General features: G+C 46.3%; 56 protein-coding genes (2 of these 56 cut by a window edge). 45 read left to right on the top strand and 11 right to left on the bottom strand.

Annotated elements, in window-relative coordinates; translation table 11 throughout:
• The 3 genes from AC4IE7_RS10685 to AC4IE7_RS10695 all read left to right on the top strand — a co-directional run.
• Positions 1-868, top strand: the 3' portion of a protein-coding gene (locus AC4IE7_RS10685; protein WP_490776825.1) for an NAD(P)H-dependent oxidoreductase subunit E. It extends 839 nt beyond the left edge of the window; only the last 868 of its 1707 coding nucleotides appear in the window; its start codon lies beyond the left edge, outside the window; the stop codon is at positions 866-868.
• On the top strand, positions 858-3611 hold the full coding sequence (fdhF, locus tag AC4IE7_RS10690; RefSeq protein WP_490776826.1) for a formate dehydrogenase subunit alpha: 2754 nt from the start codon (positions 858-860) through the stop codon (positions 3609-3611). Before AC4IE7_RS10685 ends, fdhF begins: the two co-directional genes overlap by 11 nt.
• A gap of 246 nt (positions 3612-3857) precedes the next feature.
• Positions 3858-5033, top strand: a complete 1176-nt coding sequence (locus AC4IE7_RS10695; RefSeq protein ID WP_490776827.1) for a porin — start codon at positions 3858-3860, stop codon at positions 5031-5033.
• A 165-nt stretch (positions 5034-5198) separates the two neighbouring features.
• On the opposite strand, the gene folP is transcribed toward AC4IE7_RS10695, so the two are convergent.
• Positions 5199-6020, bottom strand: a complete 822-nt coding sequence (folP, locus tag AC4IE7_RS10700; RefSeq protein ID WP_490776828.1) for a dihydropteroate synthase — start codon at positions 6018-6020, stop codon at positions 5199-5201.
• Between the two features lie 163 nt (positions 6021-6183).
• Between folP and AC4IE7_RS10705 the strand changes: the two genes are divergently transcribed.
• The 11 genes from AC4IE7_RS10705 to AC4IE7_RS10755 all read left to right on the top strand — a co-directional run bounded on the left by AC4IE7_RS10705 (position 6184) and on the right by AC4IE7_RS10755 (position 17278).
• A complete protein-coding gene (locus AC4IE7_RS10705) occupies positions 6184-8145 on the top strand; it encodes a sigma-54-dependent Fis family transcriptional regulator (protein WP_490776829.1) in 1962 nt (653 codons plus the stop codon).
• Between the two features lie 247 nt (positions 8146-8392).
• Positions 8393-8914, top strand: a complete 522-nt coding sequence (locus AC4IE7_RS10710) for a flavoprotein (protein ID WP_490776830.1) — start codon at positions 8393-8395, stop codon at positions 8912-8914.
• A 137-nt stretch (positions 8915-9051) separates the two neighbouring features.
• The gene (locus AC4IE7_RS10715) at positions 9052-11622 is read left to right on the top strand and encodes a two-component system response regulator (RefSeq protein ID WP_490776831.1); all 2571 of its coding nucleotides are present in this window, start codon (positions 9052-9054) and stop codon (positions 11620-11622) included.
• A 402-nt stretch (positions 11623-12024) separates the two neighbouring features.
• On the top strand, positions 12025-12441 hold the full coding sequence (locus AC4IE7_RS10720; RefSeq protein ID WP_490776832.1) for a TA system antitoxin ParD family protein: 417 nt from the start codon (positions 12025-12027) through the stop codon (positions 12439-12441).
• 2 nt (positions 12442-12443) lie between these two features.
• Entirely contained in the window at positions 12444-13022 is a 579-nt protein-coding gene (locus AC4IE7_RS10725) for an ATPase (RefSeq protein WP_490776833.1), read from the top strand.
• A gap of 578 nt (positions 13023-13600) precedes the next feature.
• Positions 13601-14047, top strand: coding sequence for a hypothetical protein (locus tag AC4IE7_RS10730; RefSeq protein WP_490776834.1), 447 nt, complete (start codon positions 13601-13603; stop codon positions 14045-14047).
• Between the two features lie 85 nt (positions 14048-14132).
• Positions 14133-14522 carry a hypothetical protein gene (locus AC4IE7_RS10735; protein WP_490776835.1) on the top strand — a complete coding sequence of 130 codons (390 nt, stop codon included), beginning with the start codon at positions 14133-14135 and terminating at the stop codon, positions 14520-14522.
• 450 nt (positions 14523-14972) lie between these two features.
• Entirely contained in the window at positions 14973-15467 is a 495-nt protein-coding gene (locus AC4IE7_RS10740) for a gamma-glutamylcyclotransferase family protein (protein WP_490776836.1), read from the top strand.
• Between the two features lie 344 nt (positions 15468-15811).
• Positions 15812-16183 carry an Imm58 family immunity protein gene (locus AC4IE7_RS10745; protein ID WP_490776837.1) on the top strand — a complete coding sequence of 124 codons (372 nt, stop codon included), beginning with the start codon at positions 15812-15814 and terminating at the stop codon, positions 16181-16183.
• Between the two features lie 239 nt (positions 16184-16422).
• The gene (locus AC4IE7_RS10750; protein ID WP_490776838.1) at positions 16423-16608 is read left to right on the top strand and encodes a hypothetical protein; all 186 of its coding nucleotides are present in this window, start codon (positions 16423-16425) and stop codon (positions 16606-16608) included.
• 52 nt (positions 16609-16660) lie between these two features.
• On the top strand, positions 16661-17278 hold the full coding sequence (locus tag AC4IE7_RS10755) for a MerR family transcriptional regulator (RefSeq protein WP_490776839.1): 618 nt from the start codon (positions 16661-16663) through the stop codon (positions 17276-17278).
• Between the two features lie 202 nt (positions 17279-17480).
• On the opposite strand, the gene AC4IE7_RS10760 is transcribed toward AC4IE7_RS10755, so the two are convergent.
• The gene (locus AC4IE7_RS10760) at positions 17481-18392 is read right to left on the bottom strand and encodes a LysR substrate-binding domain-containing protein (RefSeq protein ID WP_490776840.1); all 912 of its coding nucleotides are present in this window, start codon (positions 18390-18392) and stop codon (positions 17481-17483) included.
• 103 nt (positions 18393-18495) lie between these two features.
• On the opposite strand from AC4IE7_RS10760, the gene AC4IE7_RS10765 reads away from it, so the two are divergent.
• The 4 genes from AC4IE7_RS10765 (at position 18496) to cysC (ending at position 23383) form a co-directional block, all read left to right on the top strand.
• The gene (locus AC4IE7_RS10765) at positions 18496-20277 is read left to right on the top strand and encodes an assimilatory sulfite reductase (NADPH) flavoprotein subunit (RefSeq protein WP_490776841.1); all 1782 of its coding nucleotides are present in this window, start codon (positions 18496-18498) and stop codon (positions 20275-20277) included.
• Entirely contained in the window at positions 20277-21965 is a 1689-nt protein-coding gene (gene cysI / locus AC4IE7_RS10770; RefSeq protein WP_490776842.1) for an assimilatory sulfite reductase (NADPH) hemoprotein subunit, read from the top strand. Before AC4IE7_RS10765 ends, cysI begins: the two co-directional genes overlap by 1 nt.
• Complete coding sequence (locus AC4IE7_RS10775) at positions 21952-22674, top strand: phosphoadenylyl-sulfate reductase (protein ID WP_490776843.1); 723 nt, start codon at positions 21952-21954, stop codon at positions 22672-22674. Before cysI ends, AC4IE7_RS10775 begins: the two co-directional genes overlap by 14 nt.
• 82 nt (positions 22675-22756) lie before the next feature.
• Positions 22757-23383, top strand: a complete 627-nt coding sequence (gene cysC, locus AC4IE7_RS10780; RefSeq protein WP_490776844.1) for an adenylyl-sulfate kinase — start codon at positions 22757-22759, stop codon at positions 23381-23383.
• A 133-nt stretch (positions 23384-23516) separates the two neighbouring features.
• Here cysC and AC4IE7_RS10785 read toward each other — a convergent pair whose 3' ends face one another.
• Positions 23517-23876, bottom strand: a complete 360-nt coding sequence (locus AC4IE7_RS10785) for a putative signal transducing protein (protein ID WP_490776845.1) — start codon at positions 23874-23876, stop codon at positions 23517-23519.
• Positions 23877-24359: 483 nt separating this feature from the next.
• Between AC4IE7_RS10785 and AC4IE7_RS10790 the strand changes: the two genes are divergently transcribed.
• From AC4IE7_RS10790 to AC4IE7_RS10805, 4 genes are all read left to right on the top strand, one after another.
• A complete protein-coding gene (locus AC4IE7_RS10790) occupies positions 24360-26213 on the top strand; it encodes an O-linked N-acetylglucosamine transferase, SPINDLY family protein (protein ID WP_490776846.1) in 1854 nt (617 codons plus the stop codon).
• A gap of 73 nt (positions 26214-26286) precedes the next feature.
• Positions 26287-27747 (top strand): pentapeptide repeat-containing protein, encoded by a 1461-nt coding sequence (locus AC4IE7_RS10795; RefSeq protein ID WP_490776847.1) that lies wholly within the window; start codon positions 26287-26289, stop codon positions 27745-27747.
• On the top strand, positions 27744-28757 hold the full coding sequence (locus AC4IE7_RS10800) for an Ldh family oxidoreductase (RefSeq protein ID WP_490776848.1): 1014 nt from the start codon (positions 27744-27746) through the stop codon (positions 28755-28757). The genes AC4IE7_RS10795 and AC4IE7_RS10800 overlap by 4 nt, the downstream gene beginning before the upstream one ends.
• A 15-nt stretch (positions 28758-28772) precedes the next feature.
• The gene (locus AC4IE7_RS10805; RefSeq protein WP_490776849.1) at positions 28773-29864 is read left to right on the top strand and encodes a class I SAM-dependent methyltransferase; all 1092 of its coding nucleotides are present in this window, start codon (positions 28773-28775) and stop codon (positions 29862-29864) included.
• Here the strand turns inward: AC4IE7_RS10805 and AC4IE7_RS10810 are convergent.
• Positions 29861-30562 carry a NeuD/PglB/VioB family sugar acetyltransferase gene (locus tag AC4IE7_RS10810; protein WP_490776850.1) on the bottom strand — a complete coding sequence of 234 codons (702 nt, stop codon included), beginning with the start codon at positions 30560-30562 and terminating at the stop codon, positions 29861-29863. The two genes, AC4IE7_RS10805 and AC4IE7_RS10810, sit on opposite strands and share 4 nt — an antisense overlap.
• On the bottom strand, positions 30555-31892 hold the full coding sequence (locus AC4IE7_RS10815) for a phenylacetate--CoA ligase family protein (protein WP_490776851.1): 1338 nt from the start codon (positions 31890-31892) through the stop codon (positions 30555-30557). Before AC4IE7_RS10815 ends, AC4IE7_RS10810 begins: the two co-directional genes overlap by 8 nt.
• Positions 31893-32089: 197 nt before the next feature.
• Between AC4IE7_RS10815 and AC4IE7_RS10820 the strand changes: the two genes are divergently transcribed.
• Positions 32090-32875 carry a class I SAM-dependent methyltransferase gene (locus tag AC4IE7_RS10820; protein ID WP_490776852.1) on the top strand — a complete coding sequence of 262 codons (786 nt, stop codon included), beginning with the start codon at positions 32090-32092 and terminating at the stop codon, positions 32873-32875.
• 51 nt (positions 32876-32926) lie between these two features.
• A complete protein-coding gene (locus AC4IE7_RS10825; protein ID WP_490776853.1) occupies positions 32927-33979 on the top strand; it encodes a sulfotransferase in 1053 nt (350 codons plus the stop codon).
• On the opposite strand, the gene AC4IE7_RS10830 is transcribed toward AC4IE7_RS10825, so the two are convergent.
• A complete protein-coding gene (locus AC4IE7_RS10830; RefSeq protein ID WP_490776854.1) occupies positions 33933-35123 on the bottom strand; it encodes a DegT/DnrJ/EryC1/StrS family aminotransferase in 1191 nt (396 codons plus the stop codon). The genes AC4IE7_RS10825 and AC4IE7_RS10830 overlap by 47 nt on opposite strands.
• Before the next feature lie 855 nt (positions 35124-35978).
• On the opposite strand from AC4IE7_RS10830, the gene AC4IE7_RS10835 reads away from it, so the two are divergent.
• The 6 genes from AC4IE7_RS10835 to AC4IE7_RS10860 all read left to right on the top strand — a co-directional run bounded on the left by AC4IE7_RS10835 (position 35979) and on the right by AC4IE7_RS10860 (position 41543).
• On the top strand, positions 35979-36863 hold the full coding sequence (locus tag AC4IE7_RS10835) for a PstS family phosphate ABC transporter substrate-binding protein (protein WP_490776855.1): 885 nt from the start codon (positions 35979-35981) through the stop codon (positions 36861-36863).
• Between the two features lie 154 nt (positions 36864-37017).
• Positions 37018-38091, top strand: coding sequence for a phosphate signaling complex protein PhoU (phoU, locus tag AC4IE7_RS10840; RefSeq protein WP_490776856.1), 1074 nt, complete (start codon positions 37018-37020; stop codon positions 38089-38091).
• A gap of 1 nt (position 38092) precedes the next feature.
• Positions 38093-39025, top strand: a complete 933-nt coding sequence (gene pstC / locus AC4IE7_RS10845; protein ID WP_490776857.1) for a phosphate ABC transporter permease subunit PstC — start codon at positions 38093-38095, stop codon at positions 39023-39025.
• A 5-nt stretch (positions 39026-39030) separates the two neighbouring features.
• Entirely contained in the window at positions 39031-39900 is an 870-nt protein-coding gene (gene pstA, locus AC4IE7_RS10850) for a phosphate ABC transporter permease PstA (protein ID WP_490776858.1), read from the top strand.
• Complete coding sequence (locus tag AC4IE7_RS10855) at positions 39894-40709, top strand: phosphate ABC transporter ATP-binding protein (protein WP_490776859.1); 816 nt, start codon at positions 39894-39896, stop codon at positions 40707-40709. Before pstA ends, AC4IE7_RS10855 begins: the two co-directional genes overlap by 7 nt.
• Positions 40710-40766: 57 nt before the next feature.
• On the top strand, positions 40767-41543 hold the full coding sequence (locus AC4IE7_RS10860) for a phosphate ABC transporter ATP-binding protein (RefSeq protein ID WP_490776860.1): 777 nt from the start codon (positions 40767-40769) through the stop codon (positions 41541-41543).
• Positions 41544-41790: 247 nt separating this feature from the next.
• Here the strand turns inward: AC4IE7_RS10860 and AC4IE7_RS10865 are convergent, their stop codons facing one another.
• Entirely contained in the window at positions 41791-42186 is a 396-nt protein-coding gene (locus AC4IE7_RS10865) for an Hsp20/alpha crystallin family protein (RefSeq protein ID WP_490776861.1), read from the bottom strand.
• Positions 42187-42208: 22 nt separating this feature from the next.
• A complete protein-coding gene (locus tag AC4IE7_RS10870; protein WP_490776862.1) occupies positions 42209-42652 on the bottom strand; it encodes an Hsp20/alpha crystallin family protein in 444 nt (147 codons plus the stop codon).
• A gap of 124 nt (positions 42653-42776) precedes the next feature.
• On the opposite strand from AC4IE7_RS10870, the gene AC4IE7_RS10875 reads away from it, so the two are divergent.
• The 8 genes from AC4IE7_RS10875 (at position 42777) to AC4IE7_RS10910 (ending at position 49026) form a co-directional block, all read left to right on the top strand.
• Positions 42777-43385, top strand: a complete 609-nt coding sequence (locus tag AC4IE7_RS10875) for a TetR/AcrR family transcriptional regulator (RefSeq protein WP_490776863.1) — start codon at positions 42777-42779, stop codon at positions 43383-43385.
• Positions 43386-43461: 76 nt separating this feature from the next.
• Positions 43462-43692, top strand: a complete 231-nt coding sequence (locus tag AC4IE7_RS10880) for a sulfurtransferase TusA family protein (protein ID WP_490776864.1) — start codon at positions 43462-43464, stop codon at positions 43690-43692.
• 160 nt (positions 43693-43852) lie between these two features.
• On the top strand, positions 43853-44347 hold the full coding sequence (gene dsrE2, locus AC4IE7_RS10885) for a sulfur carrier protein DsrE2 (RefSeq protein WP_490777040.1): 495 nt from the start codon (positions 43853-43855) through the stop codon (positions 44345-44347).
• Between the two features lie 705 nt (positions 44348-45052).
• Positions 45053-45364 (top strand): hypothetical protein, encoded by a 312-nt coding sequence (locus AC4IE7_RS10890; protein ID WP_490776865.1) that lies wholly within the window; start codon positions 45053-45055, stop codon positions 45362-45364.
• 53 nt (positions 45365-45417) lie between these two features.
• A complete protein-coding gene (locus AC4IE7_RS10895; protein WP_490776866.1) occupies positions 45418-46446 on the top strand; it encodes a 4Fe-4S dicluster domain-containing protein in 1029 nt (342 codons plus the stop codon).
• A gap of 14 nt (positions 46447-46460) precedes the next feature.
• On the top strand, positions 46461-47714 hold the full coding sequence (gene dsrP, locus AC4IE7_RS10900; RefSeq protein ID WP_490776867.1) for a sulfate reduction electron transfer complex DsrMKJOP subunit DsrP: 1254 nt from the start codon (positions 46461-46463) through the stop codon (positions 47712-47714).
• A 48-nt stretch (positions 47715-47762) separates the two neighbouring features.
• The gene (locus AC4IE7_RS10905; protein ID WP_490776868.1) at positions 47763-48575 is read left to right on the top strand and encodes a hypothetical protein; all 813 of its coding nucleotides are present in this window, start codon (positions 47763-47765) and stop codon (positions 48573-48575) included.
• A gap of 124 nt (positions 48576-48699) precedes the next feature.
• Positions 48700-49026: a c-type cytochrome gene (locus AC4IE7_RS10910; protein ID WP_490776869.1), complete on the top strand. Its 327-nt coding sequence runs from the start codon at positions 48700-48702 to the stop codon at positions 49024-49026.
• A 41-nt stretch (positions 49027-49067) separates the two neighbouring features.
• Here the strand turns inward: AC4IE7_RS10910 and AC4IE7_RS10915 are convergent, their stop codons facing one another.
• Positions 49068-49526, bottom strand: a complete 459-nt coding sequence (locus tag AC4IE7_RS10915; protein ID WP_490776870.1) for a hypothetical protein — start codon at positions 49524-49526, stop codon at positions 49068-49070.
• 37 nt (positions 49527-49563) lie between these two features.
• Here AC4IE7_RS10915 and AC4IE7_RS10920 point away from each other — a divergent pair, with 37 nt between their 5' ends.
• Both AC4IE7_RS10920 and AC4IE7_RS10925 read left to right on the top strand, forming a co-directional pair.
• The gene (locus AC4IE7_RS10920; RefSeq protein WP_490776871.1) at positions 49564-49935 is read left to right on the top strand and encodes a hypothetical protein; all 372 of its coding nucleotides are present in this window, start codon (positions 49564-49566) and stop codon (positions 49933-49935) included.
• Positions 49936-49977: 42 nt separating this feature from the next.
• The gene (locus tag AC4IE7_RS10925) at positions 49978-50310 is read left to right on the top strand and encodes a c-type cytochrome (RefSeq protein ID WP_490776872.1); all 333 of its coding nucleotides are present in this window, start codon (positions 49978-49980) and stop codon (positions 50308-50310) included.
• 6 nt (positions 50311-50316) lie between these two features.
• On the opposite strand, the gene AC4IE7_RS10930 is transcribed toward AC4IE7_RS10925, so the two are convergent.
• Both AC4IE7_RS10930 and AC4IE7_RS10935 read right to left on the bottom strand, forming a co-directional pair.
• Positions 50317-51684, bottom strand: coding sequence for a sigma-54-dependent transcriptional regulator (locus AC4IE7_RS10930; RefSeq protein ID WP_490776873.1), 1368 nt, complete (start codon positions 51682-51684; stop codon positions 50317-50319).
• Positions 51685-53535 carry an ATP-binding protein gene (locus AC4IE7_RS10935; protein ID WP_490776874.1) on the bottom strand — a complete coding sequence of 617 codons (1851 nt, stop codon included), beginning with the start codon at positions 53533-53535 and terminating at the stop codon, positions 51685-51687. It abuts the gene before it with no gap.
• A gap of 212 nt (positions 53536-53747) precedes the next feature.
• Between AC4IE7_RS10935 and AC4IE7_RS10940 the strand changes: the two genes are divergently transcribed.
• From AC4IE7_RS10940 to AC4IE7_RS10960, 5 genes are all read left to right on the top strand, one after another.
• Complete coding sequence (locus AC4IE7_RS10940; protein ID WP_490776875.1) at positions 53748-54524, top strand: hypothetical protein; 777 nt, start codon at positions 53748-53750, stop codon at positions 54522-54524.
• Positions 54525-54980: 456 nt separating this feature from the next.
• Positions 54981-55265 carry a hypothetical protein gene (locus tag AC4IE7_RS10945; RefSeq protein ID WP_490776876.1) on the top strand — a complete coding sequence of 95 codons (285 nt, stop codon included), beginning with the start codon at positions 54981-54983 and terminating at the stop codon, positions 55263-55265.
• Between the two features lie 104 nt (positions 55266-55369).
• Positions 55370-56317, top strand: coding sequence for a hypothetical protein (locus tag AC4IE7_RS10950; RefSeq protein WP_490776877.1), 948 nt, complete (start codon positions 55370-55372; stop codon positions 56315-56317).
• Between the two features lie 120 nt (positions 56318-56437).
• Positions 56438-57229, top strand: a complete 792-nt coding sequence (locus tag AC4IE7_RS10955) for a hypothetical protein (RefSeq protein ID WP_490776878.1) — start codon at positions 56438-56440, stop codon at positions 57227-57229.
• Between the two features lie 25 nt (positions 57230-57254).
• On the top strand, positions 57255-57671 hold the 5' end (the start) of the coding sequence (locus AC4IE7_RS10960) for a molybdopterin-dependent oxidoreductase (protein ID WP_490776879.1). It continues 2148 nt past the right edge of the window; only the first 417 of its 2565 coding nucleotides appear in the window; it begins with the start codon at positions 57255-57257; the stop codon falls past the right edge of the window.

Genomic DNA, 57671 nt, shown 5'->3' on the forward strand with positions numbered 1-57671 from the left:
CCAGGTAGTGGGTATCAGCGAAATCTACATCTATCTTCGGGATGAATATGCAGGAATTCGTATGATGCTGGAAAAGGAGATCTCTGCCCTGCAGTCTGATCCTCCCTGTCCACTGCCACCGATACATATGCGCCGGGGAGCCGGTGCCTACATCTGTGGTGAAGAGTCCGCGATGATTGAATCCATCGAGGGTAAACGCGGCATGCCTCGCCAACGCCCCCCCTACGTTGCCCAGGTCGGGCTTTTTGGTCGTCCCACTTTGGAACACAACATGGAGACCCTCTACTGGGTCCGGGAGTTGATTGAGCGTGGCGCTGAGTGGTTTACCGCTCAGGGACGAAATGGCCGGCATGGGTTACGCAGTTTCTCCGTCAGCGGCCGAGTCAATAAACCTGGCGTCCATCTGGCCCCCGCTGGCATTACCATGCAGGAACTGATTGATGAATATTGTGGTGGCATGCAAGAAGGTCATGAACTCTACGCCTACTTTCCCGGAGGCGCCTCCGGTGGAATCCTACCTGAATCACTGGCGGATATACCACTCGATTTTGACACTCTGCAAGCCTACGGCTGTTTCATCGGATCAGCTGCAATTATCGTATTGTCGCAACACGACAGCGCCCGCGATGCAGCGCTGAATGCAATGCGCTTCTTCGCTCATGAATCCTGTGGTCAATGCACCCCCTGTCGGGTCGGCACTGAAAAAGCAGCTGCCCTGATGGCGCAGAAGCAATGGGATCCGGCGCTACTCGAAGAGCTCTCAACAGTCATGATCGATGCATCTATCTGTGGTCTGGGTCAGGCCGCCCCCAACCCTATGCTGAGCATATTGAAATATTTCCCCCAGGAGTTGGATCATGGCGAATAACTCCGAATCAACAGCTCAAGCGATCAACTTTACCCTTGATGGCATCCTCCTGAGTGCAACACCTGGAGAGAGCGTGTTGCAGGCTGCTAAACGCGCTGGTGTGGAGATCCCCCATCTCTGCTACAAGGAAGGATTAAGGGCCGATGGCAACTGCCGTGCCTGTGTTGTTGAGATTGAGGGTGAACGCACCCTCGCTGCTTCCTGTTGCCGCACACCCAGTGAGGGTATGGTGGTGAACAGTCAAGGGGAGCGTCCCCGCAAGTCGCAACAACTGGTGTTGGAATTGCTGCAATCCGACATGGTTGAATCCCAATATACTCACCAAAATGAGCTAGACCATTGGTCTAAAAAGATGCAAGTTGGCAAACCCCGCTTCCCAGCGCGCCAGCAACCTGTAAGTGACAGCTCACACCCTGCCATAAGCGTCAATCTTGATGCCTGTATTCAGTGCACACGCTGCCTGCGTGCCTGCCGTGAAACCCAGGTTAACAATGTGATTGGCTATGCGATGCGAGGAGCAGTTTCATCGATAGTCTTCGACACTGACGAACTATTGGGTAATAGCAGCTGTGTCGCTTGTGGTGAATGTGTACAGGCCTGCCCTACAGGTGCACTGATGCCATCTGAGAATAGGGGTTTGGAAGAGACTGAAAAACAGGTCGATTCTGTCTGTCCCTATTGTGGTGTCGGCTGCCAACTCACTTTTCATGTCAGTGATAATCGTATTCGTTATGTCACAGGAAGAGATGGCCCGGCAAATAACAGTCGCCTTTGCGTTAAAGGCCGTTATGGATTTGATTATGTACACCATAAGCATCGACTGACGAAACCACTGATCCGACGTGCTGATGCCCCCAAACAGGCAGAACTCGGACTCGATCACAACAACCCATTCTCAGATTTTCGTGAAGTAAGCTGGGAAGAAGCCCTGGCAGTGGCTGCTGAAGGCCTCAACGAGATACGCAGCAATAGTGGTCCCTTAGCATTGGCCGGCTTTGGGTCGGCCAAGGGTTCGAACGAAGAAGCCTATCTTTTCCAAAAGCTGGTTCGCACAGGCTTTGGCAGCAACAACGTTGATCACTGTACCCGTCTCTGTCACGCCTCATCGGTTGTGGCACTACTGGAGATGATTGGATCAGGTGCAGTATCAAATCCAATTGCAGATGTAGATAAGGCTGAGGTTATCCTCATTATCGGTTCCAACACCACTGATAACCATCCTGTGGCCGCCACCTTCATCAAGAATGAGGTTAACGCGGGCAAGACACTCATCGTGATGGATCCGCGACGTACCACGATTGCAAACCATGCAACACATTTCCTGCAGTTCAAACCTGACACTGATGTAGCGTTGCTGAATGCCATCATGAATGCCGTCATTGAACAAGGCTTGGTGGATAGCGCTTTTATTGAGCAACGCACCAGTGGATTTAAAAAGCTGGAGCAACACCTTCGCCCCTTCACCCCAGAAGCTATGGCGCCTATTTGCGGCATCGACGCCGCCACAATACGCAAAGTTGCGCGTGTCTATGCCAAATCCAAGGCCTCGATTATTTTTTGGGGAATGGGTGTCTCACAACATATACATGGCACCGACAATTCACGTGCACTGATCTCCCTGGCGCTGATGACTGGCCAGATCGGCAGACCTGGCACCGGACTCCACCCACTACGTGGTCAGAACAACGTCCAGGGCGCCTCTGATGTGGGGCTTATTCCGATGGTATTTCCAGACTATCAGCGAGTCGATAATCCCCAGATTCGCGCTAAGTTCGAAGCACTGTGGGAGACAGAGCTTGATCCAAACCCCGGTTTAACCGTGGTCGAGATCATGCATGCAATCAGTGATGGCAAGATAGAGGGCATGTACATCATGGGTGAGAATCCAGCCATGTCTGATCCAAATCTGAATCATGCACGTAAAGCACTTTCCAGCCTGAAGCACCTGGTGGTGCAGGATATCTTTATGACTGAGACTGCCTGGTATGCGGATGTCATCCTTCCTGCCTCAGCCTTCGCTGAAAAAAACGGAAGCTTCACTAACACTGACCGGAGAGTTCAGCTCGGCCGTCAAGCCATTGATCCACCAGGAGAGGCCCGACAAGATCTTGAGATCATTCAGCAGATGGCAAATCATCTGGGACTCGATTGGCACTACAACCACCCCAAGCAGGTGTTTGATGAAATGCGTCAGGCAATGCCGAGCATTGCCGGGATCTCATGGGAGCGCCTGGAACAAGCCGGAGCCATAACCTACCCCTGTGCAGATGAGAGCGATCCAGGACAGCCTGTGATCTTCATAGATGAATTTCCAACTCCAACGGGTAGAGCCAGCTTTACCCCGGCACCATTTACCAATGCGGATGAACTGCCTGACCACGAGTATCCTTGGGTGCTGATCACCGGCCGTCAATTGGAACACTGGCACACAGGAGCAATGACCAGACGCGCTGAGATGTTAGACAAGATTGAGCCAATTCCAGTAGCAAGTGTCCACCCGGAAGAACTGGCCCGTATTAAGATCGAGCCAGGCGATCCTATCAAATTACAATCCAGGCGCGGCGTTGTTACCGCGTTTGCCCGCGCCGATACTGGGGTTTCTCACGGACAGGTCTTTCTGCCCTTCTGTTACCACGAGGCTGCGGCCAATCTTCTGACCAATGAAGCTTTGGATCCGTCTGCAAAAATACCCGAATTCAAATTCTGCGCCATTCGTCTAATGCCTGGTCAGGGAGACGAATAAGAAATGATCATTTTGAGACAGAAAAAGGACGGTGTGGCATTTCTGTTACAGTTTTTCAGCTTAGTAACAGCTGCAGTTGGCGAGGTGACTCTCTCACATTTAAAAACAAAGTTTATTTCATGTTAATTCAATGGCTTATGATATTTTTTTATATATTGGCCCGTATTCTGCCTTCGGTATCAGTTACGCCAGAAAAGAAAGCTGTATGTGGCGTTGTAAATCACCAACAAATCCGGAGAAGAGAACGTGACCAGTAAGAAAATATCACTAATACTGACCAGTACAGCACTAACAGCACTCTCAATGTCTACCCACGCAGTTTCCTGGGATGCAGGTGACTGGAAACTGGGTCTCTCAGGCAACGTTAACGCACACTATGTTTATACAACCTGTGATTCAGGTGATCTTCAGAGTGGTGGAACTACTTTGACCAGTCTTCAATGTGCTGGTTCAGTAGATGAAGATGGTAATCCAGACGACGTTTCTTCCGTTCAGAATGGTCTATTGCCCGCAGCTATGGTTTTTAGTGCAGGCACCAATCAGGATGGCTATGACCTAAACGCCACTATCGGCGTTTACTATGGCACCAACAGTAACGAGGCTTTGGGATTCTCTACTGTCGATGCCCGTCAGATATTTCTAACCTTTGGTAACGAAGGTATGGGTAGTTTTAAGTTCGGCCGTGACTTCGGGCTGTTTGGTTTTGATGCAATCATCGCTGACATGTCTTTGATCGGTATTGGCGCAGGCTTTACACCTTCCGAGCCAGGCCATACAACACTGGGTGGTCTTGGTTTCGGCTATGTCTATGTCGATCGCCTCACCCAAATCAACTACACAACCCCCTCCATGAATGGATTGACAGGCACAATTGGTATATTCCAGCCAATGGATGGCAATGGTGGCGAGAGCGGCAGCAATCCAGGCATCCACGGTAAAGTTGCTTATGGCTGGAAAGGCTCAGTTCCAGGCAGTGTATCAGCAACCTTTTTAACCCAGGACATCGTTACTGATGCCGGAACCTCTGAATCGATCACCGGTTTCGACCTGTTTGGTAAAGTCGATGTCGGCGATATCGGTGTAGCCGCTTCTTTCTTCAGCGGCGAAGGTATGAGCACCCTGGCACTTGGTGGTCTCGTCCTGCCTGGTTTCGATGCAGCAGATGGAACACCTGAAGAGTCACAGGGCTACATGCTCCAAGGCACCTACAAACTCAACAAAACCAAACTGGGCCTCAACTATTCATTCAGCGAAAGTGACAAATTGGTTGAAGTCGAAAACACCCGGATCACCGTGGGTGCTTACCACTCACTGACTGCAAACCTGACACTGCTTGCAGAGTTCTCTTCACTGGAGAGTGAATTGTCTGCAGGCTCAGATGAATCGAACAGCTTCAACGTCGGTGCATTTATGTCTTTCTAGGCCATAGGTAGAAAATCTGCCTATAGATCTAAATAGAACTTTTTCAGTTCCTCCACCCTTAATGCCCACCTCATGACTTTCCCCAAGTCATGAAGGGCATTTTTTTTGTCTGAAATTTACCCTTGATTTGGTGAGTGACGAAACCAGTCGCACACAAATAGTTATCTAAACCCCTTGACGAATAGCCCAGGTCACATCTGCCGCTTGACGATTCTGTAAGACATCATGAACCCGGAAAACTTTTACTCCAGCCATCACGCCTAAAGCTGTGCATGCACAGGTTGCAGGTATCAACTGGGTGGGATCACTCACTTCACACACAGAACCCATAAAGCCTTTGCGGCTAACCCCTAGCATCAGGGGATAACCCAACTCAGCAAACTGCTGCAACTCGGATAAGAGTTTTAAATTGTCTCTTTTGCGTTTGCCAAATCCAATACCAGGATCCAGTAATAGCGAATTTGGATCCACTCCAGCAGTAAGTGCCGCCTCTATACGTTTCTCAAAAAATGCTTTTACCTCTGAAACAACATCTTTGTAGACAGGCGCATTCTGCATGGTAGCTGGAGAGCCCTGCATATGCATCAATACGATAGGTACACCATTTGAAGCAGCAAGGGATAGTATTTCAGGATCATCTCGCCCAGCTGAAATATCATTAATCATGCTTGCACCATGCTCAATCGCAATATCTGCAACCTCACTCAGGGTTGTATCGATACTGATGGGAAATCCTGCAGGCAGGCGTTCACGCAGTTCCACTATGGTGTCGAGTACCCGATTAATCTGCTCTGTTGCACTGATTTTCAAGGCACCTGGTCTGGACGATTCTCCACCAATGTCAATGATATCGGCCCCCTCAGCCACCATTTCTAATCCTCGAGATACTGCATTACTACTCTCATAGCGCCCACCATCAGAAAAGCTGTCGGGAGTGAGATTTAGAATCCCCATAATTAGAGGGGATGAAAAATCATTCTTGAACATAGGGTTACACTAATATTCTTATTGGAATGCGATTTGTCAATTGGCCGAACTTGTCTTAGAATTGGTGTGATAATAAATATGAAATATTTAACCTATAAATACACAATGTACTTGATTAAGGATCGATCAGCACACCGGCTTGATATGACCTTAGGAGATAATTTTGGCTAGTGCTATCCTCCAACCGGACAAATCCAACCATGAGGATCTTGTGCTTGCCGCTTTGAGTGGTAACCACTTGGTTCAATCTCCTGAAATTGACGACCTGACACTCCGCTCCTGGCACCGCTGCCGGGACGAGCATGGTCTCGATCCTGGCGCATCTCCTGATCCTGTAATCATTGACAGACAAGATCTACGTGAGCGTCTGCAGCAATACAAACGGATGTTGAATATTGCACGTGTGGAGATGACCGATCTCTATCAGCAACTGGCTGGCTCTGGTCATGCCATTATGTTGACAGATAAAGAGGGCATCCTTTTAAACTTTATCGGTGATCCTCAATTTACTGATGCCGCCGCCCATGCTGGCATGCAACTTGGAGCAGTATGGAGTGAATCAGTTCAGGGTACCAACGGTATGGGTACCTGCCTGGTTGAGAAAAAGCCGCTTGTAATACATAAACAATCCCATTTTTTCTCCCGCAATGCCAGCCTGACCTGTGCTGCGGCACCAATCTTCGATCCTCATGGAGAGATACTGGCAGTTCTCGATGCATCGAGTGAGTCAAAAATGGCTCAGCAGCACACCATGGTGCTGCTCAATATGTCTGCACAGGTGATTGAGAACCGAGTCTTTTTCTGCGCCATGAAGCAATCCTTTGTGCTTCGTTTCCATTCACGCTCGGAATTCATCAGCACCTTGGGTGAAGGTGCCATTGCCTTTGATGAAGATGGGAAAATAGTGGCGATTAATCGTAGTGCAATGTTTCAGCTAAACCTGGAATCACCTCAACAGATTGTTGGCCGTCATATACATCAGCAGTTTACAACCTCACTCACCTCCCTGCTAAAGCATGCCAATTCCAACGCCTTCCCTATTCGGGAAACGCAACATGGAAAACGTTTTTTTGCAACGCTTCGACTACCTGAAAACAGTTGTCGCACCAGTGCAACACCGCCCTGGGAATCAAAGACGAGTGTACCGAGTAGAAGTACAAACAATCCAGGCTCTTCAGACTCCCTCGATGCTTTGCACTTTAACGAACCCCGTATGGCGCGCAACATAAAAACTGCTATAAAGCTGATCGACCGGGATATTCCCTGCATGCTGTTTGGCGAGACCGGCACGGGTAAAGAGATGTTCGCACAGGCTCTACATATGGCCAGTTCACGCCATGATAAAGCATTCATAGCAGTCAACTGCGCCTCCTTACCTGAAAGTTTGATCGAGAGTGAACTATTCGGATATCGACCTGGTGCTTTTACCGGTGCCAGCCGTGAAGGCAGTAGAGGTAAGATTCTACAGGCTGATGGGGGCACGCTGTTCCTGGATGAGATTGGTGACATGCCGCTGCATCTACAGGCACGTCTGCTCAGAGTGCTGGAAGAACGAGAAGTTACACCGCTTGGTGGAGAAAAACCGGTCAAGGTTTCAATTAAGCTGATCAGTGCAACTCACCATGATATTCAAGGCCTGGTAGAGGATGGTAATTTTCGTGAAGATCTCTACTACCGACTTCATGGTGTTTCATTAACAATGCCTGCCTTAAGAGAGCGTTCAGACAGGGTTGAGTTGATTAAAAGTATTGCTCAGTTGGAAGCACTCGATGATGAGGAGTTAACCTGGGATAGTGAAGCACTGAAAATACTTGACAGCTTTCGCTGGCCTGGCAACATCCGGCAACTTCGAAATGTGCTTCGCACTGTCACTGCTTTGTGTGAAAAGAATACAATTACAGTACATGATTTACCGGATGATATTCGTGAAACAGTCTTTTGTGATGAATTACCGGAAGGTTCTGAAAACAACCTCAATGCACTGGCCATAGCTGAACGAGATGCCCTTTTGGGCGAACTCGAAGAGATGCACTGGAATATCAGCAGAGTAGCAAAAAAACTCGATCTTAGTCGTAATACACTCTATCGACGCATGAAACGTTTTGGTATTACACCGCCTCGCTAGAGATTGAAGCTGACTAAGAATTGAATTTAAATGTTAACAGCCTGGTCAGTAGTTTCTGCTGGCGTAGGCTTTATTCTATTCAATGCCCATCAACTCGTTGCAATATGGCATAATCCCCCCTTCAGATAGTTGGCCCTTTTATTGCGTACAAATATGCTGGTAAGTTTTCAAGGCAGATGATATTTAACGCTCTCAGATATCAATCAAACTTCGTATAAAGCAACACAGTCATTAAACGGAAAAGAGTATGGCTAAGTATGATAAGCCACGTGAAGCCTGGGCGATAACTGGCTCAGGACACTACCTCAAAGAGTGCCTGGAATTGGCCAAACAGCGACCAGAGGTGGATCTGTTTTTAAGCAAGGCAGCAGCTGAGGTACTCCCTATGTATGACATAGATATGCCATCATTACGGGATCGTTTTACCTGTTTCCGTGATACCACAGCAAGTGCCTCTCCGGTAGGCCTATTCTATCAGGGACGCTATAGTCGCCTTATCATTGCGCCGGCCACATCAAATACGGTGGCAAAAATGGTTTGGGGCATTGCAGACACTCTGGTAACCAATATCTATGCCCAAGCAGGAAAGTGTCGCATACCAAGCATTGTCTTCGCATGTGACACAGAACCGGAAATGGAGACCGAGGCCCCTGGCGGTATTGTGCCTGTCTACCCAAGACGAGTAGATCTGGAAAACGTCAAGCGGTTGCAGGATTTTGAATACACCAAGGTAGTATCAAGTTATGATCAGTTGCTCTCAGTCCTCTGATATATACACCTTTTTAGTCGTTTTTAAAGAATTTAGAGCATAATTTAAAGTTTTTCACTCCGCTTCCGTTATCAATACAACGGGCAAGGTTTTTGCTCTGGTTTTTTCTGGACAGCTGCCAGGTTGGGGATGAAGTTTTGCCTAGAGTTCTATTGATCGAGCACTCTGCCACGATTCGGCTGATTGAGAAAAATCACTTGATCAAAGGTGGCTTCGAAGTTGAAGTTGACCACGACTACTTAACAGCAAGTAAGCGCCTTAAAGCAGGCTCAGATCACGCTGATGCATTTGATGCCATAGTATTGGGCTGGTCAGGTCATACTGTTCCTGGCGCTGAACAGCTCTTTTCATCTTTGGAAAATCCCACCTATACTGCTTTGCCTCTGCTTACATTTGCCCACGAAGCCGAGAGTCAAATCATCTCCCGTTCGAACAAAAGAGCAAATTCGGCATTCCTACTTTGGGAAGAGTATCGAAAAACCACAGACACCCTCTCTGTTCTGCTAGCTAATTTGAGTGAAAGAGAAAACAAGCAGGGGGTTACCAGGCCTGTCGTTCAACCGATACGAGTACTAATTGTCGATGACTCGACAACCGTAAGGGTGAAATATCGTCGTTTGCTGATGAGTAACGGATACTATGCTGAAACAGCTGATTCGGTATCCGATGGTATGAAAAAAGCTCTGGAGTCACCATTCGATATAGCAATAATTGACTACTTTATGCCCGATGGTACTGGGGACCTTCTCTGCAAAAAACTGAGAGAGCACGAAACGACTTCAACCATTACAACAGCTCTACTGACCGGCACTTATCAGGATAGCGCGATAAAACAGTCTCTCGAAGCTGGCGCTGTTGAATGCATGTTCAAGAACGAGAGCGATGATCTGTTCCTAACCCGTATAGATGCCATGAGCAGACATATCCGCACTCAAAAATCGACTGAAAAAGAGCGTCAACGACTTGATGGCATTCTTCGGTCAGTTGGAGAAGGGGTCTATGGCGTGGATTCAGAAGGATATATATCGTTTGTTAATCCAATTTGCAGAGAAATACTTGGCTATGAAGCAGCGGATCGACTGATTGGCAAGTCAGCAATGGAACTATTTCACTACTCAGATGCTGAGGGAAACCTAAAAAATGATAGCAGCTGTTTACTGCAGCAAAGCTACTCGAATGGAGTGCCAATAGTAGGACATGAGACAGTCTTCTGGCATAAATCAGCAAAACCAATTCCTGTGGAGTGCACAATTCATCCGCTGACAATTGAAGGCAGATGTGAGGGCTCAGTTGTTGCATTCCGTGACATCTCGGAACGCAAAGCACTTGAACAGGAGTTACGCTGGCAAGCAAATCACGATGCTTTGACAAAGCTCACGAATCGGCGCCTTTTCGAAGAACACCTGACAAATGAAGCAGATCGCCTTAAAAGAAGCAGTGAGACCAGTGCCCTGCTCTATATCGATCTAGACCGTTTTAAATATATTAATGACACTGCAGGTCACGCCGCAGGTGACAGGTTATTGATTGAAATTTCACAACAGATGAAACAACGCCTGAGAAAAACCGATTTACTGGCTCGATTAGGTGGAGATGAATTCGCAATAATATTACGGAATGTAAATAGAGAGAGCGTACTTCAAGTAGCCGATGAATATCGCTTAATGCTTGATCACTACATGTTTATCTACAATGGTAAACAATATAAGGTCAATGGCTCAATTGGTATCGCACTGATAGACAAAGATTCAGAGTCAGCAAGTGAAATACTTGCAAATGCAGATATCGCCTGCCACCTGGCAAAAAATGAAGGGCGAAACAGAACCCATCTATTCTTCCCAGAGAATGATAGTAAAAAGACGATGGATTTAGATCTGGGCTGGTCTTCAAGACTGCACAATGCCCTGTTAAAAGATAATCTGATTCTACATATTCAGCCTATCACTCCTTCACATTGTATCCCGCCCTCATTAATGTCCGAGTCTGAAGGTCCAATTTATAACGAGCTTACAGGTTTAATCCCAGAAGATCAGCAGATCAATGAAGTATTACTACGCATGGATGATCCCGTATGGGGGATAGTCTTTCCCGGTGCATTCCTGCCAACTGCAGAACGTTTCGACATGATGGATAAAATCGACTATTGGGTCATCAATGCCGCTTTGAAAAAGCTCTCGCTGCTGCAGCAAGAGGGTTACAGCGGCATGTTCACTATCAATCTATCTGGTCAAACCATTGCCAACAAAAGCTTGATCGATGATATTGAAGAGCTGGTTATCAATTCCGAAGTAGACACAACAAAAGTCATCTTTGAGATTACAGAAACCTCAGCAGTGACAAATTTAATTTCCGCTAATGAGCTGATTACAAGATTGAATGTTTTGGGTTGTCGCTTTGCCCTCGACGATTTTGGCAGTGGCTTCTCTTCATTTTCTCACTTAAAGAATCTGCCTGTTGATTTTGTTAAAATCGATGGTCTATTTGTCAGGGGTGTTGCCTCAGACCCCAGTGATCAGGCAATTGTCACCTCCATAAACGACATTGCACACTCCTTGGGCAAAGAGACCATAGCTGAATATGTTGAAAACGCGGAGATACTGGAATTTCTTATGGCATCAAATGTGAACTATGTCCAAGGTCACTACCTGTCGAAACCAATGGACATCTCCAATATTGCACAACAGATGAAAGCCAAATCTTATATATAAACTGGTGATCAAATAGTTTACTTTCAGGGTTACAAAAGCGCCTTGATTAAGGTATTGCGAGAACGAAGCTTGGTGGTAAGCGTCACTTTTATCAAATAGAGCTATCTGTGGGCCAGAATTGATCAGGATCTTCTTCATCTTTGAGCCTATATTTTTCCTCTAGAAGGGCTTTTCTCTCTTTAGCTCGATAACTTTGAGCGCTAACACATTTCCCAAAAACATCAGTTCCCAAGCTGAAAGTTTTCTAAGCTATCTATTAATTTTTTAAAACATTTTCCGAATAATTCGGACTTACTAATCACCAACCTAGTACTGTTCGACTATAACGATGCTATCGAGTATTATTATTTATGTAGCAATCTGCTACAATATAATCCATGACATTATATTGAGGAATCTCTGATGGCTAAAGCCGCCTCCCCTATACGTTTGCAGGAAGAGTTGATGCAGGCCGCCGCACTGATCGGCGAGCAGGAGCACCGCAGCGCCGCTGAACAGGTTGAATATTGGGCATCGCTCGGCAGGAAGATCGCTCGGCAAGTGAATCCTGACACCCTGTTGGAAGTAGCAGCCGGGCTTGCTCACATCAAGGTGGAGCCTGCAGTAGGTCAACCGGTTGATCCCAAAGCGGTGTTTTCAGCTGTGGAGGCACGACGTCACTCAGGCACCCTCGCCCAGGAGGTAACAACGGCAACCCCGACCTACCAGGCCTCCCTCACACATCCGGGCTGTCTGGAACAAATTGATAAACAAGGAAATCGGAGAGTCGGAAGGTTTCAAAATGGGGTCTTCACTTCACTGGCCGAGCAAGAAACTTGAGTTTGAAAAAGCAGCTTTGGATGCTGGTGGGTGGTAATGGCGCCGGCAAGAGCACATTTTATGAGTTGTTTTTAAAGGATCTGGGCTTGCCCTTTGTCAATGCCGACAATCTAGCGAAAATCGCCTACCCGGAAGATCCGGAAGGCCGTAGCCGGGATGCCGCAATGCTGGCCGAAGGGATGCGGAAAAATCTCTTGCTATCCGGCCAGAGTCTTTGCTTTGAGACGGTCTACTCTCACCCCTCCAAAATCGATTTTGTGGCCGAAGCAAAGGCCCTAGGGTATTACGTTGTAATGGTCTTGATCCACCTCAATGACACGAACCTGAACCAGGCACGTGTGGCCGAAAGGGTCTCAGAGGGTGGTCATTCTGTGCCAGCTGAGAAAATCGTTGCCCGAGTGCCGAGGATGCTCTCGCATGTGCGGATGTCGATACCGCTATGTGATCTCCTCAGAATATATGACAACTCATCTCAGGATGATCCATACCAGCGGGTATTTACGATCGAACAAGGTAAAATAACAAAACATCTAGATCCCCTGCCCGACTGGGCTGAGCAGTTGTTGCAGACAGCTGAGTGAACAACCAAGAGACATCAAAAATAGGAGCATTTTCAGGGATGGGAATCTTACACCATCCTCCCTTGTTTAGCGGCTACCTGTAACGAATCCCTGATCGCGTAGGCGTGGCTTGCGAGTGGCCTCATGATTTTCCTCCAAAAAGTATAGTTTGCCACTGTCACGATATGCTGCGAATGTATAGGTATATGGACTGCTCCTGTTCAGCAATATATTTTCAGGAAAAACGAAATAGTTTTAGTTCACGTATATCCGGTCTTTATTATGGGGAGCTACCCCTGACCTTAACGGCTTAATACACCGTTTGCCAGATACCTTATCGAGACAGTGGCTTCAAGAACCGTCGTTATACCCAGGTTTTATCTGGCTGACTATTTGTCACTTTCCGTTAATACACTGCCAAAACTCGGCTTACATCTTTGGCGAGGTCTATAGTAATTGTGGTAGTATTTTTCATGGTATGGGCTCCGTTGGTTTTGTTCGACCTGTCACTTTAACGAGATTTCGACTTAAGGTGGAGGAGTCCATACCATTGAGACAAGGGGTCTCGTTAATAAAGCTGTTATGCCCAGGAAATAATAATGACAAACAGTACAGTTAAATATTTATTGCTAATGGTGATGCTTGTAACCACAAATATAACACTTGCAGCTTATAACGATGCAAAATATCAGACAAAATCAGAAATGTGTGAAAAGTTATGCGGAGAAGACTCTAATTTATTTCCCAGTGACAACTCAAAATATGAGGGACGTAGAGATGTTGTTAATAATAATAAACAGTCAGTATTCAGCTTCGTTTTCTTAACATGGGGTTATTACATAGCGTATTACATAATCGCAATCGCACTAGCCATATTAATATTTAGAAATGCTAAAGGTCGTGAAACACTTGCGCTCAATTTAAAGCCTATATGGTGGGGTATTCTTGTATTCATTGACCCTGTTCTAGGTATCCTTGCATATTGGGTAATGAACATACTAGATGTTCAAGGCATTATTGAACGCTCAAGTAAAATAAGGGCTTAACCAGTCGTATCAGAAAGACGCTCGTTTCACTCTCGCCTCTGTGCTCAAACGTTAAGCGCCACAGGATAATTACGGAGGGCCATCCATGCAAATCATACTCGCTACTGCCGCAGGACTCGCAGTTCTGACCGGCATCGTTCATTCCGTGATGGGAGAACTACTGATTTTTCGTCACTTGAGAAACGGTACCTTAGTTCCTACTCATGATGCCCCACCTCTCAAGAACCGAAATATCAGAATTGTCTGGGCTACTTGGCACCTGGCTACCGTTTTCGGCTGGGCGTTTGCTGCCGTTTTAGGACGCCTAGCCATGGATCCTCAAGCTGAGATAATATCCTTGGTGGTGGGTGCAACCGTTGCTGCCTATGCCGGTGGTGCAATGCTAGTCCTCGTTGGCACACGTGGCCGGCATCCCGGTTGGGTCGCCTTGTCAGCAGTTGCAGCCCTCACATGGAGTGCTCTCGGTGGCGCTTAACAAACGGGTTAAATGCGAGCCTCGTACCCCGCATGCTTTACGCAGGCGTCAGTACCACAAAGCAATAATAATCACGTAGATGAATTTAAGGAGTAGAAGCACGGATGAGAGAAGCAATGGTCGGTATGTTTTTGTGCGACTATTATTTATATTATCAGTTCTAGTAGTAGGTGGCCTTCTATATGGCTTTGCAGGGCCGGAGAAAGAATGGGGAACTATTCAAACCATTGGCGTAATACTTTGTGCGATATACTTTCCATGGGAATGGCTTTTTTTAGACAAAATAAAAAAGAATTCAAAATCAAAGCGGTAGCATTGTTGATTGAGTGAAACTTTACATCAATGTAATTCTATTCACGGGGGCTGTACTAACCAGGCAATTCCACTTGGACGCCTTGCTATCAGTTGGCTTCGGTGAATTGCGGCGTTAGCGGTCCAAGGATCTAACCCATGCGTTACTTCTCATATGGCTCAAACATGTCGCTCCCTAGGTTGCAGGATCGAGTGTCCGAGGCAAAAAAAGTCGGAGTCGCTGAATTGGAATCGTATCAACTACGATTCCATAAAGTGAGCAAAAAGGATGGCTCTGGAAAATGCGATGCATTCAATACTGGCGATATACAAGATCGAGTGATAGGCGTCCTGTATGATCTTCCAGAAGAGAAAAAGCCGATTCTCGATAAATTTGAAGGCCTAGGCTTTGGCTACAAAGAACAAGAAGTCAAAGTCCTTATGTCCGATGGTGCTACGGTCACGGCTTTCACATATATCGCTACGAACATTGATCAGTCTCTAAAGCCGTTTGATTGGTACAAAGAGCATGTAGTGCACGGTGCAAAAACAAACGGATTACCAGATACCTATGTGGGAATGCTCAATGCTGTGGAATGCAAAGAAGATCCAGACTCAGAGCGTCGGGATCGAGAATTGGCGATCTACCGCTAAAAATTTATAACGAGACAAGAGCTCTTGTTAATAGAGATTATATGTGACAAAAATCAAAGAGCGATAGATGAAAATATTGAAATGCCCTTGTTGTGGTTCACTAATCGACACTAAGAATATAGAAACTCTTTCTTGGTTCACTAATCCTTTCACAAGACCTTCAATTAAGTGTACAAATTGTGAAGCTAAAATCAAGACTAAGAGATGGTTGCTTATACTATGGTGGATATGGGTTTTTACGGGGTTTTACTTCATGTTTTCAGAGTATGACTCATATTATTCTAATTCAATAATACTCGGTGGGTTAGTAGTTATACTCAGCCTACTTTACTCTGGCTTAAGTCATGAGCCTGAATAAACTACATAACAAATGGAAATGGGCGTTTTTGACGTCTGTAGCACTTTCGTTTGTTGCGATTGTGTTTTTGCTCTACGCGGTAATTGACCAAGGCGTCACTATAACCTACATGTCTCAAGGATATAGTGACAGCGAAAAAGACTTACAAAGACTGGCTGCAGTATTTCCAAAAGAGGCTTATTCTAAAAAGGATCTGATTTATTTATTAAGGCGAGAAAACCCGGATGCTATTATTGTTGACAGTAAATGTACGGTTCAATTAAGGGGGCTTCGTTTTGAATTTAGCGAGAACGGAAAGCTTATTAACATTAATACAATGGCTGAGTCTTCTCCAGAATACGAATGCGGAGATAGATAACCAGTCGCTTCAGCCGATTCTCGTTAATAAAGCTGTTAGATTATTATCTGAGGCCTTGACCTGACTATAACTTCATACTTCAAGATTGCTTTTGACGGTGCTAATCGTCCTATTATTAACCCGGTGACTAAGTACGTTGTCTTCAGGCTTGAAACCCCTAACAATATGATTTTTAAAAGACAGACTGAAGACAACGTACTTAGTCGCCGGGTTAATAGAAACCAATTCAGGAGAAACAAATGAACAGGCAAGCGATGAACAAAGAAAGCTGGGTAGCCCTATTTCAGTCAATAGGTCTAGATGATGAAAAAATGGCATTGTGGCACAAGGAATTCGAGAACCGTCACCCTGAAGGGCATCAATCTTTTTTGGAATGGCTAGGAATTTCTGGTGAAGAGATCAAGTCAATTCGGTCGGCACAGTAGGTAAAAAAAGGGGCTGGCTTTGTCAGTCCCTTTCTGGCTTGAGGCTCTACATATGAAAACTTACACAATAGGCCAAGTTGCGAATCAATTCTCGATATCTCGAAGCACCCTCATTTACTACGACTCAATTGGGGTTCTTTCCCCAAGTGAGAGGAGTGTCGCAAACTATAGGCTATATACCGAAAAGGATATCTCAAAAATGGAGAGAATATCATTATTTCGAAAGGCTGGCTTACCCTTGGAGTCGATATCATCTCTTCTTAACCATGACGAAACAGACTTAGACTTGGCCCTTGAAAACAGACTGTCCAGTATAAACTCAGAAATTCAATCGTTGAGGGAACAACAGAAGTTTATACTGACGCTTTTAAAGAATACGGATTCCACTAAGTATTCAAGAAGTCTCACCAAGGAAGTTTGGGTGGCGCTACTAGAAGCATCTGGACTCGACGAGAAAGGCATGGAAAAATGGCATATTGAGTTTGAACGAACCTCCCCAGAGGGCCATCAAGATTTTCTAGAATCAATTGGAATAGACGCAGATGAAGTATCTGAAATTAGAGAATGGTCTAGTAAAAATATAAACAAATCATCGGTGCGTCAAACCGGTAGGGTGAGTCACTCCCCTCTCCCCTCGCGGGAGAGGGGCCGGGGGAGAGGGGGAGAATGAACAGCCTAATTTCGTCAACAATCAGTATGATAAAGATGACGGATCAATGCGGCCTTATCTTTCAACCAGATGAAACGCTTCGCGTACACCCTCTCCCCAACCCCTCTCCCATAAAGGGAGAGGGGCTTTTAGAGTTGTACTGAGGAGATTGAAAGTTAACGGGATAGCAGTGAAACAAAATCTAAAAATGTAAGGCCGAAATTCACTCCTTGGTCTCTCCATTCTCCAAGACCATCTGTTCCATAAGGTCGATAAACTTCTGCTGATAACGCCGTAAATACTTATCCTTATGGTATGCCACCCAGGTGGTCTCCCAAGGGAGCATGTGACTCAGATCCCGTATCTCCAGATCTGGGTCCTGTTCAGGTGAATAGGCCATACTGGCGATCAAACCTACTCCCATGCCCTCTCGTACATAGGTTTTTATAACATCAGTATCCGCAGCGCTCAGCACTACATCGGGTTGCAGGCCGGCACGGGCAAAGGTGGTCTGCATATGGTTGGCTCCGGTGAAACCAAATGTGTATGTGATTAATGGGTAGTTACAGATCCGTTCCAGTGAGAGGGGCTTTTCTGCCAATACCTGGTGCCCTTTCAGCGCAATGAGAGAACGGTTCCAGCGATAGCAGGGTATTGCATTCAGGGTGGAGTGGTGGCCCAGCTCTTCGGTACAGATTGAGAAATCGACCCGGTCTGTCAATACCATTTCAACCAATTGTTGGGGTGTTCCCTGATTAATCTGCAGATTTACAGAGGGAAATAACTTGCGAAAGGTGCGGATTATCGAAGGTAATACATAGCGCGCCTGAGTATGGGTTGTACCGATTCGAAGAATACCACTCCCCTCCTCTACATGCTCTCGGCCTATGGCGAGGATATTTTCACGGATTGAGAGGGCTTGCCGAGCATAGTTAAGCACCTCCTCTCCAGCTGCAGTCAATCCAATCAATCGTTTACCTTTTCGCATAAACAGTTGCGTCCCCAACTCCTGCTCAAGTTGTGCCAGATGCTGGGATACCGCTGACTGCACCAGATAGAGTTGCTTGGCAGCTAGTGTGACGTTGAAACCGGCGGCCTCCAGGGCGACCAGGGATGTGAGTTGTCGCAGTTCCATATCTTATTTCATGATTGTTTATCAAAATATATTACTTCACAAGATAATAGCTCTCTTCCAATATTGCTACCCAATACCCGTAAATATTTTTGGAGTTTTCATTATGGAAGTCATCGCCAGAACCAAAGAGAGGTTTCCAGCTAATCCTCTGGATGATTTGCAGTTCAAAGGCCTGCAACAGGCGATTCAAAGCTTGAATAGTGAACAACTCGCCTGGGCAAGCGGTTATCTGGCCGGACTTGTTGCCTTGCAACCCACGGGTAATGAGGCTGCCAATGAATCTCCCGCTCTGACCATTCTTTATGCCACCCAAGGTGGTAACGCCCGCAGTGTGGCTGAATCCTTGGCGGAGCGTGCTCAGGATCAGGGATATGCTTTACGTTTGGTCTCTGCCGAAAACTACAGAGCCCGTGATCTGGCTAAAGAGCAACTTCTGATTGTGGTGATCAGCACTCAGGGTGAAGGAGAACCCCCGGAAAGTGCTTTTGAACTGTTTAAATATCTACGCAGCAAAAAAACAGCGCAACTCAAAAATCTTCGTTATGCCATTTTCGGACTCGGAGACTCCAGTTACGATCGTTTTTGTGAAGCGGCTAAAGAGCTGGATCATCTACTGAAAGCTCAGGATGCAAAAACACTGGTTAAGCGTATCGATGCCGATGTTGATTTCCAACATCATCTGATGCATTGGCAGACAGAGGTTTTGCAGTCAGTGGAGAAAGTTTTGCCATCAGATCAAGCCAAGATCATACCGATATTGCGGTCAACTACAGTTCGTCATGACCGTAACAATCCATATCAGGCTGAGCTACTTGAGCGGCGGCGTATCACTACTGAAGATGCTCTGACTGAGGTTCACCATCTGGCACTTGAGATCGACCCTGCTGTTATCCAATACCAGCCTGGTGATGCTTTAGGTCTGTTCTTCCGCAACGATCCAGCTCAGATCGAGGAGATCCTCTCTCTTACAGGTTTGGAAGGCTCTGCACAGGTCACTCTAGAGCAGCAAAATATATCACTCACTGAGGCCCTCACAGATAGGCTGGAACTCACTCAACTCCATCCCAATGTCGTAAAAAACTGGTCATCGATGGCTGATAACAGAGATTTAAATACCATCGCTGAGGATCAAACATCGCTGCGAGGTTTTGTTAGGAACCGCCAATTGATCGATCTGATAAGTGACTTTCCCACAGATCTGGATGAACAATCCCTGGTGAATCTATTACACACTCAACAACCACGCCTCTACTCCATCGCCTCCAGTCAGAACAGCATCGAGGAAGAGATCCATCTAACGGTTGCTGCGCTTCGTTACAAGAGTCACAACTGTGACCATCTGGGTGGTGCCTCCGGTTATCTGACCCAGCGAATTAAAGAGGGTGACCCCTTAGGTGTCTATGTCGTGAAGAACCCCAGCTTCAAACTCCCCCAGGCAACAGACAGACCGATCATCATGGTCGGCGCTGGAACCGGTATCGCGCCGTATAGAGCTTTTCTCCAAGAGCGTGAAGCACTAGGCAGCACGGGTAGGAACTGGTTGGTCCTTGGCAATCGCCATTTTCACCGTGACTTTCTCTACCAGACAGATTGGCTCAACTACAGAAAATCAGGTCTGCTGAATCGAATCAGCCTTGCTTTCTCAAGAGATGAGAGAGAGCGAACTTATGTTCAGGCCAGGCTCTATGAAGAGCGCGCTGAACTCTATCACTGGTTACAGGAGGGTGCCCATCTCTATGTCTGCGGTAGCCTTGAGATGGAAAAGGGAGTGCACCACTCCCTGATAGCCATTGCGCAGGATCAGGGCGGGCTAGATGAGGCGTCCGCTATCGAATATATCGAATCTCTGCGTGAGCAGGGACGCTACCAGAGAGACGTCTACTGATGGATATCAAAGTCAATCCTAATGAACTGATCAAAGCAAACAGTCGCTATCTTCGTGGCACCCTTGAACAGAGCATGGCGGATCAAGCAACGGGTGCACTATCTGCGGATGATGCACAAATCAGTAAATTTCATGGATTCTATGAGCAGGATGACAGGGATCAGCGGCAGTCACGTCAGCAACAGTTTCTCGAACCCTACTACAGTTTCATGTTACGGGCACGGCTTCCTGGCGGCGTATGCACACCGCAACAGTGGCTGACCATAGATGCTGTTGGTCGGGAACTGGGGAATGGCACTATCAGACTGACAACCCGTCAAACTTTCCAGTACCACGGCATACTGAAACGAAATCTGAAGCCTCTGATCAAGCGTATCAACCAAGCCATGATCGACTCCATTGGCGGCTGCGGTGATGTTAACCGCAACGTGCTCTGCAATCCCAACCCTGAGCACTCGGAGCTGCACCAGACAGTCCACGATTGGGCCAGACGCATCAGTGAACATCTACTGCCGAAAACACGTGCCTATCATGAAATCTGGCTCGATGGTGAACCAGTGGCCGGTGGCGAGTCCGAGCCTCTATATGGTGAAACCTACCTACCCCGTAAGTTCAAGACTGCGGTAGCAGTTCCACCCTATAACGATGTTGATGTCTACACCAACGACCTTGGGTTTGTTGCCATAGCAGAGGGAGGTCACTTGTCAGGTTTTAACGTCCTGGCTGGTGGTGGCATGGGGGCAACCCACGACGATCCAACAACATTCCCACGCCTGGCCGATGAGTTGGGATTCATCACACCTGAGCAAACTCTGGCTGTCGCCGAGGCGATAGTTGCTGTGCAGCGCGACTTTGGTGACCGGGTCAGTCGTCGTCATGCCCGACTCAAATACACCATTCAACGTATGGGCCTGGCATCCTTTATCGATGAAGTAGAGCAACGTGCCGGGGTTCAATTCAAGCCTTCCCATTCTGTCCAATTCACCAGCCAGGGCGACCGCTATGGTTGGGTAGCGGATAGTGAAAACCGTTGGCACTTGACCCTGTATATTGAGAATGGCCGCATTGCAGATACCCCCGAAGCCAATCTTATGAGCGGCCTGCGGGAAATCGCAGGTATTCACCAAGGTGATTTTCGCATTACACCAAGTCAGAACCTGATTATTGCGGGTGTATCTGCCCGTCAAAAACAGCATATAGAAAATATTGCCCGCGAGTATGGCTTGATCAGCAACGCCCAAACCCCAACCAGACTTGCAAGTTTAGCTTGTGTCGCTCTACCCACCTGCCCTCAAGCAATGGCTGAGGGAGAAAGATATTTTCCAAGGTTTCTGGATCGAATTGAAGAGATTGCCGCCCGTTATGGCATACAGCAGCAGGCAGTTGTGATGCGGATGACAGGCTGCCCCAATGGGTGCGCTCGTCCCTATGTGGCGGAAATCGGTCTCATTGGTAAGGGACCTGGGCGCTATAACCTGCAGCTGGGAGGTGATGGCAAGGGATTACGGCTCAATCGTCTGTTCAGAAAGAACCTGACTGAAAATGAGCTGCTCAAGATTATTGACGAACTGTTTCATCTCTATGCTGAGAAGAAATTAACCGATGAAGGTTTTGGCGACTTCAGCGTTCGATATGGCCTGGTCAAGCCAGTGATCAATCCTGCGGAGGACTATCATGACTCACCTTGAACAGATTACCTCCCATGAACCTCTGGACGAAGGGTATCTAAAGTACCTGAATCAACAGTTTGAAGCGTTGAGTGCTGAAAAGCGTATTGAGTGGGCTATTGCCAATTTGCCAGGCAATCACATCATGACCTCAAGCTTCGGTATTCAGGGCGCCCTGATGCTGCACCTGGTCAGCCGTATTGCGCCTGATATTCCCGTAGTGTTAGTCGATACCGGTTATCTGTTTCCTGAGACCTATGGCTTCATCGAACAACTGACCGATCGCTTGAAGCTGAACCTTAAAGTCTTTCGTGCAGAAAAATCACCTGCCTGGCAAGAGAGCCTCTACGGTCACCTCTGGGAGCAGGGTGTAGCGGGTATCGATCTCTACAACCGCATCAATAAAGTGGAACCACTGAAGCTTGCCTTGAAGTCACTTGAAGCCGGCAGTTGGTTTGCCGGATTACGACGTCAACAGTCCCAGAGTCGCTCTGCGTTACCTGTGGTGCGTATCCAGGATGGCCGCTACAAAGTCCACCCGGTAATCGACTGGAGCAATCGAGATGTCTATCGCTACCTGCAAAAACATGACTTGCCCTACCACCCTTTGTGGGAGAAAGGCTACGCCTCCGTAGGCGATGTACACACCAGCCAACCCCAGGCAGTAGGTATGCATGAGGAAGAGACTCGATTTTTCGGCCTGAAACGGGAATGTGGTATCCACGAGTAACCGGCTTAAAGCGTTGCTGAATATCGGGGACTGTCACAGTAAAAGAATCCAAGTTATTTAAATTAGTTAAGGAGTAATAATCATGAGTAGCAATATCGTATGGCACTCACATCAGGTCGACCAGCAGACACGATCAGAGCAAAAGTTTCAACGCCCATTGGTAATTTGGTTTACAGGTCTCAGTGCGTCGGGTAAATCGACTATCGCGGGTGCTCTGGAACAGATCCTCACCGGCCAGGGTTACCACACCTATCTACTCGATGGCGACAATGTTCGTCACGGCCTCTGCCGTGACCTTGGGTTCAGTGACCAAGATCGACAGGAGAACATTCGCCGGGTGGGCGAAGTGGCAAAGCTAATGACTGATGCCGGATTGATCACCCTGGCAGCCTTTATCTCGCCCTTTAGAGACGACCGTAGAGTGGTTCGAGAGATACTGCCCGATGCCCAATTTGTTGAAGTCTTTGTGGATGCTGATTTGCAGGTCTGCCAGGATCGTGACCCTAAGGGGCTCTATGCAAAAGCACAACGGGGTGAAATCAAACAATTCACCGGTATCGACAGTCCCTATGAAATACCGGAGAAACCTGAAGTGCATATTCATGCTGATAAAATTTCAGTTGCTGAGGCTGTTAATCAACTATTAGCCTATTTGCATGAAGTCGGCGCACTGCAGGCAGGTTATCAACCTGTAGCCTTAGAGGCATAGTCACTGTTGACCACTAACTCTATTCCAGAAAGAGTTGCAAAGCCCCTCTCCCCTGAGAGGGTGTAAAAAAATCGTAGGGTGCGGCCCTGCCGCACCATTAAGGGCTAAAAAAGGTACGATCTACCACCCTTATTCACTGCAAAGCCCAGATAATTGCAACCACCACTAACATAACCCCACCAAGATAGAGCATAAGATGAAGAAGTGCAGCATTCAGCTGAGCTCTTTTTTCACTCTCATCTGGCTCAATCTTCCTAAACGCCTCTAAATCTATTGGAGCCTTCACCTTGTAGTCCGGGTTATCAATCAGTTGCATTGCTTCGCCAAACTGCTCATCGACATATACCCAGAGGGTAGGTTGAAAACCAAATCGAGGAATTATCATTCTTGCTGTATTCTCACCTTGTACAACAGCAGGTATTCCGTTACTTTCCAAACGAGCTTTTAGCTCATTTAAATATTCTGAGTCATTACTGCGAGTTAACAGCTTCATATCTAAGGAGCCTCTGAAAAATTAGTACCCAGGAATTGTTCTCACTTTTTAAATTGAGTATTGCTCTCTTAAAAACAACATCTTATACAGCATCATGAAAAACAAAAAAACAGAACTGCTTTTGTGCTGATATCAAACGGTTGCTCGGTGTTCTACTGGGAATCTTTGGCATAGTTCTCATACAGAAGGGATTCTCATCATTTCGCACAATATTGTAAGGAGACGCTGGACAGGAACAAGAAGCAGCCATGGAGTCTTAGAAAGAGCTCTTCGCTTAAGCTGGCTCATTGACAGATGTCGCTTCAGGTGCTCTGATGGGAAAATGTCATTTGTCTGGTATATATCCGCAATCGATACAAGGTAATCAGATTTGGATTTCATATTGGATATGCGGCGTATCCTATTGTATTTTATAGTATTTATCTGTACACTATAAAATTAAAACACCTTCATCTCAATTTTATACAAAGTCTGACCAATAAGATGTCAATCAACCTCGCCGTTGCACAAAAGAAACTCAGTCAAGGCAAGTTGAGCGATGCTCAAAAACTCCTAACCCGAGCGTTGAAAAAAGAGCCTGAAAATTCAAAAGCACAATACCTGCTCGGTGAAACCCTGCTTCTGCAGGAGAAGATTGATGAGTCTATCCCCTACCTGATGAAGGCAGTCGCAAGTAAGCAGGTGGAGCCATGCTGGTTTGTGATGTGTGGCGTGGCGCTTGAGCGAGTGGGCCAATATGCCGATGCTGAAAAATCATACAATCTGGCAGAACAAGCCGGCTGCATTGATGACCGCATGTATTACATGATCGGTAACTTCCACACCAATATCACCAAAAACTACCAAAAGGCTGAAATCTACCTGGCCAAATTGATCTCAAACAAACCTGAAGCATCAGTGGCCTATTTGGCGCTCAGCAAACTCTATATAAAACAGGAGCGACATGAAGAAGCCATACAGGCACTGGATTGCTGTTTGCAGCAAAATCACGAAACACCAGAAGTCTATATCAATTTAGGCCATGCCTTGTCACACCAGGGCAGACAGGAAGAGGCACTCGCCTGCAACAAAAAGGCCATGGAACTGGACCCCGGCAATGCCGTCGCTATCCAAAACTATTTGGTACAACTGCTCTATATCAAAGACGACCAGGCAGAGATTTACCAGGAAGTACGGAAAATCACAGCGAAAATCAACAAGGGTGCGAAGACAAAATTCTCAGGTACGATTGACTGCGACAGTGAACGGAAATTAAAGATCGCATTTGTCTCTGCCGACTTACGTCATCACGCTATCGCTTACTATTTCAAACCAATTATTGAGCAGTTTGATAAGGGCAGATTCTCGCTATGTTTTTACTATAACAACTTCGTATATGACGAGACCACCAACGATATAAAGCAACATGCGGAACTGTGGCGTGAAACACCCCACTTGAATGATCAGCAACTTGCGAACCAGATAAGAGAAGACAAGATAGATATCCTGGTTGATCTCTCAAATCATACAGTCGGTAACAGATTAACAGCTTTCACTCTGCACCCCGCACCTATGCAGGTCTCATGGATGGGACTGCCTATAACCACAGGCCTGGACTGTATGGATTATGCACTGAAGGATCAGTTGATCGTTGAAAAATGCCATCTTGAAGAGAACGCTTCGGAGAAGATACTGGCTGTCGAAAACCTGACACTCTACAGTCCATTATCTGAGTTACCACCACTCAGCGAACCACCCTGCATAAAAAACGGATACATCACTTTCGGCTCTTTCAACGGATTGAGAAAAATAGACCGAAAAATAATGGGCACCTGGGCGAAAATCGTTCTCAAACTTCCTGATTCCCACATCAGAATGGTTATCGAAGACTATAATAGTGTCACCATGCGAGAACATATCTATGACATCTTTGGTGAATTTGGTGTCGACAAACATCGAGTCGAGCTAAAACCTAGCCTTGGCATGTCAGACTATATGGCATCTCATAGTGAGGTCGATATCGCTCTCGACCCCTATCCATATCATGGGCAAACAACCAGTTTCAACGCTTTGCTGATGGGATTACCCCTGGTCTCGCTTTGTGGTAAATCTGTTGCCAGTAATATCTCCAGACGCATTCTCACAGCAATTGGAAAGCAAGCCTGGCTGGCCGAAGAGATCGATCAATATATCGAAATTGCTCTGAATTTGGCTCAGGACAAAGAGAAGCTTATCTCAGTTAGGAAAACACTGCGCCAAGAGTTACAGGACTCTTACATAATGGACTATAAGAAACTCACTGGAGAGATAGAATCAGCTCTATTGGCTGGTTGGAACAATCTTTGCGCTAAAAAGTAAACCCAATAAAAACGAACAAAAAATAACGATCACCTCGACCACTGGTTTATCAATTTGGAGTACCTTGAAAACTATGAATATGTCAGAGAAAGTTGATTCAATCGAGGCGGCAATCCCAGAGAGAGACACTTTAAGTCGATTGCGCAGATGGGCCAATGCCAATGATCGAAGCGCTGCAGCAAATGAGGTCAGTGCCTACACCGAACAGCTGATTGAACGCACCGGACACGGAATGGTGCTACGAGAAGCCGACCTGCGCAACCTTAATCTGTCAGGCTTTAACTTACGCCTTGCAGTACTCAATCGTGCCGTATTGCATGGCACCAATCTGAGTAAAGCTGATCTCTCAGGCGCTTTAATGGTTTGTCCGGGAATGGAAAGAACCAATCTTAAAGGGGCTAATCTACAAGGCGTCTATATGCATGCCTTTGCCGCTCAGGTCTGCGATTTCACTGATGCTGATATGAGCAATCTCACTGATGCAACAGGCAGTCTTTTTCATGGCTGTTTCATGGGGAGTGTAAACTTTTCCGGTTCCACTATTGCCGGCACCAGCTTCTATCAATGCATAATGGATGGGGTCAGTTTTTCCCGATGCAACCTTCAGGGCTCTATGATCAATGAGTGCCACCTGAGTGGCGCAAACTTTGAAGAAGCGCAACTTTCCCAGCTGACAATTACAAAATGCAATCTACGTGGAGCAACATTGGAAAACGCCAGTGGAGAAGGGTTGGTTCTACAACGGCTGTTAGATGCAGAAGAGCTACGACTATCTCAAGCCAAATTACCTGGCCTGAGAATCAGCCATTCCACTTTATCAAATCTCAATGCAGCTCATTTGTCGGCACCTGAAGCGGATATCTCCAAATCAACCATGCCATCTGCCAACTTCACATCAGCCAATCTAGAGTATGCTCGATTGATTAATGTCAGTATTGAAAAGAGCAACTTCAGTAATGCAAAACTGGATGGCGCCTTAATTACCAACTGCTCAGCTAACAATGCTGATTTCAGCGGTGCGATGGGCGAAAACATTGCCGTTAGAGAATCCTCTTTTCAAAAAGCCAACATGAATCGCTTCTCTGCTCGCTGCGCCCATTTTCGTGACTGTAATCTTGCTTATGTATCACTCAACAAAGCCTACCTCTATCGGGCAATGATCACGGGAGATCCGCCAAAGTCGATGTCAATGATGGGCGCTGATCTTTCAAATTCCACCCTGGTTCAATCCTATATTGCAGGTGACTTAAGTGACGCCAACCTGAGCGATGCGCTCCTGGTCTACGCCCGTTTGAATCAGGCCGTTTTTAACAATGCCAATTTAACCGGAGCATCTCTGTTTGGTGCAAGTCTGGTTAAAAGTATCTTCGATGGTGCTCTACTGGACAATGTAGTCGGCCCTGCCTACAGCGATCGATGCAGTGGCCTGCAGGAGGCACTGGCAAAATCCAGTGATGAACAAAGCCAGCGCCTGAGCAAGTTTATCGATGGCTTAGAGTCTTTACTGACTGATCAGAGCCGTGGTTCAACGTGACAGAGGTTTCTCCAACCAAAAATAGAGTTGAGATCCCGCTCGCTGATGTAAAAAGCATCTGCTGGAATGCACTAAACGGCTTTATCTCACCCGTTTCGGCGGTTGATGAAGTGTTGTCGCAGTTACTGGATGCTGAACTCAGGGGTAAACAGAGCCATGGTCTTGTTCGTATTCCATGGTTAAAGATGAGATTGAAACGGATAGTTCACCAACCCGCGATCAAGCAAGAGATCTCACCCTGGTTTAGCCGTTTTGAATGTTCCAGCAGTATCGGTTATCTAGCCGCTCAGGAAGGGACTCTGGAGCTGCAGCGTATTCTGGCCGATCATCCCTTTGGCGTCTCTGTCTGCGCCAGTGCGTTTCCGACAGGAGTCATAGGACACTACTTAAGCAACTTGGCGAATTCCGGGTATATCGCCATCGGTGTTGCAACCTCCCCCGCACTTGTATCCCTCGCACCAGGAGAGAAACCTCTACTTGGAACCAATCCGATAGCACTCGCACTGCCTGCTTCTGAGAATAAACCTCTATTTATAGCCGATATCAGCCCAGCTCCTGCCACCTTCGGGCAACTACTCTCAATGCTATTCGGTAATGAAGGTGACCTGGAAGAACTAAGTGTTATTAACGGAGATGGCCAACATCCTTCAAAAGCAGGTGAAATGTTTGACGATCAGATACGCTTGGTCGGACAGATAGTTCAGCAATTTAATACCTCTGCACAACGTCGCTCTTACGCACTTACCATTGCCATCCAGCTTCTTACCATTCTTTTTGCAGGAGATTCTCCTCGGGGTGCTCTTGTGCTTGTGGCATTGGATCCAAATCGAATTCCGGGTTTGCACCTCACAGAAACGATCAGTTTTCTTGAAAAGCTGATACAGCGGGGAGCAATAGTTCCTGGTGCACACGGAGAAGCTCACTTAAACAAACAATATCAAAAAGGCACATTATCGCTTCCTGTACCCCTTTGGAATGCTATTGAGAGCTTGGCATCAGCAAGTCATTAAAAGCAGGATACAATCTTGAAAATTTTGATTTTCCCAGTCGACATGGATGCCTCTGAGGCTTTTATCTCAGTCACCCGCTCGCTGGATATACCACTACTTGGCGCCACATCGGTAGAGAAAACAACTCATCATCAAGGTATAGATCAGTTGATTCATCTACCCTACATCACCGAACCGGATTTTGACAAAATCTTTGCCGATACCTTAAAAACACAAGATATAACACATATCTATTCACCCCACCCCGGAGTCTGGACCTATCTGAAGCAGTTAAATGAAGAAAATATGGAGCACTATGCCTATCATTTGTGCCACCCCTCACCCTATCAGAATAATTGGTTCGAATATAAAGCCAGCTATGATTGGGCTAAACAGATCTCTGTCGATAGGTTCCTCGACGGTTTTGATACGGGTACAGGAACAGATCCACATCGTCGATTGACGATTAGTGAGTATGCAGGTCTTCATAAACAGTTTGTTCGAATAGCCGGTCAGTGTGATGAAAACAAACTCGCTGCTCTCACACAGATACTGCGCCTGACCCAAAAAGGGGATCTCGTTGAAATTGGCTCCCTCTATGGGCGTTCTGCTTTTGTCATTGCCTGGCTGTCAGATCGATACCGTATCGGAAACTTCATTACTATCGATCCTTGGTCTAATGAGGCACTTGAGAGCCAGGGAGAATCGGCAACTATTTTACATACTGATACAGAAACAATTGACTTTGAGCCTATTTTTAAAAGTTATCTCAGCAATATGTCACTACTCAATAACGTCGGGTATATTCGTGAAACATCCGACAGAGGAATTGAAAAATACCGCAACGCCATAGATCAAGGTAGCTTGTACAACTCTGAGTTCAATGAGATCACTGTTTCAGGGTCGATTGCCCTACTCCACATTGATGGTAATCACAGCTACTCTCATGTTCGTCAAGACATAGAACTTTGGGAACCCTATCTGGCCTCAGGTGGATGGCTACTACTGGATGACTACCTGTGGGCATTTGGAAGAGGTCCTCAGCAAGCCGGGGATGACTTGATAGGTAGGGGGAATTTCGATTTGGCCTTTGTCGCTAGCGATACACTTTTCCTAAGAAAGATTTAGTCAATTTCTGACTTGGTGAAAACAGGACCAAGCTGAGGATTAGACACGCTAGGATTATCCCGTATCACCTTTGCTGGAGATCCCACCGCCACGACATTGTCCGGTATATTTCGTGTAACCGTGGCACCCGCTCCAATGATGCTGTTTTTCCCCACTGAGACACACTCTATAATCTGGCATCCAATGCCTAAATAGGTCTCATCGCCACAAACAACATCACCGGCAACACGACTGCCTGGGCCGGCAAATATCGAACTACCCAGCTGGGCGCCATGACCAACCGTGACTTGCCAGTCCAAGGCAACAAAGTCATCAAGTAAAGCACCATGATTGACTGCATTCATCCCCATTAGCAAGACACCTGCACCAATTTTTGCATCTGCTGAGATATAACTTGAAGGATTTACTATGGCCGGACATTCAGCATGCTGTTGCAATAGTAGCTTACCATAGCGATTTCTAGCCACTGGATCGCCAATTCCAACAGCAAACAGATGATCATCAATAAACGATTTTTCTAACAATAGATCATCACCTCCGATGATAGGAAGTCCTTTCACAAATTCTGCCTTCAGGTTGGTTCGATCAATAAAACCAGCAACATCAAATCCCGCTAAGTGTGCAACCTCCAACATACAGCAAGCATGACCACCACTGCCGATGATCACCAACGGTTTTTCAGATTGGCTGCTATTCATCAAAACTCCTATTGCGGTTGTCGATTACGCGGCGAGCCTTGAACTTATTACTAGGGAAGCTACCAGGATTACATGTTTCAACCTTTACCCTGAGTCCGAGGTTGGTTTTAAGAAGTCGTTCGGCCTGATTATGAAATTGGGATCGATTTACAGATAGTTCAACCTCCGCTTCTACTCTGATCTCATCTAAAGCTCTACATTTCTCCAGAACGATCCTGAACTCAGTTCCCATTCCATCGATACTACGCAGGATATCTTCTACGTCTGAAGGGTAAAATTTGACTCCTCTTACAATGATCATATCATCCAGACGCCCAATGATTCCGTGGGGCAATCGTGGGTAGCTTCTTCCACATGAACAGGGCTCGTCTGTCATTAACGTTTCATCGCCAGGATAGTAGCGAATCATAGGCTGTGATCTACGCCATAGGTGCGTATAAACAACCGCACCTCTCTGGTTAAAGCCCAAGGATCGGTTTGGGTTTGCGGGATCAACCACTTCAGTGAAATCAATGTCCTGATAGACATGCATACCTGTGCGATCAGCGCACTCCATATTGGAACAAGGGTGTAACTCTGCCACATTACCAAAATCGATTGCGCTGATGCCAAACCCCTCTTCCAGTCGTTTTTTAACTGTAGGAATACTGCCCCCAGGTTCGCCGCCAAAGAAACCAAGGCGTAAACGACTGGACGAAAGTTCAACACCCATATCTTGAGCAGTCTCCAAGATATGCAGGCAATATGATGGTGTTCCGCAAAGCACTGTCGAGCCTACCTGTTGCAGCATCATAATCTGTCGCTCAGTATTCCCCCCCGCCATAGGCAGCACTTTGGCACCAATCTTTTCTGCAGCAGCCAACAGTCCCCAACCACCGACATAGAGACTCAATGGAAAGACAATTTGCACAATATCGCTGGCCCTCAGGCCTGCTGCCCAGCACTGTAAAGCCTGGGCTTCAGAAATCCCATCCCAGTCATCCCCTGATATAGCGAATAGTGTGGGCTGCCCAGTGGTACCAGAAGTACCTTGAATTCGCGATACTTCACTAAAATCCACTCCCAGGTAGTTACCAAAGGGAGGAAAATCCTGCTGGGATTGCCTGAGCATAGCCTTTGTAACAACGGGAACCTTACTGGTAAAGTCGTCTATAGTCTCAATATCACTCGGATGGACCCCATGCTCAGTGTAGAGCTGTCGGTAAAATGGGGTCTTCTCATAAGCATATTCCAATTGAAACTTGAGACGCTGTAATATCAACGCTTGTCGCTCTTCCGGTGGGCGTGTCTCCCTCTCCTTGTCCCAAAACTGTTCATCAGTAGAATGCATGATTGGTTAGTAGTTTACTGTTTACCTGGATATTGTCTGCCCCTTTTAAAGGGCTGCGAACACTAATCTGTTATAGGGGATATGTTACACTCAACCTTAGCATTGCTTTGGCATGCAGTATCTGCCCTCATGCATCCCAGAAAACGGTCTCAATCCTATCATTGAGGTTTGTTTCAGCTAATCCTAGTATATCAACAATGAACTGCCTCATCTGCAATACTTCAAGCCACTACTTCTTTACAAAACAGTTCGATTGTTTTGGCCTGGAAAACGTGGATTACCATCGTTGTCACCACTGTGGGAGTGTTTTCGCCAAAACCTTATTGGAACTAGCAGAAGAAGAATGGCAGACTCTGTGTAGTGATTATCACGGTAGCTATCGGGATAGTGGCAACAACCCTGACGACCCGAATTGGTTACAACGAATAAATCACCAGGGAGAGACGCTGCTGGCACTGACTGACTTAGGCATACTACCTGGAGATGAGAAATGGCTCGACTATGGCTGTGGCGAGGGTGAACTGGGTTCCTTACTTAGTGCAGCAGGTCTAAATGTTGATTGTTATGACCGCTATTGGAAAAAAACAACATATATTGATAGCTCTGATTTGATACCAGGTCGTTACCCACTTGTGATCAATACCTCCCTATTCGAGCATCTTCGTGACCGAGATACTATGGACGCAATCATTAACCTAATATCCCATGACGGCGTCTTTGCCCTGCATACCCTGGTACGGGGTGAAATCCCTAAAAATCCCGACTGGTTCTATCTGCTACCAGTACATACAATTTTTTTTACAAACAAAGCCATGGAAATACTATTTAGCAAATGGGGATTCAAGTGCTCTCTCTATGCCGTAGATGCCAGATTATGGTTGTGGTTCCGTCAACCCCTAGCCACTATGTTAAAGAGGGTTCCTGAAATGGATAAACCAAAACAGTGGCGCATCAGTGAGGGGTTTATGGCTTACTGGCCGTAATCTGATATAAATATGCAAATCTCTGGCCTCCAATATTAATGAGTTCTGATTATGTCATATGAGCTGGACAATGAACTGAGAACTGAACCGTTTCTTCGAAACCCGCGACTGGAGACACTTCTTGAACAACTCAATGGAATGCTACATTGTGTCTCTGTAGAACAGTTGAAACAGTTCAAAAAGCCAAAGTACCCAATTATCTTTGTGGTTGGCGGGCCTCGCTCAGGCACCACATTGATGATGCAATGGTTAGCCTCTAGTGGCCTTTTTGGATACCCATCAAACCTGCTTGCACGCTTTTATCAAGCACCTTACATCGGTGCGATGATTCATCAGATGCTGTTCAATCCTGAGTTCCAATATAAGGATGATTTTGCAGACCTGAGCCCCTACACTTTGGAAAGCAGCTTTAAATCTGATCTTGGTAAAACTGTCGGCATCGCTGCACCGAATGTGTTTTGGTATTTCTGGAGACGCTTTTTTGATTTTAATGACTGCCCATATTTGAATAAACAGCAACTACAGAATGCAGATACTTCATCCTTTGTCAAAGAGTTGGCAGCCATTGAGTCAGCATTCGATAAGCCTTTCGCATTAAAGGGGATCATCGCAAATTGGAACTTGGAGTTCATTGACACACTCTTTGATAAGGTTCTGTTTATCCACGTACGACGCAATCCAGCCTATCAGATGAACTCCATCATTAATGCCAGGGAACGTATTCGGGGAGATCGAAAATTATGGTGGGGCTTTAAAACACCAGAATTAGAAAATCTCGAGTTCCCCACTCCGGAAGAAGAGGTGGCCGCTCAGATTTTTTTTACCCGGAATACAATAGCAGAGTCATTTAGTAGAATTTCAAGTGATCGTTGGCTAGAAGTAGATTATGAAGCATTTTGCCTTAAGCCAAAGCAAGCATATCGTGAACTGGCCAAACGATTGGCGCAGCAAGACTACTCTATTTCCGATCAATACCCTGGCCCTTCAAGTTTCTCAAACAACAATGGGGCCTATACCAAGAAGATAGAGTCGCTAGAGCATATCTACGAAGAGTTTATTAACAGTCAGCAGCAGACGATGGTTCAGCCAACAGCACCCGAATAATTGAAACCACCGTTTCCACCATTGATTCATCAAGCGTTGAACCTGTTGGCAAGACAATGACTCTTTCAGATACCTGTTCGCTGTTTACCAGATACTTCTTTGCTGATGGATAGAGATTTCGATAAGGCTCCATATTATGGCAGCCAGGCCAGAAATAGCGTCTGGCAAGAATATTCTCAGCATGTAATACTTCTACGATCCTATCTCTGCTGACCTGACAACTGTCACTGACCTCAAGAATGATATACTGATAATTATTTAACTCCCTTTCATCATATTCGAGCAGATGAATATCTGATATATCAGATAGCCCTCTTTGGTAGGCATGATAGATCATTCGATTATGTTCAGTTACTTCATCAATGACCTTCAGATTTGAGAGTCCCATAGCAGCAGAGATCTCAATCATCTTTCCATTCGTACCGGGATAGATTACTTTATCAACGCCAGCAAACCCAAAGTTTCGCATGAGCCTCATCTTTTCGGCCAGATTGTCATCATTGGTTAGAACAGCGCCACCTTCAAAGGTATGAAAAAATTTCGTGGCATGAAAACTCAAAACTTCACATGCACCAAAACCACCCACTCTCTTACCCTGGTAGGAACAGCCGAAAGCATGAGCTGCATCAAACATCAATTTCAAACCACTCTCTCTGGCAATTTCTTCCAGTTCATCAACAGGAGCAACGCGCCCCCATAAGTGAACACCAATAATGCCCGATGTTCGCGAGGTAATCATTTTCTTAACTGCAGCGGGATCGAGATTATGGGTTTCAGGGTCTATATCTGCGAAGACGGGGGTAATTGCCTGCCAATAGAGAGCATGAGCAGTAGCAATGTAAGTGTGAGATGGAAGTATAACCTCTCCCTCTAACTTCAGAGCCCGTATAGCAATCTCCAATGCGACTGTCCCGCTACACATTGCAACACAATGTTCAACCTTGTGTATTTCGGCAATCCGTTGCTCAAGTTCTCGAACAACAGGACCATTATTTGTTAACCACTGACTATCTAAAATTTGTTCTGTGTATTGCAAAAAAAGCTTACGATCGCCGATAAAGGGGCGCCCAACATGAAGTGCCAGTTCAAACGCAGGTTCAGCACCATTAACTGCCAAATCATGGATATTTCGAATAGATTTCATTCAGTGTTTAAAAATAGGATTTACGAACACAGTAACGGGTTACTTACCCTGTAGTATTAAGGGCACCTCAAAGTTTCACACCTTGTCCAAGGAGTTACTTTGAGTCCCGTACTCTAATACACAGACGTTAATAGATGTCTCGGATTGTAACAATCACACCAAAGCGAAAATATACACTACCCTCTCATCTACTGCTAACTATTCCATTTACGACTTTTAATACAGGTTCGCAATCAAGGCTTGTAATCATTAACTAGCCAGATAATTGTTAGGATAAATATCGCTACGAATATGGCCAACTGATACGCAATTTTAGACCGCGCCAATTCCCCAACAAAAACTCTTGGTCTTTATCTTTGAGAGAGGATTCAGGATAAGTAATAAAGCCCATAGTAACGAATGGATTATGAGATTCGACGGCTATTGATAATAGAGCATCAAATTAATTCCCAGTCTGAACTGATTCATGACTAAAAACAGACTGATCAATTAATAGAGGTACCCTTAACATAAAGAAACCCAAGACATTCAGCGCATGTATTTGAATATTTTAGTAATAATTGATAAATACCTTATATAACAGCATGTTATGAGTGCTTTATAAACCATTACATAAATATTCTAACGCTAAGTATTTAAATAAAAAAATAATCTCTAATATGTAATACAATTGTAATAATTTAGGCATATGATTGTAATCGTTTTGTAATATTTGATCCGGATGGAGGTTCTTCTGTACCAGTACAGATGAAGCGCCTCAATAATGGTGCCGACAGATATACATTACAGATACGACAAGAGGCGTTAAGAAGCCCTGTTTCAAATAATTAATCACACATATATCTGAGGGGAATCATGAACATCAAACGATACACTACCCTATCAATGGCAGCTGCTGCCTTGTATCTGACTACACAGGTTGTCAGCGCTGCAGATCGCACCGTTATCCAAAACAAAGGCTCAGATACTCTAGTTAATGTCGCTCAAGCCTGGGCAGAAGAGTACCGAGATGTCGATTCCAATGTCGCTATTGCTGTTTCCGGTGGCGGATCAGGAACGGGAATCGCAGCGATGATTAATGGTACCGTAGATATTGCCAATGCCAGCCGTAAAATGAAATCAAAAGAGATTCAACTGGCAAAAAAGAAAGGACAGAATCCAGTCGAACATGTGGTGGGCTATGATGCGCTTGCCGTATTTCTCCACAACGACAATCCAATCAACGAGCTCAATTATAGCCAGTTACAAGACATATTCGCCCGTGGAGGCAAGGCCACCAAATGGTCGGATTTAGGCATTTCCTTACCTGGTTGTAAAAGTGATGAAATCGTAGTTGTCAGTCGCCAAAACAATTCCGGCACTTACGCCTACTTCAAAAAAGCAGTCTTGGGTAAGAAAGGTAAATTCCGCCAGGGAACCCTCGATATGCACGGCTCTAAGGATGTGGTCGATCTGGTCGAAAAGACACCTTGCGCGATCGGATACAGTGGTCTTGCCTATGCTACCGATCACATAAAGATGGCTTGTGTCAGCAGTAAGGCTGGAGAAACTTGTATCAGCCCCAGCGTAGCAACCGCAAGCGATCGTTCTTACCCTATTGCCCGCCCTCTTTTCATGTACAGCAATGGTGAACCCAAGGGTGAAATCAAAACCTACCTTGATTGGGTAAAAAGCGACGTAGGACAATGCATACTTCTGAAGAAAGGCTACGCCCCTATCAGAAATGTGAGTTGTAACTAATACTCTTATAAGTTCCACTGAGACTATTGGGGTCGAGCTGGTTGAGTGTCAAAGTGACATCTCAATCAGCCTGAACAGGATATGTAGTAAATAGTTTCGGCATAACAAACTAGAAAATATATTCAGAATCACGTTCAACCTGGAGCATCGAGCAATGTCGCATCTTGAAGAACGACTGGAGCGAGACCTTTCAAATCTGCATGACCGTGTAGCAAAAATGGCAGCTCAAGTTCAGGAAGCAGTAAAAAACTCAGTCTATGCACTACAGACCGGAGATAACAAGCTCGCTTATTCGACAGTATTAAACGACAACCCAATCAATCGATGTATGCGTGAAATCGATAGAATATGTCATCGTTTTTTTGCTGTGCACATACCAAGTGGTGGACATTTACGCCTTCTCTCTTCAGTAATTCGCGCCAATATAGAGTTAGAAAGAATTGGCGACTATGCAGTAACGATTGCACGAGAGGCAGCTCAACTTTCTGAATCTCCCAGCGGTAATCTTGGCCGGGAATTAGAGCGGGTGGCAAATGAAACAATGCTGATGCTTCAACAATCAATCAAGGCATTCACTGAATTGAATGCAGAATTAGCCAAAAGCACCATGGTTATGGCCAGTGAATTCGAGCATAATCTCGATGTCATCTATACAGAGATGATGGCCAACGATGATCGGCAACGTGTAGCTGAAGTATTAGCGATATTTGTTGTGTTCAATCAGCTAAAGAGAATTGCTGATCAGTCAAAAAATCTCTGTGAAGATACAGTATTCGCTGTTACCGGTGAGCAGAAAGCGCCGAAAGTCTTCAACATTATGTTTGTAGATGAAGACAACAGTTGCCACTCTCAATTGGCTGAAGTCATTGCCAGACAAAATCATCCCAATGTCGGCAACTACCGTAGTGCTGGCCGAGTTGCTGCAGATACAATCAACAGCAATCTAATCGAATTTCTTGAAAAGAGAGGCATCGATTACAGTAACGCAGATTTAACAACATTGGAAAAACTGACTGGAAAAGAGATATCAGATCAACATGTAATCATAAGTCTTCAAGGAGAAGTCTCCTCCTACTTGCCAAAACTTCCATTTCGAACATCAGCGATTGAATGGGGCCTGGGTGACATCCCTGAAGATGAGGACAGCCATGAGTTTGACCATCTGTACCGTGAGTTAGCTGTTCTGATCAAAGATCTGATGGAACTGCTTCGTGGGGAGGATGCTTGAAATGCCCGAAACCAATTCGCTGAAAATACCGATTGCCAAGGACTTCGATCGTCGTAATCTAGACTGGTATATCGATAAATTCATTCAGTCTATTGTCTTTGTGGCAGGCATTTCTGCAATTATCTTTATTATTGGCATCTTTGTATTCATTACTATGGAGGGTATGGGATTCCTATTTGAAGACTTTACTTTTAAGGAGTTCTTTCTCTCTCCTTTTTGGGAACCCTCAGACGAAGATGCACCGGAATATGGCATCCTGGCTCTAGTTGCCGGTACAGCCAGTGTCACTGGATTGGCAATGATTGTTGCAATTCCCTTCTCCCTTGGCGCCGCTATCTTTATAGGGGAATTTGCCACAGGAAAAATGCGCGAGTCACTCAAAGTTCTGGTGGAACTCTTAGCTGCAATACCATCAGTAGTATGGGGGTTCATCGGCTTATCCATTATGAATCCGCTTATTATCGATTTGTTTGATGTGCCTGTGGGTCTAAATGTCTTAAATGCCGGCATAATCCTCGGATTGATGGCTGCACCAATAATGACATCCATTGCAGAAGATGCCTTAAAGGCTGTACCTGACCGTTATAGAGAGGCGGCTGAAGCGCTCGGCGCAACGCGCTGGCAAGTGATCTATAAAACTGTAATCCCTGCAGCTAAAAATGGCTTATTGGGTGCTGTGCTTTTAGGTGTTGGCCGAGGCTTTGGGGAGACCATGGCGGTATTAATGGCAACTGGGCACGCTGTAAATATCCCAGGCAGTCTATTTGATCCAGTTCGTGCACTGACAGCCACCATTGCCGCAGAGCTGGGTGAAACAGCCGTTGGCTCACCACACTACCAGGCACTGTTCACCATTGGCATCTTTCTATTCATTATTACTTTTCTGATAAACCTGACAGCGGATCTGATTGTCCGTGGCATCCGTAAGGGGTAAAACAGATGTTTGCTGAATCCGATTTAAATATTAGGAACAAACGAGTACAAAATCTGTTCCGCACACTTTTTTTAATGATGACAGTGTTATTGATCATACCTGTCGCCATCATCCTGATAACACTTGTTGCCAAAGGTGGCAGCGTTATCTCAATAGATTTTCTATTCACCGATCCTACAAACGGAATGACTGCCGGCGGCATCTTTCCTGCGCTGATTGGTACAATATGGATAGTAACCGTCGCGCTACTGGCATCTGTTCCCCTGGGTGTAGCTGCTGCGATATATCTTAATGAATATGCCGGTGATAATTGGTTCACCCGCATCATTCAACTGGCTATTATCAACCTGGCAGGCGTACCCTCCATAGTTCATGCCCTATTCGGCGTTGGTGCTTTCGTTATCTTTTTTGGTTTTGGTACGAGTATTCTTGCAGCCAGTTTAACCCTGGCGATAATGACCCTGCCTGTGGTCATCGTCTCTACACGTGAATCTCTAAGAGCCGTCCCGCAGGCATTCCGTGAAGCTTGTTGGAATATGGGTGCAACCCGATGGCAAACCATTCGGCGTGTTGTATTACCAAACGCAGTCAGCGGCATATTGACCGGTGTCATTCTTGAAGTATCTCGCACCACTGGGGAAACCGCGCCAATCATGTTCACCGGCGCCGCTTTCTTCCTTCCTTTCCTGCCTCAGGGTGTTTTTGATCAAACCATGGCACTCTCACTCCATCTATTCGTTGTTGCAACCCAGGTACCCGGGGTACCAGATGATCTGCCATTCGGCGTTGCCCTTGTGCTGATTGGAATGGTACTTCTCATGAACAGCATTTCGATCGCGTTCCGCATGTATCTAAGAGGTAAAAAGAAATGGTAGACCTGAGTGCAAGCGCAATCACTGAGACAGAGATTGAAAGTTCAGCTGAAGATGCCCCAATAAAACTCAGTATTGACGACTTAACGATCAAGTATGGTAATCACACCGCGCTGAAGGATGTAAACCTCACTGTTCGGGAGCATGAAATATTTGGGATTATCGGGCCTGCCAATGCAGGGAAAACCTCATTTCTTAAAGCATTGAACCGTATGGACACCTTTGACAGCAACATGTCTGTAGAGGGTGAAATCAAGTTTAACGGTTTAAATGTACATAAGTTAAAAAATATCTATGCCCTACGCAGCCGCATTGGGGTGGTTTTTCCACTACCAGTAGGCCTGCCCCTCACCATCTACGAAAATGTCGCGTTATCACCCAGACTTCGAGGCATAAATAACAAGAGTGACCTGGATGTGATTGTTGAGCGTTGTCTTACTCGGGCCGCACTATGGGATGAAGTAAAAGACAGACTAAACTCTCTTGGCAGCCTGCTTTCAGGTGGACAACAGCAGCGACTGACAATCTCTCGAGCACTATCACAGGATCCTGATTTATTGATGCTGGATGAGTTCTCTATTGCGGTAGACCCAGTGACAACGATGCGCATAGAGGATGTACTAAAAGAGTTGAAACAGGATATGACCATCATATTGGTTACCAACCTTGTTCAGCAGGCTCGTCGCCTTGCAGATCGAACCGCATTTTTTCTCGAATCTGAGTGTGTGGAGGTAGGCAACACTGAAGATCTATTCACTGGTAAGGTAAATGACCAAAGAACCCGCGACTATGTCGAAGGTAAATTTGGTTGATTCCAAATAAATAATTCCAAACGAAGACCAAATATGAACGCCACTGCAAACGCCGAAATGAGTAATTCTCCTGAGTATGCCATTCATACCCGTGATCTAAATCTATGGTATGGAACCTTCCAAGCTCTATTCGATGTGAATCTCAGTATAAAAAACGGCATTATAACCTCGCTGATCGGCCCTTCAGGTTGCGGCAAATCTACCTTTCTGCGCAGTGTTAACAGGATCAATGAGCGATTGGGATATGTTCGTATCAAGGGGAATATTGAAGTTCTTGATAATAATATCTATGCCCCAGGTGTTGAACTGGTTCAGGTAAGAAAGCAGATTGGAATGGTTTTTCAAAGACCCAACCCTCTACCGGTATCGATACGCGACAACATTCTTTTTGGTCATCGCCTGCACAATAAAGATCAAAAGACCTCAAAAAGTGATGATGATGATATTGTCGAGTCGGCACTGAAAGAGGTCTTATTATGGGAAAAGGTCAAGGACCGCCTAAACGACAAAGGCACAGAACTCTCTTTAGAAGAGCAACAGAAACTCTGCATAGCCCGCTTACTACCAGTAAAGCCAAGTGTGTTGTTAATGGACGAACCCTGCTCCGCTCTCGATCCTAAAGGAACAGCTGCAGTTGAAGAGCTGATCTGGGAACTACGGGGTGAATACACGATACTGATCGTTACCCATAATATGGCTCAGGCCAGACGAGCCAGTGAAGAGTGTATCTTTATGCTGATGGGTAAGGTAATCGAGCATCAGCAGACAGATGACCTGTTTGTAACACCAGAAAAAAAAGAGACTGCCGACTATATCGAAGGCCGATACGGTTAGGTCCCGGGTTAACTCTGATTACTCTCTGTTCATCTGTTCATCATTCTGACGTATGACCGCCAGCTATTGTCTGGAATATATTTAAGTTATCTATGGTGCGTCAGGGCCGCACCCTACATTGCATGTCTATTAACTCCTGCTATCCAACACTAATCGTTCAGGGACTCTCTGGGTAACTACAATAAAAAGCCCCGACAAGATTCGTATCAAGCCGGGGCGAATTATCCGCAGGTAAGCAGGGGGGCGCTTACGTGGTGCGAATCTCTATTTTTTTCGCTTTGAACTCCTGGCGCTTTGGAATTTTCATCACCAGTACGCCATCGTTGAGTGAGGCATCAATCTGTTCACCATCAAGTTCTTTACTAAGTGAAAAGCTTCGCTGGTAGCGGCTAGCATGCAGACCGGCATTGCCCTCCTTTATACTGTCTGGTAGAGGTAATTGAACCTCACCATCAATTGAGAGGATCTCGTTGTCGATCTCAATATCCAGTCTCTCTTTGGCGACACCGGGTATATCTGCTACCAGCGTGATGCCGTTGCTATCTTCGAATATATCCACTTTTGGCCTAACTGATTTGTAGGAATTAGCTCTAGTGGCTTGACTGTTTTGCGATTGCCTAACTACTTCTTTCTGCTGGGTCATGATTCTTTCCTCCAATCCACAACTATTGAACTGATATTTGACGTGGCTTAGCAGGTTCGCGTCTTTTAACACTGACATGCAATACACCATGCTGATAATCCGCATCTACCTTTTCAGCATCCACATCATCAGGCAAATTAACCAGATAACTAAACTCACCAGAAAAACGCTCTTTTTTTACAGCGCTCGCCGCTTCACTATTTCCTTCAGAACGACTACCTGAAATGCTCATCTGATTATTATCCAGTGTTATATCCAAGGCCTTGGAATCAATACCTGCGATGGCAAGATAGATATCAACCTGTTCAGATGTCACACCTACATTAAGTGGGGGTTGATCTGCACTCTTTGGTTGATTGGGTAGGGTTCTAATACCTGCCGCCTCAAGTAGACGTTCCATCTCATTCTCTAGGAACATAAAATCCTTTCTCATGCCTCTTTCAAAACCGTTTAATCTTGTGAACATTTTAAAATCTCCTGGCATTTGTTATGCGTTAGGTAATAGATAGGGACGCATCTGATTTTTTTCAAGTGAGTATAAATTTGAAAAAATACCTTGACTTGACCGATCGGTCTAATATACTGAACAGATGAATAGTGAACTGGATACTAAAGAGAGAATCCTAGCGACAGCCCGTGAACTCTTTCATGGCAGAAGCTACGCAGATGTAGGTATTAAAGAGATCTGCTCTCTCGCGAAAGTCCAGAAAGGCAGCTTCTATCACTTTTTCCCTTCCAAGCAAGACCTTGCTATGGCGGTCATCGACAACATGTCAGATGATTGGGCAAACGGTTTTGTTGCTGAAGCTTTCGATGAAGCTCTGGCCCCTATAGAGCGTCTCGACTATATGGTCGATGCAGTCTACTACTGGCAAAAAGCTGCGAAGAGCATCGAGGGACGTATGCCCGGATGTCTTTTCGGTAATCTCGCCCTTGAAGTCAGTACCCGTGACGAAGTCCTGCGAGCCAGACTGAACGCTGTCTTCGAAAAGGCAAGCAGCCGCTTCAATGAAGCGCTAGAACAAGCAATAGAGATTGGCGATATTCCCCCACTTGATACAAAGGCAACAGCTACTGCGATGCTGGCCTACCTGGAAGGTGTGATTTTGCTAGCTAAAACCAGAAATGATCCTGAGGTTGTGCGAAACCTGGGACCTGCTATCAAGAGTATTCGTATCGAATATAAACATAAGAATTGAGTACTATTTTTTTGACTCCAGACTTGACCGACCGGTCATCTTGTATGACTTAACAGCAACATAGAGGAGAAAAGTCATGAATGAAAACACACACACACTGGATGCGCGGGGCTTGAGTTGCCCATTGCCAATATTGAAGACAAAAAAAGCGATCTCTGCACTGGCAGCAGGAGAGATATTAGAAGTGATTGCAACCGATCCGGGATCGGTAAAAGACCTGGACTCATTTTGCAGTCAGACAGGCAATGAAATGATCACAAGTGAATCCTCAGAAGATGGATTTTTTTTCAGGATTCGTAAGGCTTGAGATTAGTGTCAATCTGATCTGAATATTACTAATTGCAAGGAGTTGGAAAATGAGCAGTACAGCATCTGTTGTCGATTTACCGACGAATGAATTAAATCAGTGGTTTGATCAACGTTTTACCGAAAAGATGGAGGAACGTGAAGCAAACCATATCCCTTCAATGACCATCATCGCTACTAAAGGTACTCTGGATATGGCCTACCCGCCATTTATCCTTGCCTCAACAGCGGCAGCATTAGGTTGGGATGTATCGATCTTCTTTACCTTCTATGGTCTAAATCTTTTGAAACAGAGCCTGGATTTAAAGGTTAGCCCACTAGGTAATCCTGCAATGCCAATGAAATTGCCCGAAGGCCCGAGTTGGATCAAGGGCAAAGAGATTCCGATGCCTACCTCAATCATGACGCTACTGCCGGGCTTTGAAAATATGGCAACTGGCATGATGAAGAAAACCATGGATCAGAAAGGTATAGCTTCCATAGATCAACTCAGAGAGTTGTGTATTGAGGCAGAAGTAAAACTCATTGCCTGCCAAATGACAGTGGATCTATTCGATTACGGGAAAGAGGATTTTATTCCTGAGATTGAAGAGTGGGTTGGTGCCGCCAGCTTCCTGCCCAGAGCAATGAAAGCTGATGTTAATCTTTTTGTATAACGAATTATCAAACAATAAGGTTTAGTCTTCTGCCCTCCTCCCCTGTTATATGGGATGGAGGGCAGAAAGCGGAGATTACAAGTAAGTTAAGCAATGTCCACTCTGCCCTTGAGTGGAATATACCTCATATCGGCATTTTAAAAGTGGTAGGGTTAATATAATATCGCTACGCCCCTTATACATTTCTATATGACATAGATTTTCGCATCTATTGTTAAACCCGATGCATGTGTGGATGTATGGTCATAAATATGGATTGATCGATTGCCACCCAGAGCCTGTTAACACAAACCCAATCGGCTCTGGTGCCCCTGAAAGCCTGGAACTATTTGATTTGTATTAACAGTTAGGTAAATCATCCTGCCCCGACAAATTGGCATATTTTTTTTCTCCTAGATAACAGTCATTTACCCAGTCATCCATCTATTGGCATGACATTTTGTCATATTCTTGGGGTGCAACTCCTCCCAACCTTTTTTTGTTTTTTTCCATGCCTGACAAAGGGATATCTACACTATTCCATACCTGGCATAAGGATTGCTCTTTCTATATGAATTGGTTTGCACGTTTACCATAAACACCCAACATAACAGCGTGCTGTACCAATCAGGCTTGCTTATTGCCAATAACCAATAACTGTCGGCTGGCATAGTTCCGTGTAACGGAATCAAGCGAAAACAGATACAGGCACATGGGGTGACCTAGATGATTAAACAGTGGCTCATTCAAATAGAGCAGTGGTTATTTGATAAAAACAAGAATAAGCAAACGCCCAATCTCGCCCGCAGGCGACTCTTCAGGCAGGCAGCCATTGGTGCGGTGAGTGTCACTGGTACCGCAGGCTTGGCCAAGAGTGTTGTCGATGCCGTTCCCGCTCCTGATATAAAACAGAAATACCGGCAAGATGCCGCGCAAGGAGAAGTGGAACTCAGACAGAGAGAATATGTAGTAATGACCAACCATGAGAAAGAGGCGATGCTGCAATCATTGATCAAAAACTACAACAACAAAACCTGAGCACCATGAGAGGCTTCAAGCCTTTTTGATAGCCACTCGATCAGAGGACAGCCATGCCCAAACAAGATTCGAGCAAAACGAAAGATAACAAACTCACAACCCGCCGGGATTTCCTGCGCAGTGCGGGAAACTATACAGTGGCATCACTCTCCGGCGCGGCAATGCTGCTCTCTGAACCAAAACCGGCAAAAGCCAATGTGACCTGGGAGGAGCATTTCCAAAAGAACTATCGACTGATGACGGACGAGGAGAAACAGCAGGCCATCGAACGCCTTGAGACCCGCTATTCCGAGAAATTTGGCAAGCAGGTTACTGTTGCTGGCACCCCCTCCATGGAGGGGGTTCTGTTCGGTTATGCATTAAATATTCAGAAGTGTATCGGTTGTCGTCGATGTGTTAAGGCCTGTGTGGCTGAGAATAATCAGTCCCGCGGGGATGAGCAGCAGATCGAGTGGATCCGGGTGCTACGTATGGAAAAAGGAAAGTTCTCTGAAACAGACAGGGATCAACATGGCTATCCTGAATCCTTTGGCGTACAGGTAGGTGGTAATGCCTACAAACCTGCCGGTGTTGTATTGGAAGGTCAACACTACTACGAACCGGAACAGGTTCCGGAAAAGGATGCCTTCTATTTTCCAATGCAGTGTATGCAGTGTGAAAAGCCACCATGCGTCAAAGTCTGTCCGGTACGCACCACCTATCGTGATCCAGATGGTATTGTCGTTATCGACTACAACTGGTGCATCGGCTGTCGTATGTGCATCGGCGCTTGTCCCTACTGGGCAAGACGCTTCAACTGGGGTGAACCCAATCTGCCCAAGGAGGAGATGAATCCTGTCACTCACTATCTGGGTAATCGTCCACGCATGAAAGGGGTTGTCGAGAAGTGTTCCTTCTGCGTTCAACGCACCCGCAAGGGCCGCTGGACTGCCTGCGTCGAAGTCTGTCCCGTTGGTGCGCGAAAGTTCGGCAATCTGCTGGATCCCAACAGTGAAATCCGTAAGGTCCTGGACAAAAAGAAGGTGTTTCGTCTGCGAGCCGACCTCAACACCTATCCAAAGTTTTTCTATTTCATGGACTAATGGGAGATCCCCCAATGCGTTTTTTTCAGTTCGTGGTCGATTATCTCAAGGCGGGCTTTACCGGCGGTATCCTGTTCTGGTCCTGGATGCTGCTACTGCTGTTTTTCATCATGCTCTGGGGCTATGGTGAGTATGTACAGATCGCCAATGGCATGATTGTCACCAATCTTAACGATCAAGTCAGCTGGGGATTCTATCTGGCTAATTTCGTCTTCATGGTAGGTGTGGCGGCAGCTGCAGTGACAGTGGTTTTTCCCGCTTATGTCTATAAACACCAAGAGCTGCAGCGGATCGTGGTGTTGGGTGAAATGATTGCCATTGCCGCGGTAGTAATGTGCCTGCTGTTTGTGATTGCCCATATGGGAAGACCTGACCGACTATGGCATCTCCTGCCAGTGATAGGCATCTTCAACTGGCCCCACGCCATACTGACCTGGGATGTCATTGTGCTCAACGGCTATCTGCTGCTGAACATCATCGGCGGTTACTACTACCTTTATAAGAAATATAGCGGTGGCGAAGTCAACAAGGCCTTCTATCTGCCGATTGTCTATATCGCCATTGTCTGGGCATTGAGTATCCATACGGTTACCGCATTCCTAATCAATACCATGCCGGCACGCCCCATGTGGTTCCATTCGATGATGCCGATCAAATTCATCACCACCGCTTTTGCCGCAGGTCCATCACTGATCATTGTTGTGTTCCTACTGGTGCGCCGCTTTACCCCTATGAAAATTGCCGATGAAGCCTTTCATCTGCTCTCCCAGATTGTGGTCTGGTGTCTGGGTATCGCTCTGTTTTTGACTATGTCGGAGATCGTCACCGAACTCTACCCTGCGACAGAACACTCCCTGGGATTGCAATATCTGATGTTCGGACACAATGGACTGAATAGCCTGGTGCCCTTTTTCTGGACAGCGCTCTCCCTGATGGTGGGATCCTTCATACTGCTGCTAATCCCCAGGATCAGGAAAAATCTGACGCTACTACCGTTTATTTGTGTTGCCGCTTTCGTCGGCATCTGGATCGAAAAAGGTATGGGTTTGATGCTGCCCGGTGTGATTCCAACACCGGTTGGCGAGTTCGCAGAGTATACCCCCAGCCCTATTGAATTGATGGTGGTGGGTGGTATCTGGGCAATAGGTTTTTTCCTGCTCACCTTCATGCTTAAAGGTGCAGTGGCGGTACTACTGGGAGAGGTTCGTTACCAAACAGGAGCTAGTAAGCAAACAGTTTCAAAGCAGCAGGCAGAAGCGACAACCTGAGTGAATGAGGCTTGAATTGAACAGGCAAATTCGAATTGGAGAATAACCATGACATGCTATCGAAATCATCGGCCACTCATTGGTTTATGTCTGCTGCTTTTTCTATTCGCCAGACCATTAATCGGCACAGAGAATCAGACTGGCGAAGAGTGTTTCGAAAGTCGGGATGGCATGTCTCAGGTTAAGGTTCGGCAAATCAGCCCTGAGCGGGTGAATGTTAAATGTTCATCTACAACCGGGGGTGTGCTCTGGTGGGATGACCCATTCGCAGAGACCATTCCCATGGGGGATATGGAGATCGAAGCGGACTACTCCAATGAAGAGGCAGTGGTGAGACCCCGTGAACCACAGCTCGACAGAAACAAACTACTGACAATCTGTAGCATGGCCTGCCATGATGGCAGTTATGTACCGATTCCCCACACTAAGAATGCACGTCCGCTGAAGATGCATCTGGACACGGTACCAGATGCCATGAATCTCAAACATGGCAAGGGAAACATCTGGTGTCTTGATTGTCACCATCTGGTAGACAGAACCAAACTGATTGACAATTTTGGTTACTCAATCAGTTTCAACCAGCCCCAGAAGCTGTGTGGCAAATGTCATGGACAGGTCTATCGTTCCTGGCGAAACAGCATCCACGGCAAGCGTATCGGTATGTGGGACAAGGGGGGGAAAAAACGTTGGTGGGTCTGTACTGAATGCCATAATCCTCATGATGTTGAACAGGAAAACAGAAACTCAGGTTTTGCCCAACTGCGTCCTGAGCCAGCACCAAACCTGCCCAAGGGAATGGCCAATGCGGATCATGAAAGAATGCTCCATGGTGCAAACCTGGACGAGGCAGATCATGAGTGATGTCGCAGGCTGCAACTGCATGACCATTTAACACTAGGGTAGATCTTATGGTATCAAAAAAAGAGTGCCCTGCTCCTCAAGTCCATATGGGGATTATATGCAGTTTACTATTGGAAATATTGTCATGATAAGTCAAATCAGATTGATCAGTGTAACTCTATCTATTCTCTTCTCTATGTTACCGGTCAGAGTAGAGGCACTGGATGCGGCAGCGCTATATCATGAACGAACCTGTATTGCCTGTCACGGAGCTTATGGCAAGCAGCCGGTGATGGATGAGTATCCAAAATTAGCTGGACAAGCTGAGGCCTATCTACTGGCGCAAATGAAGGATATCAAGAGCGGATCGAGATCAAACGCTCATTCTGTCGCCATGAAAAATGTCATGCATCTGATCAGCGATGAAGAGATTGCTGTGTTGTCTAAATGGCTTGCGTCATTACCTGAATGATTGTTTTATCTAAACAGCACCAATGGTTGCAATCATTGGAATCAGTTGCTCCTGATGCTATCAACCAAAGCTGCAATCCGTTCATAGTAGGTTTCACGGTTCATACCGAGGATAGTGGCACCGAATATTTCTGCATCATTGGCTGTGGCGAGGTCACCATAGTTGACCAGCACCAACTGATAGAGAATAAGCAAAGGAAGATCGTCGTGTCGATTTTCAAAATAGTTATGCACCATGATGGTATAACCATCTTCGGGGTTCTCCGAGACCGGCTCTGTTCTGGCAAACATACCGGGCTCTATACCCTCGGAGACAAACATAAGCTTTACCGGGTAGCGAACGGACTTTCGATCCTCGAGCATATCAAGCACACTCTGGTAGTCAATTACCCTATCATAGCGCTCACGTATCTCTTCTGCCTTTTCCCGGGCATGCAGCGAGACAGCGCTGTGAACAACCTTCCCTGCTCTTTTTTTGACCTTGGGTTTCTGATCTGTCATGACAATCTCACATTAGCTTTTCCAATAAGGATAACGCATGGCTGAGTACAGACTGAAGTTTAGCGAAGATCCCATTGAGGAATCCAGACATCGCACCATGGATGAGATCCATCAGTTCATCCGCCTGATGGATGGAAAACCATTGGCAGTGGTAACCCTTGATGACAAACAGAGCGACCTATGGGACTCAGAGGAAGAGGTGGACTATCAGGATCAGTATGGACAACAAATCGTCAACCAAGTTTCAGATGGCACCACTGAAACGTTGCTCATCAGAAACAGCAACGGACTCCCGCTGGCATTGGGAGTAATCAACCATACTCATGGATGGCAGGGTATAGGCATAGATAAACGTCTTCGCTTTGAAGTCGCCAGAATGTTTCAAGCCGATGAAACAGAGTTTGATTGAGTGTAGAAGTACCACAGATTGTAATTAACCTAAGAGGTTGATATGAGAAAATCAAAGCATATTGATAGATTCATCTATCTCCTCATCGCCACAATTGCGATATCCAGCGCTTATGCGGAAAATGCAGACAACGATAGTGCCAGTCTCTACCTTGCGAAAGCGTGCGCAGGCTGTCACGGGATGGATGGCCGCACACCGACAACGCCTTACTACCCAATCATTGCAGGGCAAAATGAAGCTTACCTTTATAATCAGTTGAGAGACATGAAGAACGGTAGCCGATCAAACAGCATGTCGAGTGTGATGAAAGGCATCATGAGCGCACTCAGCGAGAATGAGATGCGTACTATTGCAGCTTGGCTTGCCAAGCAGTAGCGGTAATCAACTTGCTTTGTAATTACTCTCGTCTAACTCGTAACGCTTAATCATACGATAGATACTGCGTTCACTGATACCCATAGCTTCAGCAACTTTGCCCCGGCGTCCTGAGTATTTTTTTAGTTGATAGGATAAATAGTGTGCTTCCAGCTCTTCCAAGGAAGGATCGTGGTCAAAACTCAGGGTCACTACCCCTTCACTCTTCCCAAGCACACGGCTAAATGAAAAATGCTCTGGTTTGATGGTCTGCCGATCGCCAGAGATAATGATTGCCCGTTCGATTATGTTCTTTAACTCTCTGATGTTACCTGGCCAGTCGTAAGCGACCAGTGAACGAACCGCAGCTGAAGAGAGCCTCTTGCTGACGCGGGTTGAAAAAGAGTGATTATTTACGAAATACTCTGCCAACTCATGAATATCGTCACGCCTGTCCCGTAATGGTGGTATGACGATATTAAATGCGTTGAGTCTGAAAAACAGATCGGAACGAAAGCCACCTTCAGACGACATGGTCTCCAGATCCCGGTTAGTGGCTGCGACAATTCTGACATTCGCCGTCAGATCCTTGGTGCTGCCCAACCTCCGGTACTGTCCAGTTTCGAGCACACGTAAAAGTTTGGCCTGACCACTACTGTTGATTTCCCCAATCTCATCAAGAAACAGAGTGCCGCCCTCTGCCCCTTCGATCAAGCCTTTCTTCTGTTTATCAGCACCTGTAAAAGCACCCTTCTCGTGCCCAAACAACTCGGATTCAAAAAGGTTTTCCTGCAGTGTACAGCAGTCAACAGCAACATAGTTCTGCTCTTTTCGATGACTGTGCCCATGCAGGGCTCGCGCCACCAACTCCTTACCTGAACCACTCTCACCCTGAATCAACACAGTAATATCATTAGGCGCCACGACACCGATCGTCTGTTTTAGTTGAGCCATCGCTGTACTATTTCCCACCAGGGAAGAGTTGCGCTGAATGCTCTGCTCCAACTGTCTTTTGCAGAACATATGGTCTCTGCGTAAGGCAGCATTATCGAGCGCCCTTTCAACAGTAATTGTCAATGTGTCGAGGCTGACAGGTTTTACAATATAATCCACTGCGCCCGCTTTTATAGCACTTACAGCATCGCGCACAGAACCAAATGCAGTCAAAACGATTACAGGATAATTAACTGACAAACCCCCGATATACTCAAGACTATTGGCATCAGGCAGGCGTGCATCGGTGATAATCAAGGATGGTTCATACTTTTCCAGGTAGTCCGTTACACTGCCCCAACGACTCAGACCTTCCACCTCATAATCTAATTTTGATAGGTGTTTTACCATGAGGCTTCTAAGCGTATCGTCATCCTCTACTACAACCAATTTGGATTTCATCTATTCCTCCAGTTCATTCTGGGCATTCGGTAGTACTATGGTAAACACACTGCCAACAGAAACTTCACTGGACACATCAATAGTCCCACCATACTTTTCTATAATCGCCATACTGATTGACAGACCTAAACCTGTCCCTTTTACATCGTCGGCGCGGCGCGAGAAAAACGGATCGAAAATATAGGGGAGATCTTTGGGTCGAATACCCGCACCAGTATCAGAAAAAACCATCCGGACTTTATCCTCATCGACCGAACAGGAAACGGTTAAAATGCCGCCACCAGGCATCGCATGAAATGCATTCTGCGACAGATTGAGGGCTACCATTCTGATTTCACTGTCAGAGGCCAGGACACGGGGCACCTCATGTTCATAATTCTCTTCAATTGTGATATTCGACTGATCAGCCTGCCATCTGATCAGCGTAAGTGTATCATGCAGCGCACTCGCGACATCGACCAGTTCCAGGTATTCCTGGGGCAATGCGCCGAGCTTCAACAACTTGCCGGTGATTTCAATACAGGTACTGATCTGATCGTCTATCAGTTCGAAATTATGCTTTATCTCTTCAGTGTAGTTGTTACGGATAACAATCTCGTTCTTAGCGGCATCCATAGCCAATTTAAGTGAAGCCAGCGGATTGTGAATCTCATGGGCGACGCCGGTGGCCAGACGCCCCAATTCAGAGAGTTTCTGTTCCTGGGAAAATTTAATTGTTTTTTCAAGATCTCGAATCGATTCAACAATGAGGGTCTTTGTCTGTCTGCCTTGTATAGTCGTTATGGGCGCCGCAAAAATCTCGGCTTCGAAGGTAGTGTGATCCAGACGGTGGTGTTGATGCATCACCTTGATCGGTTTTTTATTTCGTAACACTTCATGAATCGGGCACGTGATCAGGGTCGGTGGACAGGGCTTGGTTGCATTGTGCGTAACCCCGTAACAGGTGGCACCGACCTCCGCCATATCCTCCAGCAAGTGTTGTTCGCAATAGGCTTTGTTGACTAGTAAGACCCTGAAATTATCATCAATAATCCTGATGCCGTCAGGTATGGCGTCAACCAGGGCCTGCAGGAACCCCCTCTGTTCCTCCAATTCCAGCAGTTTCTCCTGTAGTCGCTCAGTCATCAGATCGAAGGTATTTCCAAGTCGGCTTAGTTCATCAGACCCCTGCATGGAAACCCGGGTTTGTAAATTTCCAGCGCTCAACTCCTGACTTGCATTTGTGAGCTGTTTGACAGGCCTGAGAATATTACTATTTACGAACCACCAACCTCCTGCCAGGTTGAGAATCACGATCAGGAATCCTGCGCTCATCAGCATCAAGGTGGTATTGCTTACTTTGTTCCTAAGTGGTGTGGCATCGTAGTCGACATAGAGAATACCGTTGATCGGGTGCTGTTCTGCCTGACCATGACACTCTTTACAGAGAGGTTTGTTGTGTACCGGATTGATACTGCGCAGCAGCTCTTGTTGCGCTTCATTCTGCACAAAACGGGTTGTTTGTATTTTGCCCTGATAGGGATTTTTCAGCTTTTTGCCAAAGTCCCCATCGTCACTGCTGAAGCGGATCTCACCAGCCGGATTAGTTATGAAAACCCTGACTATACCCTCTTGTTCACCAAGCTTCTTCACCATCTCGCTCAAGCCGGGAAGGTCTCGTTTGAGCATGGCATTTTCCAAGGATACCTGCAGCAGTTTGTTGACCTGGTTGGCGGTATCCGCCCTTGCCACCTCCAGCTCCGACTGGTAGAGCGGGATGTAGAGTAATAGAAAGACAAGGGTGCTTAAAGCGAGACCTGATGTGGTACCCAGGATAAATTTTCTGTTCAGGCTGTCTCTTATCCAGTTCATCTCTTGTAACAACTCAGTTGCTCAGGATCAGATGGTCTAACTGAAATTGTAATAGTAAATAAAATATTTTTTTCTGACAATTTGTCATGTTCATGCGATGAATCCAATGATCATTTCGTAAATAAAAACTTGCTTTTCTGCTTTTGGCTTATGTTTTGCTCATAAATTGGGAATCCGATCACCTTACCCCCCCAATTGCAGGAGAGCCACAAATGAGAAACAACAACAACTCTTCCGATCTCCACCACACTGCTCAAGTATTGTGGTTCCTTTTATGGTTACCGATTATGGGCTTAGCGGAACCGGTCAATCCACTTGGGGAGTCATTACGTGAATCCTTGATCCAGCAGGGATGGCAAGAATACACCGCGACAGATGGCAGTATTATCTACCGTCAACCTAAAAAAGAAGCTGCTACTGACATTCAGTCAGTAGTTCCTGAAGCATCCGGGATGCACAAGTTCAAGGATGCTTTGCAAGGTGGAGGATGGCAAGTCGAGTGGGATGCAAACAACACTTTAATTTTGATTCCGCAAACAACACAGGCAGCATCCGAAATCACGCAACAGCCAATACTGACCTCAACCAGTGATTCACTTCAAACAACCGGGGAGTTGCCGAGTGACCTTTCCGGCTTTGATTACTGGCATATTGAACGGGATCAACAGGGGGCGCTACTGTTTCATCCCGTGGATTTATCCCACCTAAAACAGCAACCTGCAGAAGATAGCAATGAGACTCAATTGGAGTGCCGAATTAATCATTTTCAATTGACCAGCAGCTCACTGCCTGTGGATACTTGGTCTGAAGCGCAGGATATTGCAAAGCAATGGCTCAACAACTCTGGTACAGAGGGACTTCAAGTCGGTCGCATCCGCAAGATAAACCGCATCTATCTGGTTAGTATTGTTGGAGATTCGGCACCCTATCCACTAAAGCACCAACTGGCTATCCGTGTTTCAGATGCTGGTGTGGTACTGATTGAGTAGTGATCGTTTAGACATAAACTCAATCAAATTTATCACTATCAACAACACAACCGGGGAGTGAAGGAATATTGTTACCCTTCCACTCCCCGTTTTCTTTCAGGCGACAAACATCTGATCGATGATGTATGACGAAATGTCAGTCATAGGATATTTCCTCGTCAGGAATAAATTCAATTTGTATATATTCTCTAACTAAATGAAAAATAATATTTAAACTCTCTTTTAAACTCATCCCTACTTTTTTTTCATGTGCAAGCTGTTTGGATCGAAGCCTTAGAGCATGACAAATCGTCAGATTAACTGATTAAACGATAAATCATGAAATCAGCCAAAATCTTTAAAAAACCCTTATAAATCAATACAAAAAATCTCAAACCAAAGCTCTGGCATAGCGCTTGCGTTGTAACTCGTACCAACCCGTACTGATAACAATGACGAATGGAGGAGGGTTTTGGAATGCGGTTGTTAACTACTGCCAGCACTGGTCTATTCGTATTGCTTCCGTTACAGCTCATGGCTGGCTATCCCATAGCTGGTGTAGAGCCTTCAAAGCGTCCAATGAATGCACCGGTCATGAAACCTGTTTCGCGTGATAAGGCTTGGTATCAATCAGCCTTGACTGGTATTCAACAACCATATCCCAGGAGTCTCTACTTCCTTGACAACCAAGGTAACTGGTACACACCTTTCATCCGCCCAGGGATGAGAGGTCCATACGATATTCGACAATGGCATCAGTAGTGTTGGAATTAATTAGAACCAATCTCAATTGATGGTACGACTACAAAGCAGTTAACGGTTCTAAATAAAAGTATAAATATTTATTACAACTAGAGGCGAAAATCATGAAAATTATTCGAATGCCAAACTTGAAAGGAGTGATCAAAGCGATGGGGATGGTCGTAGCACTTGCTGTTGCCCCACTCGCTAGCGCAGGCATGTCAGGAATGAGCGGCATGGATGGGATGTCCGGTATGGGTGGCATGTCCGGTATGAGTGGCATGGGTGGCATGGGTGGCATGTCCGGTATGAGTGGTATGGGTGGCATGTCCGGTATGAGTGGTATGGGTGGCATGTCCGGTATGAGTGGCATGGGTGGCATGTCCGGTATGAGTGGCATGGGTGGCATGTCCGGTTACTTCCAGATTACTCCCCAGGGACAGATCTTTTTCTATCCAGCTAGTGGTATGTCCGGTATGTCCGGTATGTCCGGTATGTCCGGTATGTCCGGTATGTCCGGTATGGGCGGCATGTCCGGTATGAGCGGCATGGGTGGCATGGGTGGCATGTCCGGTATGAGCGGAATGTCCGGCATGTCCGGTATGGGCGGCATGTCCGGTATGGGTGGCATGAGCGGCATGGGTGGCCAGTGGGTTTGGATGCCTTCAGGTATGTCCGGCATGGGCGGTATGAGTGGTATGTCAGGCATGGGTGGCATGAGCGGTATGTCAGGCATGGGTGGCATGAGCGGTATGTCAGGCATGGGCGGCATGAGCGGTATGTCAGGCATGGGCGGAATGAGCGGTATGTCCGGCATGGGCGGAATGAGCGGTATGTCAGGTATGGGCGGCATGTCCGGTTACTTCAAGATCACCCCTCAGGGACAGATCTTCTTCTACCCGGCTAGCGGTATGTCCGGTATGTCCGGTATGGGTGGCATGAGCGGCATGTCCGGTATGGGTGGCATGAGTGGCATGTCAGGCATGGGTGGCATGAGCGGTATGTCCGGTATGGGTGGCATGAGCGGTATGTCAGGTATGGATGGCATGTCAGGCATGAGTGGTTGGCGTTAATTGACTATAGGTTTCTGGAATATCCAGTAATACCACTTTCTAGAGCGCAGGGACGCGCTCAAATCCAAAAAAACTTCCCAACTTCATATTTCTATTAGGGCATCAGCTGAGGAAGATGTAATGATTTTATCTATCAGGACCTTTATTCCGCTGTTATTGTCGATGCTGCTATCGACCGATCTGGTTTTAGCCCGTGACCTTGGTCCTGAGGATTATGAACGATCACGCTGGCACTCCATCCATTTCAAACCTGATATAGATAATGCGACAGATGAACAGTGTGTCAGCTGTCATCAAGAGATTCTAGAGAGGAAGGTGCTGGCTCAGGCACCGGCAGGCAACACCTCGACTGAGGCATTGGCTTGGTATCAAACTCTATCAACCTATGAAGGTGAACAGGAGACATTTCATCGCCGCCATCTGGTGACACCGCTGGCAATGGAGTTGATGGACTTGAAATGTAATACCTGCCATCAGGGCAACGATTTAAGAGAAGAGGCGGTGAACCCGCCAGACCATAGCAATCGTGATATATCACTCCGCAAGTCGGTCAATCCTGACATTTGTCTGATGTGCCACGGTGCCAATGCCTACGATCTTATGGGCCTTCCTGCTCCCTGGACGGAGTCACGCAAGAACTTTCAAAACAACTGTCTTCTTTGTCACTCCTATATCCGCACTGAGCGGCACCAGGTCAACTATTTGAAAGCCGAGGCCATCGAGGCTGCAGGCAAAGCGAATTCAGATGTCTGTTATGGCTGTCATGGGGGGCGTCAATGGTATCGCATCGCCTACCCCTACCCCCGGCATCCCTGGAAAAGTATGTCGAGCGTCACCCCAGAATGGGCCAAAGATAGACCAACCGAATCGGAACCCAGGTTCCGTAAAGAGATCCAGCAGGCTGCAAACTAGCAACAGCTGACAGTGCGAGGTACGGATGAGTATAAAAAAACTAACCCAGAGTCTGAATGAACGTTTGAATCTCTCCCGGCGTTCATTCCTGAAATCCGCAGCAGTGGGTAGCGCATCTTTGGCTGCCGGAGGTTTGGTGGAAATGAAGACCGCCAAGGAGGCCAAGGCATTTGCCTACGAACCTTATCCAACAGACGATCAACTCGAAACGGTGGTAACCAGTTGCGCCCATAATTGTGGCTCACGGCATATGTTGGTCGCTCATAAGTGGAAAGATGTGATAGTGCGCCTTTCCACAGACGATGGTCGTTACCAGCGGAATGGCCATTTCGGTAAGGACGATAACGAAGAGCCGCAACTGCGGGCCTGCCTGCGTGGACGCTCCTATCGGCAACGACTCTATTCAGCTGAACGCCTGCTCTACCCAATGATGCGGGTTGGC

The organism is Candidatus Thiodiazotropha sp. AKAK3, assembly GCF_058244645.1.

Coding starts and splice junctions, on each gene's coding strand:
- fdhF (WP_490776826.1), top strand. CDS start 858: ATGGCGAATAACTCCGAATCAACAGCTCAAGCGATCAACTTTACCCTT.
- folP (WP_490776828.1), bottom strand. CDS start 6,020: ATGTTCAAGAATGATTTTTCATCCCCTCTAATTATGGGGATTCTAAAT.
- AC4IE7_RS10710 (WP_490776830.1), top strand. CDS start 8,393: ATGGCTAAGTATGATAAGCCACGTGAAGCCTGGGCGATAACTGGCTCA.
- AC4IE7_RS10720 (WP_490776832.1), top strand. CDS start 12,025: ATGGCTAAAGCCGCCTCCCCTATACGTTTGCAGGAAGAGTTGATGCAG.
- AC4IE7_RS10730 (WP_490776834.1), top strand. CDS start 13,601: ATGACAAACAGTACAGTTAAATATTTATTGCTAATGGTGATGCTTGTA.
- AC4IE7_RS10735 (WP_490776835.1), top strand. CDS start 14,133: ATGCAAATCATACTCGCTACTGCCGCAGGACTCGCAGTTCTGACCGGC.
- AC4IE7_RS10740 (WP_490776836.1), top strand. CDS start 14,973: ATGCGTTACTTCTCATATGGCTCAAACATGTCGCTCCCTAGGTTGCAG.
- AC4IE7_RS10745 (WP_490776837.1), top strand. CDS start 15,812: ATGAGCCTGAATAAACTACATAACAAATGGAAATGGGCGTTTTTGACG.
- AC4IE7_RS10750 (WP_490776838.1), top strand. CDS start 16,423: ATGAACAGGCAAGCGATGAACAAAGAAAGCTGGGTAGCCCTATTTCAG.
- AC4IE7_RS10755 (WP_490776839.1), top strand. CDS start 16,661: ATGAAAACTTACACAATAGGCCAAGTTGCGAATCAATTCTCGATATCT.
- AC4IE7_RS10760 (WP_490776840.1), bottom strand. CDS start 18,392: ATGGAACTGCGACAACTCACATCCCTGGTCGCCCTGGAGGCCGCCGGT.
- AC4IE7_RS10765 (WP_490776841.1), top strand. CDS start 18,496: ATGGAAGTCATCGCCAGAACCAAAGAGAGGTTTCCAGCTAATCCTCTG.
- cysI (WP_490776842.1), top strand. CDS start 20,277: ATGGATATCAAAGTCAATCCTAATGAACTGATCAAAGCAAACAGTCGC.
- AC4IE7_RS10775 (WP_490776843.1), top strand. CDS start 21,952: ATGACTCACCTTGAACAGATTACCTCCCATGAACCTCTGGACGAAGGG.
- cysC (WP_490776844.1), top strand. CDS start 22,757: ATGAGTAGCAATATCGTATGGCACTCACATCAGGTCGACCAGCAGACA.
- AC4IE7_RS10785 (WP_490776845.1), bottom strand. CDS start 23,876: ATGAAGCTGTTAACTCGCAGTAATGACTCAGAATATTTAAATGAGCTA.
- AC4IE7_RS10790 (WP_490776846.1), top strand. CDS start 24,360: ATGTCAATCAACCTCGCCGTTGCACAAAAGAAACTCAGTCAAGGCAAG.
- AC4IE7_RS10795 (WP_490776847.1), top strand. CDS start 26,287: ATGAATATGTCAGAGAAAGTTGATTCAATCGAGGCGGCAATCCCAGAG.
- AC4IE7_RS10810 (WP_490776850.1), bottom strand. CDS start 30,562: ATGAATAGCAGCCAATCTGAAAAACCGTTGGTGATCATCGGCAGTGGT.
- AC4IE7_RS10815 (WP_490776851.1), bottom strand. CDS start 31,892: ATGCATTCTACTGATGAACAGTTTTGGGACAAGGAGAGGGAGACACGC.
- AC4IE7_RS10820 (WP_490776852.1), top strand. CDS start 32,090: ATGAACTGCCTCATCTGCAATACTTCAAGCCACTACTTCTTTACAAAA.
- AC4IE7_RS10825 (WP_490776853.1), top strand. CDS start 32,927: ATGTCATATGAGCTGGACAATGAACTGAGAACTGAACCGTTTCTTCGA.
- AC4IE7_RS10830 (WP_490776854.1), bottom strand. CDS start 35,123: ATGAAATCTATTCGAAATATCCATGATTTGGCAGTTAATGGTGCTGAA.
- AC4IE7_RS10835 (WP_490776855.1), top strand. CDS start 35,979: ATGAACATCAAACGATACACTACCCTATCAATGGCAGCTGCTGCCTTG.
- phoU (WP_490776856.1), top strand. CDS start 37,018: ATGTCGCATCTTGAAGAACGACTGGAGCGAGACCTTTCAAATCTGCAT.
- pstC (WP_490776857.1), top strand. CDS start 38,093: ATGCCCGAAACCAATTCGCTGAAAATACCGATTGCCAAGGACTTCGAT.
- pstA (WP_490776858.1), top strand. CDS start 39,031: ATGTTTGCTGAATCCGATTTAAATATTAGGAACAAACGAGTACAAAAT.
- AC4IE7_RS10855 (WP_490776859.1), top strand. CDS start 39,894: ATGGTAGACCTGAGTGCAAGCGCAATCACTGAGACAGAGATTGAAAGT.
- AC4IE7_RS10860 (WP_490776860.1), top strand. CDS start 40,767: ATGAGTAATTCTCCTGAGTATGCCATTCATACCCGTGATCTAAATCTA.
- AC4IE7_RS10865 (WP_490776861.1), bottom strand. CDS start 42,186: ATGACCCAGCAGAAAGAAGTAGTTAGGCAATCGCAAAACAGTCAAGCC.
- AC4IE7_RS10870 (WP_490776862.1), bottom strand. CDS start 42,652: ATGTTCACAAGATTAAACGGTTTTGAAAGAGGCATGAGAAAGGATTTT.
- AC4IE7_RS10875 (WP_490776863.1), top strand. CDS start 42,777: ATGAATAGTGAACTGGATACTAAAGAGAGAATCCTAGCGACAGCCCGT.
- AC4IE7_RS10880 (WP_490776864.1), top strand. CDS start 43,462: ATGAATGAAAACACACACACACTGGATGCGCGGGGCTTGAGTTGCCCA.
- dsrE2 (WP_490777040.1), top strand. CDS start 43,853: ATGACCATCATCGCTACTAAAGGTACTCTGGATATGGCCTACCCGCCA.
- AC4IE7_RS10890 (WP_490776865.1), top strand. CDS start 45,053: ATGATTAAACAGTGGCTCATTCAAATAGAGCAGTGGTTATTTGATAAA.
- AC4IE7_RS10895 (WP_490776866.1), top strand. CDS start 45,418: ATGCCCAAACAAGATTCGAGCAAAACGAAAGATAACAAACTCACAACC.
- dsrP (WP_490776867.1), top strand. CDS start 46,461: ATGCGTTTTTTTCAGTTCGTGGTCGATTATCTCAAGGCGGGCTTTACC.
- AC4IE7_RS10905 (WP_490776868.1), top strand. CDS start 47,763: ATGACATGCTATCGAAATCATCGGCCACTCATTGGTTTATGTCTGCTG.
- AC4IE7_RS10910 (WP_490776869.1), top strand. CDS start 48,700: ATGATAAGTCAAATCAGATTGATCAGTGTAACTCTATCTATTCTCTTC.
- AC4IE7_RS10915 (WP_490776870.1), bottom strand. CDS start 49,526: ATGACAGATCAGAAACCCAAGGTCAAAAAAAGAGCAGGGAAGGTTGTT.
- AC4IE7_RS10920 (WP_490776871.1), top strand. CDS start 49,564: ATGGCTGAGTACAGACTGAAGTTTAGCGAAGATCCCATTGAGGAATCC.
- AC4IE7_RS10925 (WP_490776872.1), top strand. CDS start 49,978: ATGAGAAAATCAAAGCATATTGATAGATTCATCTATCTCCTCATCGCC.
- AC4IE7_RS10930 (WP_490776873.1), bottom strand. CDS start 51,684: ATGAAATCCAAATTGGTTGTAGTAGAGGATGACGATACGCTTAGAAGC.
- AC4IE7_RS10935 (WP_490776874.1), bottom strand. CDS start 53,535: ATGAACTGGATAAGAGACAGCCTGAACAGAAAATTTATCCTGGGTACC.
- AC4IE7_RS10940 (WP_490776875.1), top strand. CDS start 53,748: ATGAGAAACAACAACAACTCTTCCGATCTCCACCACACTGCTCAAGTA.
- AC4IE7_RS10945 (WP_490776876.1), top strand. CDS start 54,981: ATGCGGTTGTTAACTACTGCCAGCACTGGTCTATTCGTATTGCTTCCG.
- AC4IE7_RS10950 (WP_490776877.1), top strand. CDS start 55,370: ATGAAAATTATTCGAATGCCAAACTTGAAAGGAGTGATCAAAGCGATG.
- AC4IE7_RS10955 (WP_490776878.1), top strand. CDS start 56,438: ATGATTTTATCTATCAGGACCTTTATTCCGCTGTTATTGTCGATGCTG.